Source organism: Paenibacillus sp. OAS669, assembly GCF_014873645.1.
Classification (GTDB): Bacteria; Bacillota; Bacilli; order Paenibacillales; family NBRC-103111; genus Paenibacillus_S; species Paenibacillus_S vulneris.
The window spans coordinates 763,108-820,778 of sequence record NZ_JADBDR010000001.1 but is presented as its reverse complement, the minus strand read 5'-3'; the positions used below and the strand labels follow the sequence as shown (position 1 = coordinate 820,778).

General features: G+C 49.0%; 53 protein-coding genes, 1 riboswitch and 1 other annotated feature (2 of these 55 only partly in view). Of the genes, 36 read left to right on the top strand and 17 right to left on the bottom strand.

Annotation, left to right across the window (positions count from 1 at the left end; translation table 11 throughout):
* From GGC63_RS03280 to GGC63_RS03245, 8 genes are all read left to right on the top strand, one after another.
* On the top strand, window positions 1-552 hold the 3' portion of the coding sequence (locus tag GGC63_RS03280; RefSeq protein WP_225947878.1) for a metallophosphoesterase. It extends 66 nt beyond the left edge of the window; only the last 552 of its 618 coding nucleotides appear in the window; the start codon falls outside the window, past its left edge; it ends in the stop codon at window positions 550-552.
* 237 nt (window positions 553-789) lie between these two features.
* Entirely contained in the window at window positions 790-1,107 is a 318-nt protein-coding gene (locus GGC63_RS03275) for a hypothetical protein (RefSeq protein WP_192701077.1), read from the top strand.
* Window positions 1,108-1,408: 301 nt separating this feature from the next.
* Window positions 1,409-2,221: a barstar family protein gene (locus GGC63_RS03270; protein ID WP_192701076.1), complete on the top strand. Its 813-nt coding sequence runs from the start codon at window positions 1,409-1,411 to the stop codon at window positions 2,219-2,221.
* Between the two features lie 71 nt (window positions 2,222-2,292).
* A complete protein-coding gene (locus GGC63_RS03265) occupies window positions 2,293-3,216 on the top strand; it encodes a hypothetical protein (RefSeq protein ID WP_192701075.1) in 924 nt (307 codons plus the stop codon).
* Between the two features lie 14 nt (window positions 3,217-3,230).
* A complete protein-coding gene (locus GGC63_RS03260; RefSeq protein WP_192701074.1) occupies window positions 3,231-3,824 on the top strand; it encodes a hypothetical protein in 594 nt (197 codons plus the stop codon).
* A 446-nt stretch (window positions 3,825-4,270) separates the two neighbouring features.
* Complete coding sequence (locus GGC63_RS03255) at window positions 4,271-4,891, top strand: hypothetical protein (RefSeq protein WP_192701073.1); 621 nt, start codon at window positions 4,271-4,273, stop codon at window positions 4,889-4,891.
* Between the two features lie 116 nt (window positions 4,892-5,007).
* Complete coding sequence (locus GGC63_RS03250; protein WP_225947877.1) at window positions 5,008-6,063, top strand: alpha/beta fold hydrolase; 1,056 nt, start codon at window positions 5,008-5,010, stop codon at window positions 6,061-6,063.
* Between the two features lie 154 nt (window positions 6,064-6,217).
* The gene (locus GGC63_RS03245; RefSeq protein ID WP_079908476.1) at window positions 6,218-6,547 is read left to right on the top strand and encodes a winged helix-turn-helix transcriptional regulator; all 330 of its coding nucleotides are present in this window, start codon (window positions 6,218-6,220) and stop codon (window positions 6,545-6,547) included.
* 74 nt (window positions 6,548-6,621) lie between these two features.
* On the opposite strand, the gene GGC63_RS03240 is transcribed toward GGC63_RS03245, so the two are convergent.
* Window positions 6,622-7,335, bottom strand: coding sequence for a TetR/AcrR family transcriptional regulator C-terminal domain-containing protein (locus GGC63_RS03240; RefSeq protein WP_192701071.1), 714 nt, complete (start codon window positions 7,333-7,335; stop codon window positions 6,622-6,624).
* A gap of 107 nt (window positions 7,336-7,442) precedes the next feature.
* Between GGC63_RS03240 and GGC63_RS03235 the strand changes: the two genes are divergently transcribed.
* Window positions 7,443-8,120 (top strand): DUF6022 family protein, encoded by a 678-nt coding sequence (locus GGC63_RS03235; RefSeq protein WP_192701070.1) that lies wholly within the window; start codon window positions 7,443-7,445, stop codon window positions 8,118-8,120.
* Between the two features lie 63 nt (window positions 8,121-8,183).
* Here the strand turns inward: GGC63_RS03235 and GGC63_RS03230 are convergent, their stop codons facing one another.
* On the bottom strand, window positions 8,184-8,741 hold the full coding sequence (locus tag GGC63_RS03230) for a redoxin domain-containing protein (protein ID WP_192701069.1): 558 nt from the start codon (window positions 8,739-8,741) through the stop codon (window positions 8,184-8,186).
* A gap of 82 nt (window positions 8,742-8,823) precedes the next feature.
* A complete protein-coding gene (locus GGC63_RS03225; protein ID WP_192701068.1) occupies window positions 8,824-9,495 on the bottom strand; it encodes a Crp/Fnr family transcriptional regulator in 672 nt (223 codons plus the stop codon).
* Window positions 9,496-9,766: 271 nt separating this feature from the next.
* On the opposite strand from GGC63_RS03225, the gene GGC63_RS03220 reads away from it, so the two are divergent.
* The 4 genes from GGC63_RS03220 to GGC63_RS03205 all read left to right on the top strand — a co-directional run bounded on the left by GGC63_RS03220 (window position 9,767) and on the right by GGC63_RS03205 (window position 15,210).
* Window positions 9,767-11,626, top strand: coding sequence for an assimilatory sulfite reductase (NADPH) flavoprotein subunit (locus GGC63_RS03220; RefSeq protein ID WP_192701067.1), 1,860 nt, complete (start codon window positions 9,767-9,769; stop codon window positions 11,624-11,626).
* An 81-nt stretch (window positions 11,627-11,707) separates the two neighbouring features.
* Complete coding sequence (gene cysI / locus GGC63_RS03215; protein WP_192701066.1) at window positions 11,708-13,441, top strand: assimilatory sulfite reductase (NADPH) hemoprotein subunit; 1,734 nt, start codon at window positions 11,708-11,710, stop codon at window positions 13,439-13,441.
* 332 nt (window positions 13,442-13,773) lie between these two features.
* A complete protein-coding gene (locus GGC63_RS03210; RefSeq protein ID WP_079908483.1) occupies window positions 13,774-14,067 on the top strand; it encodes an ArsR/SmtB family transcription factor in 294 nt (97 codons plus the stop codon).
* 135 nt (window positions 14,068-14,202) lie between these two features.
* Window positions 14,203-15,210, top strand: a complete 1,008-nt coding sequence (locus GGC63_RS03205) for an NADP-dependent oxidoreductase (RefSeq protein WP_192701414.1) — start codon at window positions 14,203-14,205, stop codon at window positions 15,208-15,210.
* Window positions 15,211-15,361: 151 nt separating this feature from the next.
* Here GGC63_RS03205 and GGC63_RS03200 read toward each other — a convergent pair whose 3' ends face one another.
* The gene (locus tag GGC63_RS03200) at window positions 15,362-16,264 is read right to left on the bottom strand and encodes a LysR family transcriptional regulator (RefSeq protein WP_079908485.1); all 903 of its coding nucleotides are present in this window, start codon (window positions 16,262-16,264) and stop codon (window positions 15,362-15,364) included.
* 134 nt (window positions 16,265-16,398) lie between these two features.
* Here GGC63_RS03200 and GGC63_RS03195 point away from each other — a divergent pair, with 134 nt between their 5' ends.
* From GGC63_RS03195 to GGC63_RS03180, 4 genes are all read left to right on the top strand, one after another.
* A complete protein-coding gene (locus tag GGC63_RS03195; protein WP_079908486.1) occupies window positions 16,399-17,067 on the top strand; it encodes an O-methyltransferase in 669 nt (222 codons plus the stop codon).
* A 59-nt stretch (window positions 17,068-17,126) separates the two neighbouring features.
* Entirely contained in the window at window positions 17,127-17,882 is a 756-nt protein-coding gene (locus GGC63_RS03190) for a MerR family transcriptional regulator (RefSeq protein ID WP_192701065.1), read from the top strand.
* A gap of 421 nt (window positions 17,883-18,303) precedes the next feature.
* Window positions 18,304-18,915: a TetR/AcrR family transcriptional regulator gene (locus tag GGC63_RS03185; protein ID WP_079908488.1), complete on the top strand. Its 612-nt coding sequence runs from the start codon at window positions 18,304-18,306 to the stop codon at window positions 18,913-18,915.
* 121 nt (window positions 18,916-19,036) lie between these two features.
* On the top strand, window positions 19,037-20,236 hold the full coding sequence (locus tag GGC63_RS03180; protein WP_192701064.1) for an MFS transporter: 1,200 nt from the start codon (window positions 19,037-19,039) through the stop codon (window positions 20,234-20,236).
* A 69-nt stretch (window positions 20,237-20,305) separates the two neighbouring features.
* Here the strand turns inward: GGC63_RS03180 and GGC63_RS03175 are convergent, their stop codons facing one another.
* Complete coding sequence (locus GGC63_RS03175; RefSeq protein WP_192701063.1) at window positions 20,306-21,214, bottom strand: LysR family transcriptional regulator; 909 nt, start codon at window positions 21,212-21,214, stop codon at window positions 20,306-20,308.
* A 108-nt stretch (window positions 21,215-21,322) separates the two neighbouring features.
* Here GGC63_RS03175 and GGC63_RS03170 point away from each other — a divergent pair, with 108 nt between their 5' ends.
* Together GGC63_RS03170 and GGC63_RS03165 are read left to right on the top strand one after the other, a co-directional pair.
* Complete coding sequence (locus GGC63_RS03170) at window positions 21,323-21,709, top strand: tautomerase family protein (protein ID WP_192701062.1); 387 nt, start codon at window positions 21,323-21,325, stop codon at window positions 21,707-21,709.
* 40 nt (window positions 21,710-21,749) lie between these two features.
* Window positions 21,750-22,076 (top strand): carboxymuconolactone decarboxylase family protein, encoded by a 327-nt coding sequence (locus GGC63_RS03165; protein ID WP_192701061.1) that lies wholly within the window; start codon window positions 21,750-21,752, stop codon window positions 22,074-22,076.
* Between the two features lie 96 nt (window positions 22,077-22,172).
* Here the strand turns inward: GGC63_RS03165 and GGC63_RS03160 are convergent, their stop codons facing one another.
* Window positions 22,173-22,955 carry a cupin domain-containing protein gene (locus GGC63_RS03160; protein ID WP_192701060.1) on the bottom strand — a complete coding sequence of 261 codons (783 nt, stop codon included), beginning with the start codon at window positions 22,953-22,955 and terminating at the stop codon, window positions 22,173-22,175.
* Between the two features lie 156 nt (window positions 22,956-23,111).
* Window positions 23,112-23,342 (top strand) — a binding site (T-box leader).
* A gap of 99 nt (window positions 23,343-23,441) precedes the next feature.
* Between GGC63_RS03160 and GGC63_RS03155 the strand changes: the two genes are divergently transcribed.
* The 3 genes from GGC63_RS03155 to GGC63_RS03145 all read left to right on the top strand — a co-directional run bounded on the left by GGC63_RS03155 (window position 23,442) and on the right by GGC63_RS03145 (window position 26,485).
* Complete coding sequence (locus tag GGC63_RS03155; RefSeq protein ID WP_192701059.1) at window positions 23,442-24,989, top strand: 2-isopropylmalate synthase; 1,548 nt, start codon at window positions 23,442-23,444, stop codon at window positions 24,987-24,989.
* Between the two features lie 80 nt (window positions 24,990-25,069).
* The gene (locus GGC63_RS03150) at window positions 25,070-25,546 is read left to right on the top strand and encodes a YbaK/EbsC family protein (RefSeq protein ID WP_192701058.1); all 477 of its coding nucleotides are present in this window, start codon (window positions 25,070-25,072) and stop codon (window positions 25,544-25,546) included.
* 33 nt (window positions 25,547-25,579) lie between these two features.
* Complete coding sequence (locus GGC63_RS03145) at window positions 25,580-26,485, top strand: LysR family transcriptional regulator (RefSeq protein WP_192701057.1); 906 nt, start codon at window positions 25,580-25,582, stop codon at window positions 26,483-26,485.
* Window positions 26,486-26,842: 357 nt separating this feature from the next.
* On the opposite strand, the gene GGC63_RS03140 is transcribed toward GGC63_RS03145, so the two are convergent.
* Together GGC63_RS03140 and GGC63_RS03135 are read right to left on the bottom strand one after the other, a co-directional pair.
* Window positions 26,843-28,672, bottom strand: a complete 1,830-nt coding sequence (locus GGC63_RS03140) for an adenine deaminase (protein ID WP_192701413.1) — start codon at window positions 28,670-28,672, stop codon at window positions 26,843-26,845.
* A gap of 115 nt (window positions 28,673-28,787) precedes the next feature.
* The gene (locus tag GGC63_RS03135; protein ID WP_079908497.1) at window positions 28,788-29,222 is read right to left on the bottom strand and encodes a DUF2935 domain-containing protein; all 435 of its coding nucleotides are present in this window, start codon (window positions 29,220-29,222) and stop codon (window positions 28,788-28,790) included.
* A 391-nt stretch (window positions 29,223-29,613) separates the two neighbouring features.
* Between GGC63_RS03135 and GGC63_RS03130 the strand changes: the two genes are divergently transcribed.
* A complete protein-coding gene (locus GGC63_RS03130; protein WP_192701056.1) occupies window positions 29,614-30,195 on the top strand; it encodes a 50S ribosomal protein L25 in 582 nt (193 codons plus the stop codon).
* A gap of 63 nt (window positions 30,196-30,258) precedes the next feature.
* On the opposite strand, the gene GGC63_RS34835 is transcribed toward GGC63_RS03130, so the two are convergent.
* Window positions 30,259-30,384 carry a hypothetical protein gene (locus tag GGC63_RS34835; RefSeq protein ID WP_264082002.1) on the bottom strand — a complete coding sequence of 42 codons (126 nt, stop codon included), beginning with the start codon at window positions 30,382-30,384 and terminating at the stop codon, window positions 30,259-30,261.
* A 207-nt stretch (window positions 30,385-30,591) separates the two neighbouring features.
* Here GGC63_RS34835 and GGC63_RS03125 point away from each other — a divergent pair, with 207 nt between their 5' ends.
* Window positions 30,592-30,885: a hypothetical protein gene (locus GGC63_RS03125; RefSeq protein WP_192701055.1), complete on the top strand. Its 294-nt coding sequence runs from the start codon at window positions 30,592-30,594 to the stop codon at window positions 30,883-30,885.
* 777 nt (window positions 30,886-31,662) lie between these two features.
* Window positions 31,663-39,042: an S-layer homology domain-containing protein gene (locus GGC63_RS03120; RefSeq protein ID WP_192701054.1), complete on the top strand. Its 7,380-nt coding sequence runs from the start codon at window positions 31,663-31,665 to the stop codon at window positions 39,040-39,042.
* Window positions 39,043-39,430: 388 nt separating this feature from the next.
* Here GGC63_RS03120 and GGC63_RS03115 read toward each other — a convergent pair whose 3' ends face one another.
* Window positions 39,431-39,667: an alpha/beta-type small acid-soluble spore protein gene (locus tag GGC63_RS03115; protein WP_079908501.1), complete on the bottom strand. Its 237-nt coding sequence runs from the start codon at window positions 39,665-39,667 to the stop codon at window positions 39,431-39,433.
* A 94-nt stretch (window positions 39,668-39,761) separates the two neighbouring features.
* Between GGC63_RS03115 and GGC63_RS03110 the strand changes: the two genes are divergently transcribed.
* Complete coding sequence (locus tag GGC63_RS03110; RefSeq protein ID WP_192701053.1) at window positions 39,762-40,637, top strand: ATP-dependent DNA ligase; 876 nt, start codon at window positions 39,762-39,764, stop codon at window positions 40,635-40,637.
* A 42-nt stretch (window positions 40,638-40,679) separates the two neighbouring features.
* On the opposite strand, the gene GGC63_RS03105 is transcribed toward GGC63_RS03110, so the two are convergent.
* The 3 genes from GGC63_RS03105 to GGC63_RS03095 are packed head-to-tail and all read right to left on the bottom strand — an operon-like array spanning window position 40,680 to window position 42,813.
* Window positions 40,680-41,180, bottom strand: coding sequence for a hypothetical protein (locus GGC63_RS03105; protein WP_079908503.1), 501 nt, complete (start codon window positions 41,178-41,180; stop codon window positions 40,680-40,682).
* Window positions 41,177-42,445, bottom strand: coding sequence for a DNA polymerase IV (locus tag GGC63_RS03100; protein ID WP_192701052.1), 1,269 nt, complete (start codon window positions 42,443-42,445; stop codon window positions 41,177-41,179). Before GGC63_RS03100 ends, GGC63_RS03105 begins: the two co-directional genes overlap by 4 nt.
* Entirely contained in the window at window positions 42,442-42,813 is a 372-nt protein-coding gene (locus GGC63_RS03095) for a hypothetical protein (protein ID WP_192701051.1), read from the bottom strand. Before GGC63_RS03095 ends, GGC63_RS03100 begins: the two co-directional genes overlap by 4 nt.
* Window positions 42,814-43,046: 233 nt before the next feature.
* On the opposite strand from GGC63_RS03095, the gene GGC63_RS03090 reads away from it, so the two are divergent.
* From GGC63_RS03090 to GGC63_RS03075, 4 genes are all read left to right on the top strand, one after another.
* Window positions 43,047-44,096: a TIR domain-containing protein gene (locus tag GGC63_RS03090; RefSeq protein ID WP_192701050.1), complete on the top strand. Its 1,050-nt coding sequence runs from the start codon at window positions 43,047-43,049 to the stop codon at window positions 44,094-44,096.
* On the top strand, window positions 44,074-44,286 hold the full coding sequence (locus tag GGC63_RS03085) for a hypothetical protein (protein WP_079908507.1): 213 nt from the start codon (window positions 44,074-44,076) through the stop codon (window positions 44,284-44,286). The genes GGC63_RS03090 and GGC63_RS03085 overlap by 23 nt, the downstream gene beginning before the upstream one ends.
* A gap of 130 nt (window positions 44,287-44,416) precedes the next feature.
* Entirely contained in the window at window positions 44,417-45,316 is a 900-nt protein-coding gene (locus tag GGC63_RS03080) for a YitT family protein (protein ID WP_412973842.1), read from the top strand.
* 117 nt (window positions 45,317-45,433) lie between these two features.
* A complete protein-coding gene (locus GGC63_RS03075; RefSeq protein WP_192701049.1) occupies window positions 45,434-46,042 on the top strand; it encodes an undecaprenyl-diphosphatase in 609 nt (202 codons plus the stop codon).
* Window positions 46,043-46,405: 363 nt separating this feature from the next.
* Here the strand turns inward: GGC63_RS03075 and GGC63_RS03070 are convergent, their stop codons facing one another.
* The 4 genes from GGC63_RS03070 to GGC63_RS03055 form a co-directional block, all read right to left on the bottom strand.
* Window positions 46,406-47,779, bottom strand: coding sequence for a YcdB/YcdC domain-containing protein (locus GGC63_RS03070; RefSeq protein WP_192701048.1), 1,374 nt, complete (start codon window positions 47,777-47,779; stop codon window positions 46,406-46,408).
* 205 nt (window positions 47,780-47,984) lie between these two features.
* A complete protein-coding gene (locus GGC63_RS03065) occupies window positions 47,985-48,518 on the bottom strand; it encodes a DUF1572 family protein (protein ID WP_192701047.1) in 534 nt (177 codons plus the stop codon).
* A 104-nt stretch (window positions 48,519-48,622) separates the two neighbouring features.
* Window positions 48,623-48,940, bottom strand: coding sequence for a hypothetical protein (locus tag GGC63_RS03060; RefSeq protein WP_079908511.1), 318 nt, complete (start codon window positions 48,938-48,940; stop codon window positions 48,623-48,625).
* A 170-nt stretch (window positions 48,941-49,110) separates the two neighbouring features.
* Window positions 49,111-49,977 carry a CAP domain-containing protein gene (locus tag GGC63_RS03055; protein WP_192701412.1) on the bottom strand — a complete coding sequence of 289 codons (867 nt, stop codon included), beginning with the start codon at window positions 49,975-49,977 and terminating at the stop codon, window positions 49,111-49,113.
* Window positions 49,978-49,985: 8 nt separating this feature from the next.
* Window positions 49,986-50,120: riboswitch (cyclic di-AMP (ydaO/yuaA leader) on the bottom strand.
* A gap of 377 nt (window positions 50,121-50,497) precedes the next feature.
* On the opposite strand from GGC63_RS03055, the gene GGC63_RS03050 reads away from it, so the two are divergent.
* The 6 genes from GGC63_RS03050 to GGC63_RS03025 all read left to right on the top strand — a co-directional run.
* Window positions 50,498-52,090, top strand: coding sequence for a response regulator (locus tag GGC63_RS03050; RefSeq protein ID WP_192701046.1), 1,593 nt, complete (start codon window positions 50,498-50,500; stop codon window positions 52,088-52,090).
* Complete coding sequence (locus GGC63_RS03045; RefSeq protein ID WP_192701045.1) at window positions 52,087-53,865, top strand: sensor histidine kinase; 1,779 nt, start codon at window positions 52,087-52,089, stop codon at window positions 53,863-53,865. Before GGC63_RS03050 ends, GGC63_RS03045 begins: the two co-directional genes overlap by 4 nt.
* A gap of 222 nt (window positions 53,866-54,087) precedes the next feature.
* Window positions 54,088-54,948 (top strand): ABC transporter permease, encoded by an 861-nt coding sequence (locus GGC63_RS03040; RefSeq protein WP_412973847.1) that lies wholly within the window; start codon window positions 54,088-54,090, stop codon window positions 54,946-54,948.
* Entirely contained in the window at window positions 54,942-55,802 is an 861-nt protein-coding gene (locus GGC63_RS03035; protein ID WP_079908515.1) for a carbohydrate ABC transporter permease, read from the top strand. The genes GGC63_RS03040 and GGC63_RS03035 overlap by 7 nt, the downstream gene beginning before the upstream one ends.
* A gap of 22 nt (window positions 55,803-55,824) precedes the next feature.
* Entirely contained in the window at window positions 55,825-57,381 is a 1,557-nt protein-coding gene (locus tag GGC63_RS03030) for an extracellular solute-binding protein (RefSeq protein WP_192701044.1), read from the top strand.
* Between the two features lie 72 nt (window positions 57,382-57,453).
* Window positions 57,454-57,671, top strand: the 5' end (the start) of a protein-coding gene (locus GGC63_RS03025) for a phytanoyl-CoA dioxygenase family protein (RefSeq protein ID WP_079908517.1). 613 nt of this gene lie beyond the right edge of the window; the window shows 218 of its 831 coding nt (coding positions 1-218); it begins with the start codon at window positions 57,454-57,456; its stop codon lies beyond the right edge, outside the window.

Here is a 57,671-nt window from a genome sequence, read left to right as displayed (position 1 = left end):
CCCCAGAATAAACATTTGACTAAAGAGGATTATGTAATTGTAGCTGGAGACTTTGGGCTAATATGGCATAACAAAAACGATGAATTGTATTGGAGAAAGTGGCTTAGCAAGAAGAATTTTACCACACTTTTTATTGATGGAAACCACGAGAATTTTAACATTTTAGATCAATACCCCGTTGAATATTGGAATGGAGGCAAGGTTCATAGGATTAACGAAAGTATTATCCATTTAATGAGAGGACAAATTTTCACAATAAATGGAATGAAGTTTTTTACTTTTGGCGGCGCGAGCTCCCATGACCGGGAGTATAGGAAAGAAAATTACAGCTGGTGGTCAAGAGAACTACCAAACCGAATGGAATATGAAGAAGGTATAGATAACCTTTCAAAGCATAATTGGAATGTGGATATAGTACTGACACATACTTGTCCGGCCTCATTAATAGAGAAGTTGGAACATTTTACGAACAGAAAGATCAATAAGGATCCACTAATTCATTATTTGGAGACAATTAAACAACGGATTTCTTATAAACAATGGTATTTTTGACATTATCATGTTGATATTAAATTAAATAATAAAGAAACGGTAATTTATAACAAAATAGAGAGGCTTGAGTGATGGAACATCGAGGGAATCTTCGCCTAACTGATAATCAGATCAAGCTAATTCCATAGACATAACGGAAGATAGTTTTATCTGGGTAACAGCTTCGGAACAAGATATTCTTAGAAAACTCGTGTTGAATGTATTTAACATCAAATGAAGCACTCTAGGGAGCGATTCATGTTTATGTGGTTTAAAAGGAAATCAAATATTACTTTTGAGGATCAACTGCAGGAATTAGATAAAGTAGGAATTAAGCTTATTGAGAATATTCCCCAAGATATTTTACTACAAGATATTACGAAGGATAAATATGAAGAAAAACCCTATATACTCCTTCTCATTTCTTTAGGTTCAGAAACGTATCTTTCTGACGGGGGATTTTCCCATATCAGCAATGATATCTGGTATTTAGATACGGAGTGCATTGAGGATCATGGTGATTACATAAGGATTATAGAGAGAATTTGCGAATTAGTTAAAACGGATATCCAATAAAAAATATATCGGATTTCGTAGATATAGAGAATAATCGAGCGTGGGTTTCCTTCGAGGTTTATGGGGAAAGCAAGAAATATGATTTGACAGTAAATGATGATTGGGCGGATATTTCTATATTCAAAATATTTTCTGACCTGCTCGAGGAGAACGGCAGTAACCGTAAATTGTATTATGCTGAGATAGACCAAGGTATTTTAGTAGGAGCGTTCACTAAGGAGCAATATAGAGAGTTGAATAAATTAATAGACCTATTTATCCCTATTTGAGCAAGTCTCATCTCAATTGCCTGGGGGCCTATATGAATAATAAATTTTCCATAATCGATGATGAGAGCGGATTAACAATTGGATCTTGTAACGATATCGCAGGTTTAACCGGGGACGAATTCATCGTAATCAATGACGAATCTTTGAATAGGATCACACTCTTAAATTTCCAATTTAGTGAAATCTTCAAAAAGGAATGGTTAGGAAAAAAATATTATATTGGCAACCTGCAGCTGACCATTTTGAATAACTCCGGTGTAAACATCGGTGCTTATTATTTTGGCTTAGATGAAGCTGTTTCTTGTCGTAAGATTGGCTTTTGGGAGGGGCAGCATACGCGATTAGCAGGAACTCTCCTTTACGCGGCAAGTAGAGAAGCCATGGTCTTATGGGATGAATGGAGAACAGCTCAGCCAGATCAGTATAACATGTGGGTTAACTTAACAAGCTCTGAGCGCCTTGGATGGCTTGAGGTTATCAGGCTTTTCAATGATTTTTGTTCATCCTCTAATAACTCTAATAATAAGCAAGATAAGTCAGGTGAAATTTATCATTTAGATGGATTGCATATTAAGGATAGGACCTCCTTTTTCTGTGCACTAGGAGAAGCGGTCAATGGGCCGGGGGGGTATTTTGGGGTTTGTTTGGATAGCTTATCTGATTGTTTATGCGGTGGTTTCGGGGCAAGACCTCCCTTCACAATCCATTGGAATCATGCAGATGTTTTTATAAATGATGAGCATGATGATCAAAGAGATAATGCAAAACACGGCAATAGAGCTTATTTAATATCATTGTTGGAAGTTTTTAATAGACATAACATTCCGGTGATTTTTTCATCCTAGCTTAATCATAAAGATTGGGGAAGATTCGTGGATGACATAAGAGAAATAGGATTTCAAGGAGTGTTTTACAAATGAAAAAAATTCAAAGGACAAAAACGATAGAGGGTACGTCAATCCCTGGGATTATTCATAATGGGGGTCATTATTTTTATATCAACGTGGATATCTATGAGGATGGGATGACGAATTGCTGGGAGCTTGTCGATTTAAAAGGATTGGAAAACAAAATAGATTCGAATTGGTTAACTCCCGCCGTCCCAAACGGTGATACGATTTCCATTCACGGTCTGGGGTCATACAGAATCGACGAAGCGAACTGGAAGTTTAACAAAAAGAGCTATTACAAACATATCAAAGAGACCATGAGAGTACTCAATCCGGAATTCGTTAATATCTACGAAATTTCAAATCGGGAGAAGACATTATCCGAGACGAGAAGAATCGTTCATTCTCCTAGAGCGACGGATTTTTATGTAGAGAATGAAATGTTTTATCAAACCGCTGAGGGAAATGGCTTTTTCATTTTTATGAAATATGAGGCGAAGCATTATTTAGTTAATTTGATTGCATATAAGAACGGGCTAGTTGTCATCTACAATTTGCCGAACGAAGTGCAATATCAAATGGAAGAAATAGGGCCGTTATTTGAGAATGGAACTTTTTTCACTACTTACGATAACCCTATACCGATTACTTTATCGGATCTAGGCGAAGTTATTTTATCCAAACCGTTATATGCCACAAATATTGAAGAAAAGTATAAGGAGCTTATGGATATTTACAAAAAGCTGAATGGAGAAAAATCAACATTAGAAGCTTGTAGAGAAGCTTATTATTCCTATTTAGAAAATCCAAGCGAGTATTACAGAGAAAACTTAAGAAAGAAATATGAACTTATACCTGAACACGAAAGAAGATACTTGGGTGATATGGACAGCAAGGATTCGGATTATCGAAGAATATTATATAGGCCCAACGTGAAACGAGAGGTTTAAAGCAGGGGATAACCATGAATGTTATCGGATTCGACCTAGGGAAAGCATGGATAAAATATTGGGAGGTTCCTACAACCATGACAATGAATTTAAGAATAATTAACGAAAATACCGAGGAAGGATTTCAGGATCTTGAATTTAGTATTGTCGATTACAAAAGAGATGAACATTCGAATCATATTATTAAAGCATTAGGTATTTGTAATAACGAAGTGGTTGGATTTGAAGTGGTCTTTAAGCCGGATATGTTACCGGGAGTCGTTCATGGCGAGTTGGATAAAAATGCATTTTGTCCCGGCGGGATTCAAATAAGATCGATAGGAATGGAATCCGATGTCTTTATTGAGAAGCTGTCAGGGTTATACGAGCTGGCAAACGATAAAAAGGAAATGAAAGATACCATTATACTGACCAGCTTCGCCTTGCAGGGAGATCCGCGGGCTTTTGCTAATGAGTATTTAAAGTTTAAGGTCTTTTACGATGATCAGGATGAGTTAGGATTATACTCTGAACTTTACATCAATATCAATTTACAGACAAGAATATTGGAGTTGAACGAAAAGGATACGAGATATAGAGGAAATCTATTGAAAGCATTTAGTAAGTGACTCTGCAAGAGGAACCTGATTGGGGTAGGTAAAACCTGCGGTATATTACAAGTTACCTGAAATTTTAAAAAAAGTACCCAGATACCTGACTAAGGAGTAGAATACGATCGCATTAATAGGGCATGGTGTTATCAGTGTTATTTTTTTGATAGCTGGGGTCGTAGTTTTTATTATAAATTATCGTTATGGAAGAAGGTACGGTATACCATGTTTTTTAGTTTTATTGATCCTAATAGGAATTACTCTACATTTATCGGGAAGAGATCTAGTTAAATCAATAGGAATTATTATCAAACTCTTGTTGAAATAATTTCTTGCTGTAAATGTATTTCTTAGTTTCTAGAAGTATAAGTGAAAATTATCCTGAGGGACGAATTGCTGCATCGAGTAAAATTTTAATTATAAGTACGTAATGTAAAATGATGATTCTGAAAGAAGTGATATTTATGCCCGAATATTCACATATTCAAACCTATGTCAAATGCAATCAAGATTCTTTCAGTCAGGTCCTTCGTCGTTTCTCTCAAGTTTTAAATGCATTGAATATAGATAGTCAATATTTTATGAAGGAGCTAGTTTGGGAGCTTTCTGATAATGGTTTTATGTATGTAGGCTCGGGTGCTGCTCTTCAAGAATATACTATTAATAATTCTATATTACATATCCGGCCTTATGTCATGGGATGGACACCGGAAGTTATTAAGGAACTTAATGAATCTTGGTTAGAGGTATGTCTATTATTTTATACTGATGAAATTGAACTAGATTATCGCACGGGACGGCTTAGAGAGTTTTCCGAACCAATAATCTGGAATATACTATTGGAATTTTCAAGAGTATTTACCGAAACAGGTGTTTACTTTACCAATGAAGTAACAGATGGCTTACCGTGGGAATCTTTGGTGATAGGTATCGAGAGTGATTTGTGGTCTTTTGATGCAGCAATAATACCTACACATTTGATTGATAAATATAAAGAAATTGATAAAGAAGTATTTTTATATGAATATGCAGTAGAAAGGCTCTACATAGCACGTAAATCAGTATGGAATGGTAAACCTTGGTGAATTTCTTGAAATGTTGCAGTAATTTTCGCTAGGAAACATAGCACGTAAAGTGGAACTGGTATAATTGGATCCAATTAATAGATTTCATGACAGTTAACAGATCAGGGAGATATCGATTGAACCGAATAAAAGTAAAAGCAGGGCTGACCGTTGCCGCGGTCATTGCTATTCTATTAGTGCTTGGGTTGATATTCCCTACCTGGACGCCTTCGATTCAAGGAGAACGGAGTATCAGCAGGTTGGAGCAAGTCCAAATCAATGGAGCAGGGCATGAAGTCATGATTAGAGGGAAGGATGTTCGCAATCCGATCCTTATTTTTGTGCATGGCGGGCCGGGCTGCTCAGAGATTCCGTATGTGAGGAAGTACCAGCAGCTTTTGGAAGAGCATTTCACCATAGTGCATTACGATCAACGGGGGAGCGGGAAATCGTATCATTTTGGGGAAGATTACACGAAGGTTTCGACCGATGTACTCGTTGATGATTTATTGGCATTGACCGATTATGCTGCTGAGAAGCTTGGACAAAAGAAAGTGCTGCTGATAGGCCATTCGTTTGGAACCTATATCGGGATGAAGGCCGCGGCCAAATCCCCTGAGCGTTTTTCGGCTTATATTGGCATAGGCCAGGTAGCCGATCAGGTACAGAGCGAGCTGGGCGGCTGGGAATTTGTCCTTGAGCAGGCAAAGCGGGCCGGCAACGCGAAGGATGTCAAGCGTTTGGAGCTTCTGCATGATTCTATAGCCGGAGGGTCACAGCTGACTCCACGGGGGATGGTTCGCAAATATGGCGGTGCCGCCAGGCTCATTGACGACAATATGGATTATTATAAAGGCTTCCTTCTACAGCCCGAGTATAATTTGCTGGACGTAATCCGTTTCTTAAGAGGAGTTTCCATAACGCAGCAGCCGCTGTTGAAGGAGGAAGCGGCGCATCCTTTGGCAAGCCTGGTCACAAGCTTGGAAATCCCCTGCTATTTTGTCATGGGGCGATACGACTATATGACCTCTGCCCGAGCGGCCAAATCCTATATGGATACACTGGAGGCTCAGGAGAAGCATTTTGTGCTGTTTGAGCAATCCGCTCACTATCCGCAGTTCGAGGAAAAAGAGCATTTCGCCGAATGGTTGAGCCAAACAGCGAGAGAGCTTGGATTACAGAAGGAATCCTAGAATTGCAGCAATTAGAATAGAGCATGACTAGCTGAGCTGCAGGTTCTTTTCCTTTGATTTTCAGCAACCAGTCAACTATGCTTGTAACATAGGATTGCTATTAGGGATTGCCGTATTTTTGAATAAAAGCTTGTGAAAGGAGCAAGAAGGTATCTTGAGACCGACCGATTCTGATTACGCCGCCAACGTAACGTTAGGCATTCTTGAAGGAAAGTGGAAGCTGCTGCTTATTTGCCATCTGCGAAACGGCACGAAGCGATTCAGCGAGTTTACTCAATTGATTCCGGGCCTGACGCAAAAAGTGCTGACGTACCAGCTCAGAGAGCTGGAATCTCATGGCTTGGTAAAGCGTGAAATCTATCCGGAAATTCCTCCTAAGGTGGAATATTCCTTGACCCCTTATGGTGAGAGCTTGATCCCGCTGCTGGATCTGATGAATCAATGGGGCAAGGAGCATTTGGCTCGCTCCAGGCAAATTTGTTAGGCAGCCCCCAAATCCATTACCTTTTTCGGTTATGGATTTTTTTCCTTTTTGAAGCCAAGACCCTACTTGTAGGGTTATTGATTTGACCTCTGGGCCTCAAACCCATCCAGCAGTACTTGTAATCCAAACGTAAATTCCTGGTCCCAATCGACAGCCGTCGTGTACGCGGCCAACCGGCCAAGATAGGGATAAAGCTCTGATGAGAGAGCTTGAAATCGTTCCTTTTGCTTGTCCCCCATTTGCTCCACATCCACAAGCTCTTGTTTGGCACGGGCAGCCAAGCGGTTCTCTTCCTCCGTAAATCCGTAAATGTAGTTTTTCAGCATAGACGCAAGCCAAGGGATTTGTGATTCTCTGAACCCTGACTGGGCCAATACCCGGAATAAATATTCGATGTGGGACAGCCGGTATGGGCTTGCCGCGATCGTGGCCCCCATGATTTGTACAGAATCCCGATACCGATGCAGTACCCGGCGAAAATGAAGCGACCACTGCCGAAGCTGCTCCCGCCAATCCAGCTGCTCGTCAGGAAATTCAATCTCCGAGCTTATTTGCTCCGCCAATAAATGAAGCAGCTCCTCCTTATCCTTCACGTGATAGTAGAGGGAGGCGGCCTTCACTCCTAGGGCATCGGCGATTTTGCGCATGCTGATCTGTTCCAAGCCTTCGGCTTGCAGCATGGTCAAGACCGTACGGATGATCCGCGAGCGGTCGAGCGGCGTATGAATCTGTTCCAAGCTTCCGCTTTGAATTTCAGTTTGCGTTGGATATGTTCTTCTTCGTGCCATGGCTACCCTCCAATGAGTTCTTGACAATTATACCATATAGTATTAATCTAACAGTGTTAAAATATAATCTAACGGTGTTAGAATATCACTATTGGAGATGATTATCTATGGAAAAAGCACTCATTCACACGGTAATTCGAGGTATAGAAAAGACATTGGCTGCTTCATGGAGGGCAGTCTATGAGGATAAGAAGGTACAGTTAACCCAGATGTTTGCGGAGTATGGCGACCGTGCTTACGGAGTCTGCATCCAAGAATTTATGGTACCGGTCTTAGAGCAGCTGAAATCGGAAGGATACACCACCAAGGCGGGGTTCAATCGCAAGGATTCGATGGAAAACTGGGGGCCGCCTGAGGAGCGGGAACGCTGTATATGGTACGTTCTTTACGACGTGAATGGGACTTCGATCGGCACGATGGTGCTGCAGGTCTATCATTCGCATAGAGCCTTCCATCTTCCACGGGCGCCGAGGCTGTTTGCACTGGAGGTTGTTGAAAGAGAATCCATCATCGCAGCACTCTCTCAAGCAACTGCACGAGTAAGATGGGATCGTATGGAGGAAAGGCTGCCGCTTCCTGCAGAGCTGCAGACTGCAGGGGACCGATGGGAATATGCGACGGAGGTGGCCCTTGGGGGTTGCTTGCAGAACAATGAGATGGAGCATAGCGGCTGGACGCTGGATGAAGCCTTGTCTCACTGGGGACGGTACGGTTGGGAGCTTGTCAACGTTATGCCTTCGGGCGGCAAAGTGATCGCTTTTTTCAAGCGTCGTCAAGCGGTCTAATGCAAGGAGATGGTCCAACAGGCGAATCTGGATCGACCTGTTGGACGAATAGGATCATGCGGTCTATCGGCTTGCCGCAGCAAAGAGATCAATGGTGTCGAAGGGTAAATGCTCCGTAACCACCTGGCTGTAGTGACAAATCCGGATAATTCCATCCTCATCCACCAGGAACTCGGCCGGCATGCGATAGAAATTCGAGCCTTCCTCGGTCGTCAGCTTATAGCCCGCCGCCTCCACTTCCGCGATGACGTCTTTAATGGAGGGGTCGGCCAAAGTGTTTTGCACTTTTTCCTCCGAGCTTTCCACCCCGTATTGATCATAGATGACAGCCGATGGATCGGCGATGAGCGGGAACGGCGGGTTTTGTTTGCCGACGTAGGTTTGAAGGTTGATTTTGGGCGATTCAAAGAAGGCGATGATGTCTAGCGATTGCCGCTGCCAGGCCGGATACCGCTCGATAAAATGCTGAATTCGCAGGTTACATAACGCACAGGCAGAGAAACGGAAAAAGGAAATCAATACTTTGCGCCCGCGATACTGCTCCAATGATACACGCTTTCCATGCTGATCGGTAACTTGAAACAAGGGGGCCTTCCTGCCCGGCTGAAGCTTTTGATTCATAGGGATTCCTCCTGAGGGTTTGAACTCAGACCTTTGGTCTACAGCCTTACCTTAGCAGGACCTCGGTTCTTCCTTCTGTGACCTAGTCACCAAGCTGTGCCTCCAGCCTTCCTCGATCGATAATTTGCACCCAACCCCGCCCTGTCTCCACCCAGCCTTTGCTTTGATACCGCTTGAGCACACGAGATACGACTTCACGGGCAGATCCGATTTCATTAGCAAGCATTTGATGAGTGATATGAAGTATGGGATTGGCGCTGCTTGTCGCGCGAAGCAGAGCCTTGGCAAGTCGGGCTTCCAACGGTTCATTATATTTTGCCTGAAGCATCTGACTCGTACGGACTATTCCGTCCAGGAGCCCGCCGAAGATGGCGTTTCGAATCGCCGGCTGCATCTGAACCCAGCTCAGAAAGCTGGACTTGGAGACGAGCAGCACCTCGACCTCTGTTTCGGCTGTAAGAGAACCGGGATAGTCGCGGCCGCTCAGCCCGCAGAGCACCATGAGTGAGCAAACCTCGCCGGCGGACAGTAAGGTCAATAACGATTCACTCCCGTCCTCCCCGATCAAGGTAATTCGCATCGTACCGCGCAATAGGAGCACGGCGTAATTGGCGGCTTCGTTTTTTTGAAAAACCCGGGCATGTGCCGGATAGATCAACACTTTGGGCTGTGCGGCAGTCCATTCCGCATGCGGAACCGATTGTAAGAACGGAAATACCTCAAAAATATGGGAGTCATTGAGAGCTGAAGACATGATGATGCCCCTTTCTCTAAGTAAAACGAATAAGCTGCAGTGGATTTATTTTACCATTAGACACTCCCATGAAGCACTATTGGTGGAATCGATCCGTCAAAATGTTCATTTATAAGAAAAATTGAAACCAACTGACAAAAAGTTTTATAGACAAATATCGACGAATCGCATTGACCCTGTGGGTAGACTGCTGTAGCATAAGAGCAGGAATAAAAACAGAGTAAGCAACTTGGAATAATACTAATTATGAAACGATGCGAGGTGGATGTTGTTGCAACTCCAAGTAACGAACAGTCCTTTTACAGAAGAGCAGGCTGAGCTGATTAACCGGCTTCTGCCGACGTTGACCGAGGCGCAAATTCAATGGCTGGGCGGCTTTTTAGCCTTTTATCGCCCGGACCGTTCTGCCGTTCAAGGCGAAGCTCCGGCTAGTGTCAATAATACGATCGCGACGGCACCCCAAGTACTGACCTTGGTTCCGGAGGTGCAGGCGCCTTGCGAGGCGACCATTCTGTACGGCTCCCAAACCGGCAACGCCCAGCGGCTGGCGGGCCGCTTATCCGATAAGCTGAAGGAGCAGGGCTTCCAGGTCACTCTCTCGGCGATGAATCAATACAAGACGAACAATTTGAAAAAGGCCGGTTATTTGTTCCTGCTGACCAGTACTCATGGAGAGGGAGAACCGCCGGATAATGCGCTGACCTTCTATGAATTTTTGTTCAGCAAACGGGCACCGAAGCTGGATGACGTCAAATTCTCCGTGCTGGCCCTTGGCGACACGTCCTATGAGTTTTTCTGCAAAACAGGGCAGGATTTTGATAAAAGGCTGGAGGAGCTCGGCGCTCAGCGAATTGCCGACCGCGTTGATTGCGATGTAGATTTCGAGGCGGCGGCATCCTCCTGGATTGCGACCGTTACCGATGCGGTAAGCGCGACAGCACAAGCGGCGACGGCTTCAGCAGCTGCGGTTGTGGAAATCGAAAGATCCGCTTCGGGAGAGTCGGAATTTGGCCGCTCCAATCCGTTCCAGGCGGAGGTTCTTGACAATATTAACTTGAACGGCCGCGGCTCGGATCGTGAAACCCGGCATTTGGAGCTGTCGCTGGAAGGCTCCGGGTTAACCTACGAGCCGGGTGACTGCGTCGGTGTGTACCCGCAAAACGACCCGTCCCTGGTCGACGAGCTGATTCGCTTCCTGCAGTGGAATCCGGAGGAGCGTGTTGCAGCCGGCAAGCCGGGAGAAACCGCTTCGCTTAGGGACGCGCTGATTCATCATTATGAGATTACGGTTCTGACCAAACCGTTGTTGGAGAAGGCCGCGGCATTCTCGGGGAACAGCAGGCTGGCGGAGTTGGTGAAGCCGGAGAACAAGCAGGATTTGAAGGAATACATGAGCGGCAGAGATTTGCTGGATCTGCTGAACGACTTTTCTCCATGGACGCTCAGTCCCGCAGATATCCCGGTGCTGCTTCGCAAGCTGCCTCCGCGTCTTTATTCGATCGCCAGCAGCAGTAAAGCGCATCCGGAAGAAGTGCATCTGACCATCCGAAAAGTGCAGTATGAAGCCCATGGCAGAGAGCGGGGAGGCGTATGCTCCGTTTATACGTCGGAGCGCTTGCAGCCGGGCGATACGCTTCCGATTTTTATTCAGAAAAATCCGAACTTCAAGCCGCCCGTTAATCCGGATACACCGGTGATTATGGTCGGACCTGGAACCGGAGTAGCGCCTTTCCGGGCTTTTCTGGAGGAGAGAGAAGAGCTTGGCGTGGGAGGTAAAACGTGGCTGTTCTATGGGGATCGGCATTTTGTAACCGACTTTCTGTACCAAACCGACTGGCAGCGCATGCTGAAATCCGGCGTACTGACACATTTGGATCTGGCATTCTCCCGCGATACGAAGGAGAAGGTATACGTTCAGCACAGAATGCTGGAGAAGGCCTCCGAGCTGTACCAATGGCTTCAGGAAGGCGCTCATGTCTATATTTGCGGTGACGAGAAGCATATGGCCCATGACGTGCATAAAGCGCTGCTTACGATCCTTGAACAGCAGGGAGGCAAGAGCGCGGAAGAGGCTGCGGCTTATTTGGCCGAGCTGCAGGAGCAAGGGCGCTACCAACGCGACGTCTATTAATCGAAACGTAAGGATAGAGGTAAGGAAAAAGAGAGTACGGACGCACCTAGTAACGGTGCCTAAGTAAAGGAGCTGACAGCAATGGCAGAAAAACAAAAAGTGCAGCCGATTGGCGGACCTCCAAGCGATGTGGAATTGCTGAAACGGGAAAGTAATTACTTGCGCGGATCTTTGGTCGAATCGCTGTCCAACCGGATCACCGGCGGATTGCCTGAACTGGACAACCGGCTGCTGAAATTTCACGGCAGCTACATGCAGGACGACCGCGATTTGCGTAACGAACGGCAAAAGCAGAAGCTGGAGCCATCGTTTCAGTTCATGCTTCGCGTCGTAACCCCCGGAGGCGTAGCTACTTCGGAGCAATGGCAGGTCATCGACGAGCTGGCGGAGAAATATGGCAGTGGCAGCATTCGCCTCACTACGCGGCAGGCATTCCAGCTGCACGGAGTGCTCAAATGGAACTTGAAGCAAACGATTCGGGACATCAACGATGCGCTGCTGACCACTTTGGCTGCATGCGGCGACGTCAGCCGTAACGTCATGTGCAACCCGAATCCTTATCAATCCGAGGTGCACAGCGAGGTGTACCATTGGTCGCAGCAATTAACGAAGCATCTTGCTCCGCGTACGCCGGCGTATCATGAGATTTGGCTTGACGGCGAGAAGGTTGTGGACAGCCTTGAGCAGAACGGCAGCCAAGAGGAAGTGGAGCCGATCTATGGCCCGGTATATTTGCCGCGGAAGTTCAAGATCGGTATCGCGGTTCCTCCATCCAATGATGTGGATGTGTACTCCCAGGATCTCGGCTTTATCGCTATTATCGAAAAAGGCAAGCTGGTCGGCTTCAACATTGCCGTCGGCGGCGGCATGGGCATGACGCATGGCGATACCCAAACGTATCCTCAGCTGGCCAGAGTCATCGGCTTCTGTACGCCGGATCGGATTCTCGATGTAGCGGAGAAGACGGTAACGATTCAGCGCGATTACGGAAACCGCTCCGTGCGGAAATATGCGCGTTTCAAGTACACTATCGACCGGCACGGTCTGGATTGGTTCGTTGACGAGCTGCACGAGCGTCTCGGCTGGAAGCTCAAGCCCGCTCGCGAGTTCCGGTTCGATCATACCGGCGACCGCTATGGCTGGATCAAAGGCAAAGACGGCAAATGGAGCTTGACGCTCTACATCCAAAGCGGCCGGATTGCCGATGAAGAAGGCTACAAGCTGAAAACCGCTCTGCGCGAGGTTGCCAAAATCCATACCGGCGATTTCCGTCTCACCGCGAATCAGAACTTGATGATAGCTAATATATCGAGCCAGAAAAAGCCAAAGATCCAAGCATTGCTGAAGGAATACGGCATTCTGGAGAGCGATCAGTTGTCCGCTCTTCGCCGCAGCGCTTTGTCCTGCGTCGCGCTTCCGACCTGCGGATTGGCGATGGCGGAGGCGGAACGCTATCTGCCTACGCTGATCGAGAAGCTGGAGCCTATCCTGGAGGAAGCCGGCTTGCGGGAGCAGGAAATCAACATTCGCATGACCGGATGCCCGAATGGCTGCGCGCGCCCTGCCTTGGGCGAGATTGCCTTCATCGGTAAATCCCCGGGCAAATACAATATGTACATGGGAGCCGGTTTTTCCGGCGACCGCTTGAGCAAGCTGTACCGGGAAAACATCGGTGAAGAAGATATTATCGACATCCTGAGCCCTATGATTCAGCATTATGCTGCAGATCGTACGGAAGGCGAGCATTTTGGCGATTTCGTCATTCGTGCGGGGTATGTCAAGGCGGTAACGTCCGGACTCGATTTTCATCATTAATTCTTATACAAGAACAAGCGCTGATTTTTTTCAGCGCTTGTTTTTTTGAGTTTTTCGAGAAACCTTAACATACAGAAAAAATGCGAAAGGTGATAGTGGGGTATCCCCTGGAGGAGCGATAGCGTTCGCCTCCCTCAGGAAATCCCCACTATAAAGCGAATATAATCAACATTTCCTGAGAACAACAGCGACCGGAGGGGGATACCCCACCGGGGTACCAAAGTAATTTTTTAGATTTTCAGGTTTCTCAACATCCCCAAGCACTGACTTCATCAGCGCTTGTTCTTGCCCCTCCGGTTGACAAAAACCGCATTCCTTTTTATCATAGTTCTATGATGATCGAACAATTACAAGCCGACGATGAGAAGCGGGCACGGATTTTTAAAGCTTTATCAGAAAAAAAGCGTATAGAAATTGTCCGTTATCTCCACACGGAGCCGACGCGTAATAGCTGCGGGGAAATCGGCAAAGCGATGGGAATGGACAAATCGAATGTCACGTATCATTTGAAAATCATGAACGAAGCGGAACTGATTCGCGTCGTCCGCGACGGGCAAAATAAAAAAATATATTTGGTCGACGATATATTTCAGATGTATTTACCCGGTTTCTTGGACAGCCTATAAGGGCCAAGAAGCTTTCTTTTTGATCCGATAGTTTGAAAGTTTTATAACTATTCAAATTTCATGCCCGATGCTAACCGATGAAGCGTCCCGTGTCCGATAAGTTATGATTCCCAAGAAAGAGAGTGATCAATGATGATGAACAAAATGATTTTACTTAAAAACCGTCCGCAAGGCTGGCCTGATCAAGATACCTTTGAAATGAAGGAGGCGCCTGCGGGCAAGCCGGAAGAAGGCCAGGTCCTTGTCCGCTCGATCTATTTATCCGTCGATCCTTATATGAGAGGACGAATGAATGATACCAAGTCCTATGTACCGCCGTATCAGCTTGGCGAGGTCATCAGCGGCGGCGTCGTAGGGGAAGTCATCGAATCCCGTTCGGAGCTGTTTAGCGCAGGAGACAAGGTGCTCGGCATGCTGGGCTGGCAGCTGTATAACATCGCAGATGCCAAATCGCTCCGCAAAATTGACGGAAAGTCTGCACCGTTATCCGCCTATTTGAGCGTTATCGGGTTGACCGGCTTGACGGCCTACTTCGGCCTCATGGACATCGGACGTCCGAAAGCGGGAGAGACGGTGGTCGTATCCGGGGCGGCAGGCGCAGTCGGCATGGTCGTCGGTCAGATCGCCAAAATTCATGGAGCCAGAGTCGTTGGCATTGCCGGCTCGGATGAGAAAACGAAGTTTCTGGTGGACGAGCTGGGCTTTGACGCCGCGGTGAATTACAAGACATCCGACCTGAAGCAAGCGCTGGAGCAAGCCTGCCCGCAGGGAGTTGACGTCTACTTCGACAACGTCGGGGGCGATGTCTCCGACGCCGTCATGAGTCTGCTGAACGATCATGCGAGAATCCCGCTGTGCGGAGCCATCTCAGCCTACAACAAGGAGGAGGGCAGCGATGTCGGTCCGCGGATTTTGACCAAGCTGATTAAGACGCGCTCCATGATCAAAGGCTTTGTGCTCGGAGATTACGCTGATCGTCTGCCGGAGGGAATGGAGCATCTGACCAAATGGCTGTCCGAAGGCAAGCTGAAATACGAAGAAACGATTATGGAAGGATTCGAGAAGGTTCCTGAGGCTTTCGTGCAGCTATTTAAAGGGACCAATATCGGTAAAATGCTCGTTAAGGTAGGTCCGGAACAATAATTGACCGATCTGCCAGCATGATGAAAAGTCCGAACGCTTTGGCGCTCCCAAGGTTCGGGCTTTTTTTTTGGCATTACTTGGAAAGCACCAGACTTAAGCCTTGATGGCAAGGGCTTATCTTGCAGCGTTATTGAGCCGTACCGGCACCGCTTCAGGACGGCCTTCTATAAGGATTTTGCCGGATCATTTGGATGAAATGGGCCGCCGCTTGAGATAAAGGCTCTTGCCTGCGGGTACATACGGCAATCGTATTTTGCAAATGGATTCCTTCAACATATACCCGGCATAACTCGCCGCGTTCTACATACGGGCTCACGACCAGAGACGAGACGAAGCTTGCGCCGTACCCGGCAATCACCGCGGTAATAGCTTCATGCAATCCGTTAAACTGCAGGGTAATTCTCGGATTGGTGGAATTATAGGTGCGGCATAGAGCCAATAATCGCTCCCGTGTCGAGCTTCCTTCCTCCCGCATAACGAAAGCCTCCTTCATCATGTCGTGCAGGGAAACCTGCTGGTTCGCATATTTATGGCCGGGCGCTACGACAAACCACAGCTCGTCCTGAAACAGCTCCTCCGTTTGTACCGTATCCGGATATTCCTCCGGGAGTCCCCCATAGATCGCCAGATCCGCCTCCACATTCAGAAGCTGCTTCAAGGCATCGCTGGAATTGGTCGTTGTGATGGTCATTTCCACTTGCTCATACTGCTGCTTGAACTTTGCGATCCAGGCGGGCAGCAGCACATGGGCCGGCAGGTATGTCGCGGCAATTCGAATATGTCCGATCGAACCGTGGTGATAATCATGCGTAAATTGTTCGATCTGCTGCTCGACTGCGAACAGTCTTTTGGCAAGCTGCTCCATTTTCTCACCGGCGTCCGTCAGCGCGATTCCCCTGCCTTGAGGCTTGAACAACGGGATGGACAGTTCCTTTTCGAATTTTTTGATTTGGGCGGTGATCGCAGGCTGACTAATATTCAATATTTCCGAGGCCCGTGTCACGCTTTGGGTGGAGGCAATAACATGAAATAATCGTAAGGCGTGAAGATTCATTGCGGTAAGCTCCTTTGTATAATTTATATATAAATTATATAAGTAGGATGAAAAGATATATTTTTATTATGATTATAGATCATCTACAATAAAAACAGAACCAGCCAAACGATAATAAAGGAGAAGTGATACCTATGAATCCATTAAACCTTTGGAACCAGGTAGATCAGTATGTAACGGAGAAGCTGATTCCGTACGACGCTATTCTTGAAGAAGCTTTGGCTAACAATCGGAAGGCAGGGTTACCCTCTTACGACGTAACGCCGTCACAAGGGAAATTGTTAAACCTGTTCGTTCAAATGCAGGGCGCACGGCGAATTTTGGAAATCGGTACGTTGGGCGGGTACAGTACGATCTGGATGGCGAGAGCGCTGCCGCCGGAAGGGCGTTTGGTTACTATTGAAGTGGACCTGCTTCATGCGGAGGTCGCCAGAGTCAATCTGGCCCTTGCACAGCAGGATCATAAGGTCGAGCTTCGGGTAGGAGATGCGCGGGAGCAGCTAGCTCTATTGGAGGAGGAACGCACGGAACCGTTTGATCTCATCTTTATTGATGCGGATAAGCCAAACAATCCCCATTATTTACAATGGGCGCTTCGCTTCTCCCGTCCGGGAACGGTTATTATTGGCGATAATGTCATCCGCGACGGAGAAGTGGTCAATGAGCATAGCGTAGACCCCAGGGTCCTTGGAGTAAGAACGTTTTTCGACATGCTGGCGGAAGAGCCGCGGGTGACAGCTGCAGCGATTCAAACCGTCGGCAGCAAAGGATATGACGGCTTCGTCATCGGAATTGTTCAATAAAAGTGTTGACTCTCCTCTTGGGGGAGGCTTTAGACTTGTTTTTGAAGGAGGTGAACCCCATGCTGTATACCGTAAAAGAAGTATCGGCCCTGTCCAACGTCACCGTCAAAACGCTGCACCATTACCACAGGATCGGTCTTCTGGTGCCTTGCGAAATCAGCAGCGCGGGCTACAGGTTGTACGGGAGGGAGGAGCTGGAGCGTCTTCAGCACATTTTGTTTTATAAGGAGCTGGACTTTCCGCTGGAGACCATTAAAGCGCTTCTGGACAAGGAAACGGAACGGACGGCAATGCTTGCTGAGCAAGAAAAGCTCCTCCTGGCCCGCAAGCAGCGGCTGGACACCATTCTTCACACCTTGCGAACAACTATACAGAGCAAGAAGAAAGGAGAACCAATGAACAGTCAGGATCTATTCAAAGGCTTTGAAAGCGAGGACGCATGGAAAGAGGCGCTAAGCGAGCAAAACCAGCATCTGAAGGAAACCTACAACGTGGACATTCTTGAAACTGCTTCAGTCGACGTTCAGGAGATGAACGAGCAGGCGGCTGAGGCAGCAGCCTTCATGAACGAGGTGGCGCAATCCTTAAGAGACGGCTTGAAGCACAGCGACGACAAAATGAAGCAGCTGCTGCGCAGCCATTTAACGTTTATGAACGAGCATGGCCACGCGGTTTCACCGGCAGACTTTGCTGCGCAAACCCGGTTTTTCCTGCAGGATGACTTCCACCTGCGTATGCTGGAGGATCAGCAAACCGGTTTGGCTTATTATTTGGCGGCGGCAGCGGAGTCTCTGGCAGCAGAGGCTCAGAGGTAGCACAAGCGAGACACCCCAATGGATTCTCATTGGGGTCAGGTTGTTGAGGAAACCATTTCATATAGAAAGATGCGAAAGGTGGTAGGTGGGGTATCCCTCGTAGGAGCGATAGCGTCCGCCTTTGTTCTCGGAAAATACCCGCTGTAAAGCAATATAACCAAAATTTTTCCGGGAACAACAGCGGCCGGAGGGGGATACCCCACCGGGGTGCCGATGCTATTTTTCAAGCTTTGCAGGTTTTTGAACAGTCTCAACCCCAATGGATTCTCATTGGGGCTTTTTTTTGATCATTTTGATGCCGACTTAAGCGTCGAAAGGAACGAGGGGTTGCAGAATTGGACTGCATTTGCTAGAATACTGAATAAACGTTCAGTATTATTGTCACGATTCCGCTGACTTCCACCAAATCGGAGTGAACCGTATGAATAAAAAGCAGTTGCAGAGTGAGTTGACCAAAAAGCGAATAGCTGACGCCGCTAGAGTATTATTTATCCAGAAGGGGTACAAGGCGACCTCCATCGAAGATATTGTCGAGGTGACAGGCAGCAGTAAAGGGAATATTTATTATCATTTTAAAAGCAAGGAAGGCTTGTTCCTGTATTTGGTAGAGGAATGGGACCACGATTGGGAGCACAAATGGCTCGAGAAAGAATCCAAGTATGAAACGACAATAGATAAACTGTACGGAATCGCCGAGCAGATGGTGCTGGATGATTTGAATCATCCTCTTACGAAAGCAGCGGATGAGTTTTTCAATAACGAGGAGAAAACCAGCGACGTAGAGGACCGGATGGCCGAGATGGTCACGAGGCACTTGAAATTCAACGGAAAGCTGATTCGGGAAGGTATGGAGAAGGGCGAATTCAAGCAAGCTAACGTTGAGAGTCTGGCTGTCATCCTGGAGGGCTTGTTCTTTGGCCTAAGTCAGATGTCGCGCAAATCGAGTATGAAGGAAGCACTGGAGCTGTACCAGATGGCGGTGAAAATATTTCTTTACGGCATTGCCGCACGGCCGGAGGAGCCGGAGCGATAGCCGTATCGGTTTTATAGACAGAAACCCGAGCCGAAAATATTCCTTTTCGGTGAAGCTTTTTGGAATAATACAAAACGAACGTTCAGTATAATTATGAATGAACAGCATGTGGAGGATTATCATGTCATTATTATTTAGAAACAGAGGCGCAATTTTACTTTTGATGGTCAATATTTTCCTGGTTTTTACAGGCATTGGGCTTGTTATACCCATTATGCCCACTTATATGGAAGAGCTTCATATTAACGGCAGTATCGTCGGCTTGCTGGTTGCCGCATTTTCTTTAACCCAGCTCTTATTTTCTCCTATGGCAGGCCGGTTATCCGATTCCCTCGGAAGAAAGAAGATTATTATTGGCGGAATGCTCGTGTTCGCCGTCTCGGAATGGATGTTCGGAGTGGTGAGCACACCGTTGTTTCTCTTCGTCTCGAGGATGCTCGGAGGTATAGGAGCCGCACTGATCATGCCTGCGGTTATGGCTTACGCCGCCGACGTCACTACGACGGAAGAACGGGCCAAAGGAATGGGCTTCATTAATGCGGCCATTACGACCGGATTCATAATCGGCCCCGGGATCGGCGGATTTATTGCGGCATATGGAATTCGAGCACCCTTCTATGCGGCAGCTGCCGCGGGAGTCGTAGCTGCTATCATCTCGCTGATTCTGCTTCCGGAATCGATGAAAGCAGCTAAAGGAACGTCTCCGGCTCCGAGCTCGTCTCAGGAGGCCAAGCCAAGTCTTATATCGCAGCTGAGACAATCCTTCCGCGAGCCCTATTTTCTTGGCTTGATCATCGTCTTCGTTATGTCCTTCGGCTTGGCAAATTATGAGACGATATTCGGATTGTTCGTGGATCATAAATTCGGGTTCACTCCAAAGGATATTGCTTTTATCATCACTTTCGGTTCCATTGCGGGAGCTGTCGTACAGCTTACGATTTTCGGCTGGATTTTGAACCGTTTTGGCGAGAGACGGGTCATATCCGTCTGTCTGGTTGTCGCGGGGGTATTTGTTTTATTGACGCTCTTTGTGAGCCGTTACTGGCTGATTTTGCTGGTTACATTCATCGTTTTCCTGGCAACGGATATTTTGCGGCCGGCGGTCAGCACCCAAATGTCCAAAATGGCCCAAGACCAGCAGGGCTATGTAGCCGGCTTGAACTCCGCATATACGAGCTTGGGAAATATTGTAGGTCCCGTTGTTGCAGGGTTCCTCTTCGATATTAACATTCAGTATCCGTATGTATCGGCTTCTCTTGTATTGCTGGTGTGCTTTGTCTTATCGCTGGCAGCCAAGGGAAAACGGGCGGTTGCATCTTGACCGCGTGTCGTTATTGCAAAAGCGTCGCCGCGAAAAGCAGCGGCGTTTTTTTGCATGTGTAAGTGTAAGCTAGAGCAAGATTAAACCTTCTTCTCGTGTACGCTGCCAAAGCTCAAGCTCCTTCTTCAAGCATTGAAGGAATAAGGTGCTTGCCGAGGAGCGGTACTGCAGCTTGCTAAGCTGCAAAATGCCGATCGGGATCAACGGTTCCTTCATGTTGACCTCCAAATGCACAATGTCAGGGGGCAGCTGGAGGGAGGAGAGGACGGCTCCGACTGACGGGATTTGCTGTACGAAGGACGGTATGGCGGAAATTTGACTCACCGTATACAAGAACGGCGTGCCGGAATATCCGGCAAATTCTTTTACCAGACGCATATGGTACAAGCAGGTTTTGCCGCCGACGAAGAGCGGGTAATCGTACAGAGCTTCCATGGAAACGGTTGGAGCGTCAGCATAGGGATGGTTCTTGGAAACGATAAAGCTGATTTTTTCATCATACAGATGCTCGAAGCGCAGGGCGGAGATGTCGTGCGGCTCCCCGGTTATTGCGAAATCCAACGTGTTTTGCAGAAGCGACTGGGCCAGCATATCCGCGTTGCCGACCGTGAAATGACACTCAATCTGCGGCTTCAGGGCGCGGAACCTGTGCAGAACAGCGGGCAGCAGGCTGGCCGTCATCGTCTCCGATACCCCGATGTGAAGGGTCCCTATTTCTTCCTTTTGCAGCGATTTGGCCTGGTCCAATACATAATTCCAGTGCTGAATCAGCTTGTCCACCTCTTCTGCGTACACCTTCCCGGAAGGAGTAAGCTCCGCATCCCAGCCCCGTTTGAACAGCTTGATCCCAAGTTCTTTTTCCAGCCTTTGTATTTGATTGGTCACCGTGGACTGCGCGTAATTTAATTTGGCGGCTGCCTTGGAGAAGGTACCCTCTTGAATAATCGTGCGGAAGGTCGTGAGCTCCTTCAAATCCATACCACTCATCTCCATCTAATAAAATGATAATATTTATGAATTAATTCAATTATACAGATGAAGCGTTGAGGTGTACAATCAAATTATCTTGAAAGGGAGGGAACCAGCATGCCGTTCATTCGAGTCGGTTATTTGGAGCAGCAATACGGGGACAAGGAGCTGCCAATCATCAGTCAATGTATTATGCGTGCTTTAAGAGAGCATTTTCATGTCCCGGAGGATGATTACTTTCAGGTTTTTCATGCGCATAAGCGAAGCGAATTTTACTACAGCCCCCATTATCTAAATGTGGAGAGAACGGATAAGCTCCTCTATATTCAAATCACGTTAGGGTCAGGGAGAAGCAGGGATCAGAAGAAAGCATTTTACCGCAGGCTCGCTGAGCTATTGGCGGCAGAGTGCGGGATCAGAGAAGAGGACGTATTCGCTGTCTTGATGGAAACCGAGCTAGAGGATTGGACGTTCGGCAAAGGGATCGCGCAGATGATTTTATGAAAAGCGTCGTTATAACGAGTAGGTGAAAGGAGAGCAGGCGATGAAGCACAGACGTATCGTATCGAATGCGAGAGAAACATTGGGGAATGTGGCACCGGCGTTGGCACACTATTCGGAGGAGGTGCTGTTCGGGGATGTATGGAGAAGAGAGGAGCTATCGCTTCGCGACCGGAGTCTCGTTACGGTTGTTGCCCTTGTGGCAGGCGAGCACACGAACCAGCTGCCTTTCCATTTGAAGCTGGCTATGGATAATGGCCTTACCGAGGAAGAGCTGATTGAGGTCATCACGCATTTGGCCTTCTATGTAGGCTGGCCGCGGGCAGCGTCAGCCGTTTCCGTGGCGAAGCAGGTTTTTGGTAAGGATTAACATGCTAGTATCTATCCCAATGGGATTGAAGACGAAAAAAGACCATTCCAAGCTGCCTCAAGCAGACCTGAATGGTCTTCCGTTGTTCGCTGCGTCTTACAGATTGCTGTTATAGTTGTAACCCCATCCATTGCCTATATAAGGCTGCTGCAGGGGATACTCGTATCTTTGATGGTACTGCGGCATGCTGGAATTGGGCTGGTTCGGGAAGGCCTGGTTCGGGAAGGCCTGGTTCGGATAGGACTGGTTCGGGAATGCTTGATTTGGGAAGGGCGGATTCGGGTACATCGGCTTCGAATAGTTTGGTTTGGCTTCCTTCTCACTGGTGCCCTGAACCGCAAACTTATCGCAATCCTTTGGAGGACCGATGAAAACCGTCCCGGTAATGGGGGAGAGCGTATCCTTCACTTTGTCTTCATCCAGGCAGTAGGAGCGTGCGAATATGTTGGCGGGCGTCAGACGCAATAGATCGGAGCCGCCGATAAATTCCGGAGTCGGGGCATCGAAGATGGCTAATAAATGCGTGTTGTCGACGGACGCAACCTCATAATGCCACCATCCTTGAGGCACGTTGGCTACTTGACCCGGCTGAATGGGGAAGTTAAGCAGTTCCTTCGTAAAGGGATTGATCAACGAGACGACAGCAGCTCCCGAAATGCAATAGACCAATTCCGAAGCATTCTGATGTATATGGGGTTCTACGATGTTACCGGCGCTGAGAAAAATATCGAGCAGAGATACGTTTCCAAGCGTATTAAGCTGTTTAATGGAAAGCGCGTTAATGTAGTTCTGCGGATCTTTTGTGAAAAATCGATTGTCGCTTAAATCATAAGAAAATGCTGCCGATGGCGAGGCATAATCCATATATGAAACGGCCACGTCATTCCCTACTTTCCTTGGATATTAGGCGTTTGACCCTATGCGGTTACTGTATGCAGCTGTAAATCTAAACGTTCGCCTAATCCATACCCTTATCCAATTTCAGCTGTTGACAATGAACCAGGGATGCCCTATAATAACCATTAATTTCATTAGCCAAATGTTACGATTAGAAATAGTAGAATTGATTGGACCTTTCAGAGAGCCGTTGGCAGGTGCGAAACGGCAGTGACCTTCATTTCGAACTCGTCTATGAACAGCTGCCTGATATGTAGGGTAAGCCGGATTTCCACCGTTACAGGGATAGATGGTGATGGCCATCGAAGGAGATCATTTCGTTAATGAAATGAATTAGAGTGGTACCGCGAGTTCAACCTCGTCTCTATACGTAGAGACGGGGTTTTTTTGTTGGTTAAATTCCGGGTTTAACCAACCTCGCTTTATATAGATATATATTATATCCATTTCGTTTAGGAGGAACTAACCATGAATCGTAAAATAATTGTATTGGATACTACATTGCGTGACGGAGAGCAGGTTCCTGGCGCTAAGTTAAATATGCATCAAAAAATTGAAATCGCCCAGCAATTGAAACGGCTGAATGTAGATATTATCGAAGCGGGCTTCCCGGCTTCTTCCCAAGGAGATTTTCAGGCAGTGCAGGAAATTGCCCGCACCTTTGGCGACAGCGTATCGATTACTGCGCTGGCCCGCGCCGTTCGAACCGATATTGACGCCGTCTATCAAAGCATTAAGTCGGCGCAAAATCCGCTTATCCATATCGTTCTCGGAACCTCCAACATCCATGTGGAGAAGAAGTTCAACCGATCCAAGGAAGCGGTCATGGAGATGGGCGTTGAAGCCGTCAAATATGCCAAGACGCTGCTGCCTTACGTTCAATATTCGACAGAGGATGCATCGAGATCGGATTTCGAATATTTGTGGAAAACGATCGAAGCCGTTGTAAAAGCAGGGGCGACGATGATTAACGTGCCGGATACGGTCGGCTTTGCCGTCCCTGATGAATTCGGGGACTTGATCCGCAGAATTAATGACCGCTTGAAGAACTTGAACGACAAGGTCATTCTCAGCGTGCACTGCCATAACGATCTGGGGCTTGCAACCGCGAATACGCTCAGTGCGGTCAAGAACGGAGCAGACAAAATCGAATGCACGATTAACGGCTTGGGTGAGCGCGCGGGTAACGCCTCGCTGGAAGAAGTCGTAATGGCCTTGAAGGTAAGGGAAAGCTCCTTCCAAGCCTATACCGAAATTCAGACCAAAGAGCTTCTGAGAACGTCCCGCTTGGTCACTCATTTGACCGGCCTGGATGTTCAGGTGAACAAAGCGATTACAGGCGAGAACGCCTTCGCCCACTCCTCGGGCATTCATCAGGACGGGCTGCTTAAGGATAAGCAGGTTTATGAAATCATGTCTCCGGAGGATGTGGGAGCGGAGAGCATGGAGCTGATTCTTACCGCCCGTTCCGGCCGTCACGCGTTCAAGAACGCCGTCGAGAAGATGGGCTTTGATACGAGCGATAACGAGGACTTTGAGCAGCTGTTCCAAAAATTCCTTACGCTGGCCGATGCCAAAAAAGAAGTGTATGATCATGACGTATTTTATTTGGTGACAAGTCACCGCACCGTCAGCGATACCGAGAAGCAGCTGTATGAGCTGGAATCCTTCCAGGTGGTAACCAACGATTTTTACCCTACGGCTACCGTGAAATTGAGAAAGGGCTCTGAGGTTTTGAAAGGCTCTGAAGTAGGCGACGGTCCGATTGATGCGTTGTACAGCGTCATCAAAGCCTTGGTAGGCATGGATGTTCAGCTGAAGGATTATAAAATCAACAGCCTGTCGAGAGGCAAGGAAGCGATCGGCCGCGTCAACATCCGCATCCAATACGAGGGCAAAACATATTCCGGCCGCGCTATGGACACCGATATTATTAAAGCCAGCGCGAATGCGTTCTTGAATGCCGTTAACGGCGCTTTGCTGGATGATATGGCGAAGCAAGGGTCCGCTGTCTAAGTTTATCCCGAAGGGGTTCCTTTTCTGGGGGCCCCTCCCCTCGCCAGGGGCATAAATCAAGGATTGGAGGGAATTATGAGATGGGTTCGCTAAAAGAAAGCGCTCAGCGAGTGCAGGACTTGCTGGCGGAGTGGGGTTATGCAAATAAGGTTGTGGAGCTGCCCGATAGCGCACGCACAGCCCAGGAGGCCGCAGATGCTATTGGCTGCGAGGTTGCGCAAATTGCCAAATCGATTATATTTCGTCTTAAGAGCTCCGATAAGCCGCTTTTGGTTGTCGCCAGCGGTGTGAACCGGGTTAATGAAAGGCTTATCGCCGGAAAGCTGAATGAACGGCTCGGCAAAGCGGACGCGGACTACGTTCGCGAGAGAACCGGTTTTGTCATCGGCGGAGTGGCTCCGATCGGGCACGCCGAAAACCTGCTGACTCTCATTGACGAGGACCTGTTCCAGTACAAGACGCTGTGGGCAGCAGCGGGACATCCCAAGGCGGTATTCGAGCTGACGCCGGAAGAACTGGTTGCCATGACCGGCGGACAAGTGGTCCAGGTCAAATAAGCAGCAATTTAAGGGCGAAAGAGAGGAAGTACATTGACGCTGCAGCAGTTGAAATATGTGATTGAGGTTGCCAACCGGGGATCCATGAATGAAGCGGCCAAACGGCTGTTTATCTCCCAGCCGAGTCTGTCCAATGCGATAAAAGATCTCGAGGAGGAAATCGGGATCACCATTTTCGAGCGCACGAACAAAGGCATTTCTCTCTCGAAGGAGGGGGCCGAGTTTCTCGGCTACGCCCGTCAGGTGATTGAGCAGGCCGAGCTGCTGGAGAGCAGATACTTGAACGCGAAGCCATCTCCCCAGCATTTCTCGGTATCGACGCAGCATTATGCATTTGCCGTGAATGCCTTCGTGCATTTGGTTCGTGAATACGGCCACGAGGAATACGAGCTGGCGCTGCGCGAAACGAAGACCCATGAAATCATTCAGGATGTCAAAAGCCAACGCAGCGAGATCGGCATCCTATATCTCAATGAATTTAACGCCAAGGTCATCAACCGGCTGCTGAAGGATGCCAATTTGAAATTTACCGGCTTGTTTACGGCGAAGCCGCATATTTTTATAAGCGTACATAATCCGCTCGCCAAGCAATCCGTTGTGACGATCGACCAGCTTCAGGATTATCCTTACCTGTTCTTCGAGCAGGGGGAGTATAATTCATTTCATTTCTCCGAAGAAATATTGAGCACGCTGACGCATCCCAAAAGCATTTGTGTCAATGACCGGGCCACGCTGTTCAATTTGTTGATCGGGTTGAACGGCTATACGATCTCTACCGGGGTGCTGAGCGCCGATTTGAACGGGAATGAGATTATTCCCGTCCCTCTGGCATGCGAGGAGACGATTCATGTCGGCTGGATCTGTCACCAAAATGCGGCGCTGTCCAAGCTTGCGCTTGCTTATATCGAAGCGCTCCATCAGGCTATCGCTCAGCCGTAACTCCCGGCGCAATATAATCGTCCCCGTGAGCGCTGCCGCCCCCAGCGTGAAGCAACCTATTAAAACACCTCGGACGAAATAAGAAAATAACCACGTCGGGGCGTGAGCCTCCGATGTGGTTGTAGTGAAACCTGGTTATACCAAAAATCGGCCTAGGAGAGGTGGGGTGTCCCCTGGAGGAGCGAAGCGACCGCCTTTGTTCTCGGGAAATTACCACTAAGGGGCGAATTGAATAAATATTTCCCGAGAACAACAGCGGCCGGAGGGGGATACCCTACCGGGGGGACCAAGCGATTTTGGATTTTTTAGGTTTCAAACAAAAACAGCGGAGGCACAAAGCCCCCGCTGTTTATTTTCTTATCCTTCGTCCGCGAACAGGGATACCTTCTCGAACCCTGCGTCGGAAATCCGAATCAAGCCCGTATCGGAAATATGCAGCGTAGGGATCACGACCAAGGCCAGCAGGGATAGGGTCATGAACGCATAATTCATCGTGCATCCAGCCTTCACCAGCGCTTGGTTGATCTCAATGGACTGCTTGACCACCTTCTCGTAAGGCTCCGTCGACATAAGGCCGGCCAGACGAAGCGGCAGCTCGACGAGGGTCCGGCTTGTCGCAACGGCGATGCCGCCTTGCATGCCAATGACGGCGTTTGCGGCTTGGGCCATCACCGCGTCATCGTTGCCGATGACGAGCAGGTTATGGCTGTCATGAGCGACGGTCATGGCGATAGCCGCCGGTTGATCGAAGCCAACATTGCCGACAATGCCTATAGCCGAACCGCCGGTTTTGCCATGGCGCTCGAACAAGGCCATCTTGCACAGCGTGCTCTCCGGAGTGATCTGAAGCTTGCCGTCCTTCACAGGAATATCGGCGAAGATTTCCTCCGTCTCCACGTGATTTTCTCTCACGACGGCCACACGGGTCTTAATAGTGCCTGACGATACCGGCGCTTGCACTTCAAAATCGGAAGGAGCCAGCTTTTTGTTGATTTTAACCGAATTCACCGCATAATCCGGATAGTCGAACGGGGTCAGCTTCACCGTCATGGCACCGTTCTCGGCGACTACATCGCCACGGGCGATCGTCATAACGACGTTAACATCAGCCAGGTTGCCGTCCAGCAAAATAATGTCGGCGATCGTGCCCGGCGTTACGGAGCCTACATCTCTTGCGACACCGAAGCGCTCTGCCGTATTTAAGGTTGCCATTTGGAAGGCAGTCACCGGCTTCACGCCCTGCTGGATAGCATGTCTTACAATGAAATTCATGTGGCCTTCTTCTTTTAAAGAGCTGCAAATCCGGTCGTCCGATACAAGAATCATCCGGCGGGAATCAATGCCAAGCTCGGTATGCGCCTTGATCGTAGCGGCCACATCATGCCATGCCGAGCCGCGGCGCATCTTGGCGTACATGCCCAGTCTCACACGCTCGACAACGTCTTCCTTCGTGACGCTCTCGTGGCATCCCGATACTCCTGCGGCCGCATAAGCGGCAAGCCGGGGGTCATTGGCAGGCCAGGTGTAATGGCCGTCCACGACCTTGCCCGCCCGGAGCGTCGCCTGAATTTCACCGATCATCTTCGGATCGCCGTAGACGACACCTGGGAAATTCATGACCTCTCCAAGAGCAATCATATCCGGGCCCCAGCTTAATGCCTCGGCTACCTCCTCCGGTCCGAACTCAGCTCCCGACGTTTCGAACTCGGGGTTCGTCGAAGGGACGCAGGAGGCTACCTGCATATAAGCGGCCATCGGCGTTTGTCTTGCTTCGTCCAGCATAATGCGCAGTCCCGGCAGACCAAGGACATTCGATATTTCGTGGGCATCGAAGAAGCCGCCTGTCGTTCCAAGCGGAAGGACGCCGTTCGCAAATTCCGTTACGGATAGCAGGCTGCTCTCAATATGGCAGTGCCCGTCCAACAAGCCGGGAGCAATATATTTGCCCTCCGCCTCGATAACCTTCGTATCGGAGCCGATCATTCCCTCGACGAAAGGGCCGACATAGGCAATGCGCGTACCGACGATAGCTACGCAGGTATTCGGCAGAATTTCGCCGGACATCACATTAACCAGACTGCCGTTGCGGATGAACAGGGTCGCCTTCTTTTCTCCACGGGCAAACGCAACCAGATCCGGGATGCAATCCGCCAATGGAGGCCTTGCAAATGCTGCAGCTTGATTCATCTTCATATCCACCTCATCCCTTATTTAGGTTCTATTGTACACGTCCTCACAAATGGAACGCAAACGATAGAGGCAGGAATTATAAGAAGATGAGGCAGACTGCCGGATCATTAGACTAATAACTCTGCTCCCTGGAGAGCAGCGCTTGAGCGATGCCGATAAAGTATTCGGATTCTCGCCGGATATGGTTTAATACGGTAATAGCCGTCGGATTTTTCCTCATGGCCGCACTTCCGCTGCCAAGCTGGTTAAGTAATTGAATGAATTGCTCGCTTTGATGAAGCGCAAACTGAACCAACTCCATAATTTGCTTATACACCTCTCCGCTGACCTGGTGGCCCGTCCTTCCGACCAGCTCTATGTAGCGCACGAACCTCGCTTGGGTTTGTGCCAGCGCTTGCTCCCATTCCTGCAAGGCTTCAACGAACGGCTGCTCCAGGTCGGGAACCAGTGCCCGAATAACATCGGTATGCTCCGTCTCCTGCAGCTTCCAGAATTCTCCCTCGTCCAAAATGCGCAGCGGCATTTTATCTCCATAATAATATTGCACGGACAACCCTCCGTTCCTAATAGTCAGGTACAAAGTAGTCTATTAATAGAGGCGGACAGATATGACTTGTCAACGGCAATTGGAGCTTATGCAGCTATGGAAAATAAATCCTTTGTACTTATGCTCCCGGCAAAGCGTTCCAACTTTGAGGAAATGGACAAAAAGGGTGGAGCAGCCTTCAATGATTGGAGATTATCGTTCATTTTACGAAAGGATCGCTGATTTTGCGGAACGAGCGTTCTGACTGCCGGAGCCAACAATGGTAAAATAATGAGGACAAGATCAAGCCAGGGAGAACACCTCCGGGATTTCCCCAATTCAATCATAAGGAAGTGACAACTCAAATCTGGCTAGAGGTGTTCGCCCTGACACCATAGGGGAGGACATATCGATGAAATTACAACTGCAAGCGGAATTGCGTCAAACAACAACCAGATCTGCCATACGCAAGCTGCGTGAGGAAAAGAAGGTTCCTGGAGTCGTATACGGGAAAATGACGGAGCCTGTCTCCATTGCATTGGATGAGAAGGCTTTGCTAAAGGCGCTTCATTATCCTAATGCGCTTATTGAGCTGGAGGCGCCTGGCCTTAACAAGCTGGCCGTCATACATGCCGTCGATCGTGATCCGATTCATCACCGCATTCTGGCGGTCGACCTGCATCAAATTCAATTGAACGAACGGGTTAAGGTGCATGTTCGTATTGAACCGATTCCGGACCCGGACGGTAAAATGATTCCTTATCAAATGTTTCTTCATGAAATTCATGTCGATTGCCTGCCCGGCCAAATACCGGAGGCCATTGCCCTTGATTTGACGCCGATACGGGAAGGTAAGGCTATCTTCGTCAAGGATTTGGACATTCCGGAAGGGGTTCATGTGCTGACCCGTGCCGATGAAGTCATTGCCGCGCCGTTCCATACGATCTCCGAAGCGGAACCTGCAGCAGAGACCGCAGCGGAAGCGGCGGAATAATCCAACCTTCCAGCCAAATAAAAACCCGCTGTCCCTGATAGGACGCGGGTTTGTTTTTAAATATTAGTACAAGCAGCCGCGAGTAACGATAACCAACAAAATGAACAGAACCAGAATAACGCCAACGCTTGTAAATACGCCGCCTACGCCGCCTACGCCACAGCCTGCTCCACCTACGAGTCCACTCATGTTTCAAATCTCCCTTCATGCTATTTTTGAAGTGAGCCTTAATTGATAGCCCCGAAATTAAGTTATGCTTGGGACCCCCTTGGCGTATGGACGTTTGACCCCGTAGGTTAAATATCGTTGAGGTTTTTTGTCATGCCGATTTTACATGCGAATAGATGGCGTATATTTGACAAATCCTTATAAGGAAACTTATAGGAGGTGAACGTCATGCCGGGACAAAATCAGCAGCAAAATGCCGGGCAAGGCTCGGGACAGCAGTCAGGCCAAGGTGACTCTCAGCAGCAGCTTCAACAAGCGGTTCAGCATGCGGCTGCTCAGGCGGATCAAATTGCCGAGCAAACGAAACAAATTACGCAAGAGGTTCAAATTCAGCAAATTCAGCAGCAGCTCCAGCAATCGTCTGAAGAGCTTAAGCAGGCTGAACAGGCTTTGCAGCAGCAATCCCAAGGCGGTCAAGGGCAAGGACAAGGTCAGGGTCAAGGTCAAGATCAACAGCAGTAAAGATCTTTTTCAAGTTCATGCATAATGGCCTCCAATAGGGGCATGCTATGGTCGACGGTGAAAAGAGAGGTGTGGTTCCGTTGAACGATCAACGAGAAATGCCGGGGAAGCTGTTAGAATCTAAATAGAAGCGAGGGGATGTGCCGCAGAGACGTTATTGTAGTACCCCATACTGCATTAGTGTTAAAGTGGTAGACCTAAGGTTCAAAAGAGGTTCAAGACATTAGTACCAAAAATCAATTCACCGTTAGAAGGGCCCGCGAGGGTCCTTTTTCTTTTCATGTAAAAATGAAAGCGCTGTTATTTTCCCTTCATTTGTCCATATGAAGATGGGATTTATCCATAGTTTTGTTCACAGGCAGGAGTAAAATAGAAATTATGGATAGCATGTTTTACCTTTAAGGAGGGAGAGCCATGAGGCGCGAATGACGGACAAGCCTGATATAATTATTGATTTACAGTGCATACCACCAAAGAACTGCACGGCTTCATTGCCGCGAATCCGATCATTATTCTTTTAACGACATCCACAAGCCGGCCCGTCTGATGTCTTCTGACAGCCCCGAAATTTATGGCTGTTTTTCTGCTTGCATCCCCTTGAATTCTATAATCTGGAGTTCAATCACTAAGCGGTCAACCCTGTACTCTTTACTCCTTTTATCCACTGACAGAGCAGATACTTTGTCCATAATCCCGTGCAAGATATTCTAACGTTCCATTATGAAGTTAAGAAATTTACACTAGGCTTTACCGATTTCGTAAAGGAGGCTTTTGCAGATGCTTAGGCAGCATGCCGCTAACAGAGTATTAACCTTAATATTGATTATTACTCTCGTCATTTCCCTTTTTCCGGCACCCTTTATCCCTGTATCCACGGTTCACGCGGCGGAAGGGGACAGCTTGGGGTTATTGGATGTGCAGGTGAATAAACCTGTTGATGTTAACGTTAATCTGAACATGGCAACTATCGATATCTCATTGCCCTACGGCACCTTGTCCCAAATGCTGAATATAACGACCAACCCGGGAGCAAGCGCGGCGCTTTATAGAGCCGACGGAACAACGGCTATCGCTTTTACCTCCAACAAAAACGATGCCAAGCTGGACCAATTGTCCGCAAGCGGGCCAACGAATTTTTATTTGGTCCTTACGAATAAAAATGATAGCAGCAACAGCAAAACATACACCATCACGGTAACGGTGGATAGCAGTATTCCAGCCATCGCCGGGCCTATGGGACCTAACGACAAGTATTTGCCTCTTAACATCCATAGGGGAGAAAATGCCTGGGATGTGATGGGTGCATCGAAAATCGGCAATGGCAGTACGACCGGCTCCATAGAGGGCCCAGGCGCCGCCTCCTCTTACAGCGGGAAAAACTGGAATGAGTCCTTCTACGATCGTTCCGGCGATTATCCGGCGGCTTCGACAGTAGATGAATCCTGGATCGGAGATAATATGTATTTGCAGACCATTGGCAAAAATGATGCGAATGCGCTCGCAAAATATGGCATTGCTAATATACCGGGGACCGGGAAGCTCAACTCCGATATTTTGCGTTATCACGAATTTTTACCTTTTAAAACCCCGGAGGGCGTGAGCCGGGATGATGGGGATCGCGGAGCCGTAGGCAGCGACCGCCAGAGGCTGGAGATTAAGAGCAATACAGCGGCATCCAATATCGATGCTAACAGCGTAGGCGGGGACATTATGACCCACCACTGGAGACTGATGCTTCCATCGGAAACGTTAAGGTTCCAGCAGGACGTAACGAATTATAAAGCCGGTGATTTTATCAATCCCCATCGTTTCTGGCACATCTTTCAATTGAAAGCGATCTCAGGCGATGAAGCCGGCCAGCCGATCACAACCCTTACGCTTGTTTCAAGCGGCGGCAAGGGACAGCTGGAATTCCGCAACAATCCGGACGGTACGGCTGCAGACAGAATCAAACCGTTGTTCACCATTCCTTTTGACAAGGTGGTTGACCGCTGGCTTGATTTTGAGGTGACGATTTTATCCGCGGATAAAGGCTACGTCTATGGCAAGCTGGTGGATCTGGAATCCAACGAAGTGCTGTTCGAAGGCGGGATGACAGCCGAAACGCTGCGCCGCCCTGAAGAGAAGAATCCGGCTACGGGCAGACTCGAAAGAGGGGACCAGCCCATGGTAGCGGGACAGCAAAACCGTTCCAAATGGGGGCTGTACCGCGGGATGTACAATGGTGCGGGAGATGCGGCGTACGCTGATGAATTCCAGGCGGCTACGATGTATTTGGCTGACGTGCATTTGATCAAACGGGACAGTAACAGCTATGTTTTCCCTGACGGATGGGACCCAAAGGCGCAGCCTAAGGAGATTGCAGCTTGGGCGAGACCTGCGGCTATTACAACCACCGTAGGAACGGCCTTCAATAGCTTAGGCTTGCCTTCCCAGCTTGATGTTACCTTAAGCACAGGGAAGATCGAGAAGGTGAATGTCAACTGGAGCCCAGCCGGTTATGATCCTAATGCAATGGGCAGCTATAAAATTACGGGCCAATTTGACGGGACGGGGATCACGAACCCCAAAGACATTCAGCCTTATGTTGAGGTTAACGTTAATACGGGCTATAAGAACTGGGCGATGACCCCTGGTGCGGAACTCAAGGTCGTCAGCCAGAGCAGCGGCACCAAGAACAACTTTATTGACGACAAATCAGATACCTCCTGGCAAGCCCATAGCTCATTGGGAGCTTCAGCGGCAGAAACCTATCAATACTGGGCGGCTGTCAAGCTGGAAAAGAAAATCGATATCAGCAAAATCCAAATCGAATGGGGCAGCAATAGCAACCTGCTGAAAAATTACCAGGTCTACTATACCAATGATGCTGCTGCTTATACGGAGCTTGTGGAGGGCGGCACCCTCTCGACATCCTCGAGCGCAACGAGAAAACCGCTTGAAACGGCACATGGGGGCTCCTGGATTCCCATCTCTGAATTAGGGCAAAGTACACCCCCTTCACCTAGTAATAATCGAAAAATAGATCAAACTTTGATGGCGCCGGTTGGGGCTCAATATGTACTGCTTGTATCCGACGTCACTCTAAAAGCAGGAGCCGGAGGAATCAAAAGCAATGAATTCCGCGTATTCGGAGAACCATCAGCATCGTCCGAAAGCTCTTTGTCCATTAGCAAGACAAGGCTGAACCTTGCCATCGGCAAACAAGAGACACTTAGGACCGTAGTTCTGCCTGAAAGTACACCGGATAAGTCGATCACATGGCTGTCCAATAATACGGCGGCAGCATCGGTAGATGCAAACGGCGTCGTAACTGGGATAAGTGAAGGTACAGCGCTGATTACTGCAAGTAAGGGGAACCTGAGGCAAACCAGCACCGTGACGGTCATGAATGCCGCAGATATTCCGACAGCAACGGGCTCATTGAACCTGCTGGACAAGACACGCTTTACCCCGCAAGCAGGGGTGAATCTTAAAGTAAGCTCGGAAGCGCCGGAGCATCCGGGAGCGGACGCTTTGAAGGCGGATGGCAGCGGCTACTGGCGTAATTCAAGCTCTAAAGTGTATAAGAGCGATTACTCGCCTTCCTCCTTGGCTTTGGCGCTGGACCTGGGCGCTCCCAAAACGATTGATAAATTGTACCTGGAAATACCGAACAGCATCCCCAACATCCAAAGCAATGCGACCAGGTTTGAGGTGTACTACTCCAATGATCCTGCATCCTGGGAAAGTGCGCCGACGGCTTCAGATACGGCCAACAATTACGACTGGCAGGCCAACGGCTGGACATTGGCCGGCGGTACGGAGACTGAAGGGCTGTGGTCTTACGTAACGTATGGCGGGCAGCAATGGGGCTATGATACGAAGACATTCCTGTATCCGTTCACAGCCCGGTATGTCATGGTCAACACGATTCTGGCCGGGTCCCGCAGCAAGTCTACGGATCAAGACTCGATGATGGGGCTGTCCGCCCTGGCTATTTACGGCAAAGACCCTATTGCCAATGCAACGGCTCTAGTGCCTGCCAAGGATACTTACAGCACCTGGGATCAAGCTGCTGCAGTCTCAACGACGATAAGTCTTGCCGGCGGACAGGCGCTGACGGGGATTACGAAGGGCGGAACGGCGCTTGTCAAAGGTACGGATTATACGCTATCCGGAAATACGGTCACGTTTGCCGCTCCTTATCTTGCGAAGCTGCCTCTCGGCACAAATGAATTTACATTTGCTTTCAATACCGGCTCCCCATCCATTTTCGCACTTGATGTGACGGCCCGCGGATATGGTGAAAATGCCAATACAATCAAGATGAATGCCATCGAAGGCGTGTCTCCTTACAATGTATTGGGAGGGGCAATGGGTACCGATGAACCGGTAGAAGGCGTGACCAAGAGAATCAGGGACGCTTACCATCATTATTACGGCGATCTGCCCCGGGCAACCGCAGCAGACGACCATATTACAAGCGTTTGGGACGATACGCTGAAGAAGAATGTATTCAAGCTTTTTGAATATGGCAGAGGGGTAAATAACGAATTCGCCGATAAGGTCCGGGATGGTGAATACGGCCATAAAGGTGTGTTTGACCCAAGCATAGGCTACGTTGTTTACGGCGCGGCGATCAACGACAGGCAGCGAGTTGAAATTCGGCCAAGCGAAGATTCGACTCATGATTTTACGGCCTATGAGGGTGATATCGTTTCCTACAGCTGGCTCTGGAATATACCGGACGGCAATCAGTGGAATCAGTCTGGCTTCCGGCATATTTTCCAGCTGAAGGCTACGAATGCACAAGCGACCAATACATTGCCGGGGGGGAACACCAGCGATGAGAACGGCGCTTATATTCTGGCTATGTCGATCTCCGGAACCACAAAGAGAAACCTTGTGGTGAATCATAACCGGTACGACGGCGATAAGAACCTTCTGACCATTCCGTTAAGTGAGCTTGACGGCCACAGGATTAAGGTGGAGCTAAATGCGCTGATATCGGATACCGGATGGCTCACCATTAAGATCACGGACACGGTAACCGGCAAAGTGTATACTTATGACAGTCCGGATGTGTATCAAGTGTTCTCCAATCAAGGTGCGAGCGACGGCGTGAAGGATTTGTGGAGAAGACCGCAAAGAGGCAGCAGCTTTGAGACCGAATATCCGGCTGCGTTTGATCAATATTTGCGTCCGAAGTGGGGAATTTACCGAAGCTCCAATGGAGGCAATAACTCAGCTTTTGACGTTCAGCTTCAAGTGGCTGATATTACTATAAGCAAGGTGGCGTCCGGGATTTCGTCCGTTAACCTTGCGCTGAATAAAAAAGCATACAATGTGGGCCCGGTCACCGGCAATACGATTCAGAAGCAATCTGCTGCGGCCAATGAGTACGGGAATGCCAATAAACTGACTAACAGCGTGCTGCAGGACCCAACAAAATGGAATGTAACCAACGTGACAAGCCTCGATCAGATCGGGAACTATTCATGGCTTGGTACGGATGGGGACAAAAAAGGCAGCTTCGTTATAGATCTAGGCCAGGCTATGGATTTCAGCCAAATCCGTTTGTTTGCCAAGTCGACCCGGTTAAAAGGTGCAACGGTTTACGTATCCGATGATACATCAAATCATGCTTCAGCCGCCGAGTTTGACTCCATGACCTTTAAGCAAGTGGATAAAAAGACGGCTCAGGGGTATACGTATGCTAGTGGCAATACTAGCGGCGGTACGGATACGGACGATAGCTCGTACCCGATCGACCTGGGCAAGACTTATCATTCCAGGTATATCAAAGTGACGGTAGAGAATGCATCGGGCGGCAATGCAGGAGCCGATCTTACAGGACCTCCGCGCCTGACGCAGGTTCAAGTGTTTAATGCCCCAACGCCTCCGCAAAACCTAATGCTGGATCCTACAGCTAAAGTTTTGAAGTGGGATGCAAATCCGTTAAGTGAAGGGTATGCCGTCTATGATGGAACCAAGGTACTTGCTGACCTGCCGAAAGACACAGCAAGCTATACTTTACCGGCTGCCTTAACAGATATGTCCAAGATTGCAGTGAGATCCAAGGGAACAGACCCGTATTCCCGTAAATTTATGATTTCAGCACCTGCTTTCCCGACAGATTCGCAAGTGCTTCCAGTGGTCATAGGGATTAATCCCGAAAACGTGACGACCAAAGCGGGAACAGCCCCGGTAATGCCAACGGTGGTTACTGCGGTGTACAGCGATAACACAACCCGTCTGCTAGGAGTAACATGGGATCCTATTGATCCGTCGAAGTACGCATCAGCAGGCAGCTTTACGGTTCAAGGTACGGTAACCGGTACAACGTATAAAGCGCTGGCGAATGTTACGGTAATGGCAGTGGATGCTCCGGGCCCAGTAATTGTAAGCATCACGCCGGTCAGCGTAACGACCAAAGCGGGAACAGCACCGGTAATGCCAACAGTGGTTACTGCGGTGTACAGTGATAACACGACCCGTCAGCTAGGAGTAACGTGGGATCCTATCGATCCAACGAAGTACGCGTCTGCTGGCAGCTTCACCGTAGAGGGTACGGTAACCAGTACAACGTATAAAGCGTTGGCGAATGTTACGGTAACTCAGCCGGTATGGCCGGCTAATTCCAGCCTCACTGTTTCCGTTGTGACACCAAGAACGGCAACATTAAAATGGACGGCAGCCGAAGCGGGCAGAGGAATAAGCGGGTATAAAGTATATAACGTTATAGGGTCAACCTACACCGAGGTTGCGTCGTTAGGCAATGTTCTGACCTATGATTTGATAGGCTTGCTGCCAAACACCAGCTATACTTATGCAATCCAGGCAGTGGATTCGGATGGAACCCGAAGCGTTTACGGCCCTACGGTTACATTTAGAACCGTTCCACCCAGCTCGGGATCACGTCCTGGCGGCGGGTCGTCAGGTGGTTCGTCATCCGGTTCCGGCGGTACTGCTGCGCCATCGGATTCTGGCAGCCATGCAGGCACTATCGACCTTTCCAAAGATGCGAAAGTGACCAAAGAAACAACGGCAGATGGCAAGCCGGTAACGAAAGTGACCGTTGACGCCGACAAGCTGGAAAAAGCTTTATCCAACGCGCTTGTTACGATCGATGTGAAGGACAGCGAGTCGACAGTGAAAGTGGAGCTGCCGGGAAATGCTATTCTGAACGCTATCGGTAAGCAAAGCAATGCGATTATTCGGATTCAAGCTAATGGAGTTACTTATGAGCTGCCTGTAAGTGTGCTCAAGCATATTCCTAAGGATGCAGTTGTCACGGTCACCATCTCTAAATTTTCCGGTAAAGCCGGGGATGATATTGCCGCGGTGGTGAAAAGCTTGAACGCGAAGCAACTGATTTCGAATCCGATCGAGTTTAGGATCGCCGTTAACGGGAACGAATTATCCGATTTTGGCGGTATGTATGTCAATCGCACCTTCGGCCTGGGAACCGCTGTAGATCCAAGCAAGATAACGGCTGTCTGGTTCGATTCGAACAACCGGATGCATTTCGTACCCGCCGTCATCACGACGAACAACGGTTCATCGGACATCACGATTCGTTCGCCGCATAACAGCATTTACACGGTCATTCAATCGGATACATCGTTTACGGATTTGCAAGGGCATTGGGCCAAGGCGGATGTAGAGCTTCTGGCGAACAAGCGGATCGTGAACGGCACAACCGACCAGCTGTTTACGCCGGATGCGAACATTACCCGTGCTGAATTTGCTGCTTTGCTGGTTCGCTCTCTTGGATTAGCCGAAGTACAAGCGGACGGGTTCCGCGATGTACAATCGAGCGACTGGTTCGCGGGAGATGTAGGTACAGCCTACAAGGCAGGGTTAATTACCGGTTTTGAGGACGGCACCTTCAAGCCGAACGATAACATCACTCGCGAGCAAATGGTCACCATGCTGGTTAGAGCGCTCAAAGTCGGCGGCAAAGAAGTGAAGCTGGACAAAGCAGTACTGGATTCATTCGCTGACCGTGCAAGCATCGGCGACTGGTCTAAGGATGCTGCTGCTCAGGCTCTGAGTGCAGGCATTATCCAAGGAATGTCCAATAAGGAGTTTGCGCCGCAGGACAAAGCGACTCGCGCGCAAGCGGCAGCTGCGCTGAAACGTATGCTGCAGTACCTCCAATTCATTAACTAACAATGCTCCACGAAGAAGCTGTTCCGCGGCTTTCAGACCGCGGGATGGCTTTTTCCGTTTTTACGGCCAGCTCAACCAAAAGCGGACAGGGTCGATAGCTCCGCCACCGACCCTGTCATTATCCCAAAAAAAATACCCCATTATTGGTGATGGGGCAGGTTGTTGAAAAACTTTTGCGTGAACTATGCTGCATATGGAGGTGGGATGTGCCTCGGAGGAGTTTACGTCCGCCTTTGAAACCCGTGAAAATACTGCTAAATATAATGACATTTCACGGGTTTCAACAGCGGCTGGAGGGGGATATCCCACCGGAATATATCGGCAGTAGTTTAAGCTCTACAGGTTTTCAATAGACTCAACCCATCATTGAAGATGGGTTATGCCGATCCTATTGAAAGCGCACGCCGGAGGCGGAGGAAAGCTGCTGCTCGGCAATCTGCACCAAGCGGCGAACCATATGACCACCGATCGCACCGGTATCGCGGGTAGCCATGTAGCCGTAATAGCCGTCCTGCGGAATTTGAATGCCTAATTCTTGCGCTACCTCATACTTTAATTGCTCTAGAGCACCTGCAGATTGCTGTACGATAATCTGGTTGCTGCTTCTGGATTGTCCACGTGCCATTAATCATCATTCCTTCCATGTTAGGGTAATTTTAGATTCCCCATCTTTTCCCTAATTATTCATCACTCCGCTCATGTTAAAATGATTGTGGGTGATGAGTATGTTTATCTCGCCGATGCTAGCGGATTGCCGGGAGACCCCCTTTTCGGATCAGGCTTATGTGTTCGAGCCTAAGATCGACGGGCAGCGTATAATGTTGTCGAGGCGCGGGAAGGAGACTCGTCTCTTCACGGCGGACGGACTTGAATGCACCAAGCAGTACCCTGAGCTGCACCGCATTCCCTTGGAGGGAGATGTCGTGCTGGACGGGGGACTGTACTGTATAGATCCTGACAGTGGAATGGCCGATGCCGGATTGGCGATGGAAAGAATGCAGCTGAAGCAGAAGAAGCGGATTCAGGCTTTTTCTTTACAAAGACCAGCACAGTATATGATTTGGGATATCTTATTTCATAAGGGCCGTGATCTGAGGCCTATGCCTTTAGTCAAGCGGCGGGCGCTTTTGGAATCGCTGCTGCAGCAAAACGAACGGTTTCAGCTCGTTCCGCAGACGGAAGCGTACGGAGAAGAGCTGTTTCAATCTATCGTTGCTTCCTCCATGCAGGGCATGATGGCCAAGCATAAAAACAGCCCTTATGTATCGAGGGTATCGCACGATTGGATCCGAATCCCCAATTACCAATATGTCGATGTGGTCATTTCGGGTTACCGGAAGGAGCCGTTCGGCTTGTTTGCCTGTATCGAGGAGGATGGTGCGAAGCAGTCCGTCGGACTGATAGAGTCGGGTGTGAACGAAAAGCAGATGCAGCTTTTCCATTCGATGGCAGGCAAGCTTGCCGTCAAGGAGGATGAGCATACTGTTCATCTTGCGCCTGAAATCAGGGCTCGCGTCCAATGCCGGGGACGGACCCGTCATGGGATGCTGCGAAGCCCCGAACTTATCGAATTTATTGAGAAAAGCCCGAAGTGAGCAGCCGAGTGCTCCGTCGGGCTTTTGGACGTTATAATGGGGCTATTTTACTTTATGGCTGCTAGCGGCTTCCTGAAGCGTTGCGACCAGGCTTTTGGCATAGCGGCCGATTCTTACGCTGATCTCCGAACGGATAAAGTCCTTTGTCATAATGAAACGGTCTTCACGGCCGCGGCAGCTGTACCGATAACACAGCGAGTTGTCGTCCTTCGTATCTTCAAATACCTGAATGTGCCGCTCCAGCAAAGCTCTCTTATTCTTCATGACATCCTCGCGGATATGTCTCGCTAATATTTTGGCGGCGGCGGAATAGAGGAGCTTCAATGTCTGGGTGGACATCTCGACTTCGATGCTCTTCTTTTCAACAATTTGCAGCGCGACGGGCAGCAGGACGGAGTCCCGTATCATGTCCATTTCCTTGTTCGTCGGCGGCTCGGGGGGCGGGGCCGGCGCGTCTTTTCGAATAAGGGACTGCTCTTTATGCTGCGGAAGCATCATGCGGCTTGATTCCCATAATCCGTTCCCTTCGAGTTTCTTGCTCATTTATAGTGCCCTCCAATTTTTTGTGCCCTCTCGAACGCTTGCCCGGAGGCGGTTACTGAGGACGCTCTTACGATGGCCGCGCTGCCGTAACGTTCCTTGATCTGATCGGTGACCCGGTCCAGTGCCCGTAATTTCGGTTGATCCTCGAATAAAGTCAACTGGTATACTTCATCGTCCGTTAACCCGCTCAGCATGACGCCGAGGCGGCGTACGGGCATCTTATCCCAATGACGGTAGAACAAGGTTTTGACGGCCTCGAAGACCGCACTGGTATTATTCGTCGGATCAGGCATTTTCATTTGTCTCGAGAATCCGGTCGGAGCCTCGTAGGGGCTGCACATGCAGCTGACCGATACGACTCCGCCCATGTATCCTTTGCGCCGGCAGTCGCGGCAGACCTCCTCCGTCAGCTCGAGCAGAATCGTCTCTACCTCGCTATTCTCGATATAATCTCTCGGCAGAGTCATCATATGGCCTACCGATTTGGGCGGCGTATGGAACGTCCCGGGGGTGACGGGGGAGTCATCCAGGCCGTTCGCCGTTCTCCACATGACCTCCGCGTGAATATCGCTTTGCTTGCCGAAGCGCGCCCGGAATTTCTCCTTCAAGCGGGGGAGCGGGGTTCGCGCGATATCGCCGATCGTAAACATCCCGAGCCGCGCGAGATGCTTCGTCATGCGGGACCCGACGCCGAACATTTTTTGTACCGGCTCAGGCCAAAGCTTATTTTCGATTTCCTCCTTGCGCAGGATGAACAAGCCGCTATTGCTCTTCTTCGCCCAGATATCCGTTGCGATTTTGGCCAGTATTTTATTCGAGCTGATGCCGATTCTTACTTTTACTCCCGTTTGCTGAAACACCTTCTGCTGGATGGATTGAGCTATCGTCAGCGGATCTCCCCAGATCCCGAGACTTCCGGAGACGTCCAGAAACTGCTCGTCGATTGAAAAAATTTCAACCAGATCGCTGTATTCCTTGTAAATCTCCGTGATCATGAGAGAGACGTCGATGTAATGCTGCATGCGCGGACGCATGACCACGAGCTGCGGGCATTTGTTCAACGCCTCGCCCAGCCGTTCGGCGGTAGTGACTCCATAGCTTTTGGCTATGGGACAGGCCGCCAGGATGATGCCGGAACGGCGTGCCGGATCCCCGGCCACAGCGACGGGCTTATCCCTGCACCCGGGATGGTCCGCCTTTTCCACACTGGCATAGAAGCTCTGGCAGTCCGCCAGAAAAATCGTTCTCTCGCCCTTCGTGATCATTTTAACCGCCTCCGCAAATTCATAAGCGTAGTCATAAGCTCCGCTTTTACCAGGCTTCTTAGCATTTTAAAATGATGGATGTAACCGCGGACCTTATATTCCACATCGATGCCAAGTGTATTCATCTCCGTGTGCAGCACCTTGATGCTTCGCTCCCTCATCCTGTTCTTAAGGGCTTGCAGCTCGGGATAAATGGAGCTTTCGACTTCCCTGAGATAAAAAATCACATGGTTATAAACAATTTTGTCCTTGTACAGGTTCAGCTCCTCGATATCTCTCGCCAGCATATCCAACAGAATGGGCAGCAGGGTGTATTCCTTGATGATTTGAATATCTTCTTCGGTTTCTACTCTTGGATTGATACTCATAAATGACACCACCGTAATGCGAACATGTATTCGTGTTTAATTCTTATTATATACCGAACACATGTTCTTTATGCAAGTGTATTTTATGGAAATTGGTGTCGCTGCTGTTTGATAAAAAAACTTCGAAGGGACTATCAACAGAACAGGAAAATTTTGCTACACTAATAGAGATACAAGCATGGGATCGGTTTACCGGAGACTAGAGAATTGATCTTGAAAAGGGGAAGTGTCCGTTGTCGGTATCGAGGCAAGAACGAAAACCGGAGCTGTTCATCGGCTCCTCAAGGGAAGCGATACATTATGCGCGGGCCGTTCACGAAAGCCTAAGCCGCTCGGCCCAGGTGACTCCATGGTATACGGCATTCGGGGCCAATTCCTACACGATGGAAGCGTTGGAGCAGCAGCTGGATCTAAGCGACTTCGGAGTGTTCGTGTTTGCGGCGGACGACGTTGCTCTTTATCGCGGACAATACGTATTTATTACCCGGGACAATACGCTGTTCGAGATGGGGCTGTTCTGGGGAAAGCTGCGGCGCAGCCGTGTGTTCGCCCTGGTCCCGAGATCGGTGCAGGAGCGGGATGACCTCATCCGGGATACGACGATCAAGGACTTTCATATTTTGTCCGATTTGCAGGGGTTAACTCTGCTCACTTACCATGAAGCGGTACGCGGCAATTATTTGGCGGCAGTCGATATCGCTTGCGGCTACATTGCCAAGGCTATCGAGGACGAGCAGACCTTCACCGATCCTTGCCAGCTTCTTGCGGAGAAGGAAGCCGAGCTCGAGAGGAAGCAAAGCATCCTTCACTTCTTCTGGGAATATAATCGGAATGTGACGGCTGCCGATCCGGAGGAGAAGTACCATTCCTTCAGCGAGGCCGTTCGCAACTCCTTGCTCGCTCCCGAGGGGTTTCGGGTGACCGGGGCGGCTATTTGGAAGAAGGAAGGGAATGACGGCGTTCGCCAAGTGGGCGGGAATGTGGGGAGAGGCAAGTTTTACCGGTTCCAAACCTACGCGGAGAAGAAGAACGACAAGAAAATATACGTGCTGGAAGCCTTTTTGAACAGCACCTGGGAATTTTTGCGGCGGAAAGAGGTTGCCGAGGTGTATGTCCTATGTTATCCTCTAGATAAAGAGCATGTGTTATCCGTGCATATCTCGGGACTGAAAGTATTATCCAAGGAGGATCTTACGGAGATCGTCCATCATAACGAAGAGCTGCTGGCAACCATTAGTCACTTAGTTGGAGGGGATTCAGATGAACAGAAGCGCAGGGTTTAAACGGACTTCGATTTACGGATCCGCAGCGGGACGGTGGGCTGCTCCAGGCTCTGCCGACTTGGGTACGGCTCGCGAAGAGCATGATGCCAAAGCGGGCGTCTTTATCGGACCTTCCGTTGAAGGCGGCGACAAGGAATACGTTCACGTCATCAGCGGAAAAGTGATGAACCGCAAGCCATCGTTTATATAATCATAGCCTCGCAATAAGTTAGGAGCCGTGCGTTGAACGTACGGTTTTTTTGACGTTGTAGACTATGAGGGTTTGAACCCGTTCCTCCTTCAAAAAAAGTTGGTTTTTTTACGAAAAAAAAGCGAACGCTATGGTTAAAAAAGAGAACGGGGTAGGGCAAATGAACAACCGGGTGCACAAAAAGAAAACTTGGCTTGAATTTTTGAAGGCCTTCATTTTTATATCCATCGGTGCGGTGATGATGGCCGTAGCCCTTGAGGTTTTCCTGGTGCCTAACGATGTTATCGACGGGGGGATTACCGGGATTTCCATCGTGCTATCCAAACTAACGGCGTTTCCGTTAGGGTTATTTATCTTCTTTATCAATCTTCCTTTCCTGGTCGTCGGCTATAAGCAGATCGGCAAGACGTTTGCGTTCTCCACGCTGTACGCGATTGCCTTGATGTCCGTAGTCACAGCTTTATTGCATCATGTAGAGCCTTTTACCAACGAGAAAATATTGGCCGTTTTGTTCGGAGGGCTCATTCTCGGGTTGGGAGTCGGTCTGGTGCTGAGGTTCGGCGGGTCGCTGGACGGCACCGAGATTGTGGCTATCCTGCTGTCAGAAAAATTCAGATTGCCTGTCGGTCAGATCATCATGTTCATCAACGTGTTTATCTTTATATTGGCCGGCTTTGTGTTCGGCTGGGACTCGGCTATGTATTCCATTTTCACCTATTACATCGCTTCCAAGGTCATGGATATTGTCGTTCAAGGTCTGGAGGAATCCAAATCGGTTACGATCATCTCGAATGAATATGAGGAAATTTCCCATGCGATCATGAAGCGGCTGGGCCGCAATACGACGTATATTTACGCCAAGGGAGGATATTCCAAGGAGGATACCCAAATGATCTATTGCGTCGTTACGCGGCTGGAGCTGAGCAAATTGAAAGCACTCGTTCAGGAAATAGACGAAAGAGCCTTTATTTCCATTCAGCAGGTATCCGATGTGCTGGGAGGTAATTTTGACAAAAGCAGCATCCATTGATACGGTGGGAAAATGATGGTTTGCCGCGATACACGTTTTTTAATGAATTATTAATAAATTATTAAGATTTATGCTTTATACTGATCCCGTCATCTTGATTTGGATGGGGGATTACTTTTGAACTACGCGATTTTTCAATTTATTAATCAATGGGCGGGACAGGGCGGCTGGCTGGACAGCGTGATGGTGTTCTGTGCCCGCGATCTGGTTTGGGTTATGCTGCTCATTCTGGCTGTGCTGTGGATCAGCGGCCGCAGCGTGAATCAAAAAGGAGTATTCTACGCCTGCCTGTCAGCGGCCTTGGCAATTCTCGTTGCCGGGTGGATCATTTCACCTATCGTTGACCACCCGAGACCATTCGTAGAGCATCAGGTGCATCAACTGGTTCCCCATGACGCGGACCCGTCGTTCCCAAGCGACCATACGACCTTCACGTTCTCTATTGCCTTCACGGTATGCATGCTGTTGAAGCGCCGGATGGGAATATTGATGATAGTATTGGCCAGCCTCACAGGCATCGGGCGCGTGTATACAGGGGTTCATTATCCTGCGGATATCGCCGGAGGTATCATCCTTGCCCTGCTGTCCAGCGTGCTGGTCGTTAAATATCGCGGCTTCGCAGAGCCGCTGGCCAAGCTATGCATAGGGATTTACAATAAGATCGCTGCAAAACTTCCGTTCTTGCCGCTAGGCGACAGAGCGCGGGCTCAGTCCAACAAAGCATAATACCGTGCAAGGAGAAAGCCTGTACCCCTTCAAGTAAGGAGGACAGGCTTTACGGTACGGTATAATGAAATAAAGAACAACCTGCCCTTGATTCAACAAAGGCAGGTTGTTCTGTCTTAATACGGCCTTATAGATTAGTAAAGCACACCGCGGGTTACGATAACCAACAAGATAAAGAGAACCAGGATAACACCTACGCTAGTAAATCCGAAACCTACACCACTCATTTGAAATTCTCCTCTCATATGCTTAGTTTTGGAAGGGGGTATTGCTTATTCCCAAAATAAGTATATGTAAGGGGGAGCCCCGGTGCTTGGATCAATGCCCTTACCCGATAAATGGGGCGTCAGTACATTTGGCGGCTCAATAAGTTAAATGGACCCGTTCCCCTGTGACGGCATCGCAAATCGAATCGAAATGCGTCAGTGTGTAGACAAGACACGCTTTAACGGTCTCTTCGGGCGAATGCCTGTCAGCCAGCCGGTAGGACAGCCTGGCCTCGATATGAGGAAATAGCAGCTCCCATGCGGTTTCGGCTACAATCTTAGGCTCACAGCATCCGAGATTGCTTCTTGCTTCTTTATCCGCGTCGCCGCGGCTGGCCTGGAACAGCTTCAAAGCATCCATAACATGAGAGATATTCCAGGTGTCCCGGTCTATAATCAGTCCGATCTTGCCGCCCATGATAGGAATCCCGTGAAGGAAGCGCTGCATCTCGATCTTGATTTGATTTCCCTGCATGCTCTCTACAATTCGGCCGTCCGATTTATGAATAAAAGCGAACTGCCAGGGCTCCTCCGAAACGGATTGCTTGAGATAAGATACGGCGATGTCCAGAGCGCGGGCCGCTTCTTCCTCCGATACAGGCGGGTAGAAGGGATGCGGCGCCGCCAGATCCACGTCCGTGACATGCTCCTCCAGCTTTAACTCATCATAATGTGCCTCGGAAAAGACGGGCTTGCGCACGATATGAACCGTTTGATTGCGCTCCGGCAAAGACGTATCCAAATCGATAATTTCGATAAAATCGCTTTTATCCGTATAAACCAATTCCCCCGTTACTGCATCAAATACATCATGCCTGCATAGATAGAAGGGGTGATCCGAGGGATGAAACAAATTCAAATAGCAGAGCGTCAGCTGGTCTGGCCCTAGCTGCTCCTTGAATATATCCATAGGGATGTATTCGCTGCTGTCCGCAAATTCGCAATCGTCCCATACGCACCAGTAATGAAGCAGCTCGAAGGAACGGTTCAATGTGATATGAAGAGCCTGCTGAGTGCTGACCGGAATCCCGTTATGCTGCCTTCCATAGACGAAATCATAGCGTTTTTCTCCAATTACCGTCTTATTGCGCAGAACCAGTTCCTCCGGGTTGATTCTTGCATCCAGCTTGCGGATCCATTGAAGCACATGGGGATAGACGGCTTCATATTGAGCATCGCTGAGCTCTTCTTTCGGTTCCTTATTGCTTTCTCTATCGTCATGGCGGTAAAAAGCAACCAGCTGGCCGGTCAGGGCATCCAGCTCGGCCCGAATCGTGTGCGGGTTCACGAGCATATTGTCGTCCAGCCTCGGTTCGCCTTGCTTGTTCCACTCGAGCTCTACCTTATAGTAGGGGGCTTGTTCAGGCGAAGAATTGCGAAAAATGCCGCTGGAAACCAATTCGTGCGTATCGGGAATAGAAATCTGCTCACGAAGCTTCGCAATAGCCTGCTGAACGGTAAGTAGTTTCATTTTGGGCAGCTCTCCTTTTTCTTATTATGTTACATACGGCCTTTTTATTGCATGGTTGCCGAATATAGAAAAAAGCCGCAAATCCCTTGGAATTTGCAGCTTTTACAACAATTATTTTGATGGACCTGACCGGCTTTCAATTCCGATAATCCCGGCATGTACCGGAATCAGCCTAGAAGCCAAAGGCCAGGCTTATAGGAGCTTTTCACGGCTTGAAGGCTTTGGATTGTCCGCGGGCAGTGCTGAGCGTCTGCCAATGCTCACTGCTCAAGTGCTTGGCTAAAAATACGATTTGGCCGACATGATACCCGTAGTGGGATACTTGACGCTGGATCGCTTTGATGACCGTATGGGCTTCGCCGCGAATGGCAACCTGGCGCAGCAGATCGTCTGGCTTTAACCCGGAAAGCGCATCGAATAATACGCTCCAGCCCTGCTCCCACAACGCCATCAGCGCAGGACGATCCAAGCCTTTGGGCTCGAATTCGCCGTCCCGGTCTCTTGTAGGCTTTTCCCCGTCGGAAGTCAAGAAATCCGTCCAGCGGGACAGCATATTGCCGTGCATATGAAGAATCATCACTTCAAGAGAGTTCGATTCCTTATCAAGGAGGCAGTGATATTGGGAATCATCCACTTGCTTCATCGCTTTGTCGGCCAATTGCTTCATGCTTTGAAACGCTTCAATGCTTTCTTGCAGAAAAACCTCGTTTACTGATGGACTTTGCTCAGATTGCGCCATACTCCTCATCTCCTACATTCGAATAGATGCCTATTCTTACGATATACGAAGCGGGGACGATTGTATATCAGAATGTTTTTATAAGGAGTATAACGGAAATTTATTTATTCTTCATTCATCGTATAATAATTCAGCATGACGCTTGTAATGCCAAGTACGACGTAGATGACATATTCCCCCAGGCCCGTTAAGTAAGCGAAGGGAAAAATAACAAACCAAATGCCGGCCAGCAGCGAAATCCAGTTCAGCCATGAATTCCAGCCCGATGCTTTGAAAATGAAAGCCAGAAGCGACGCGATGAATTGAAGGGAACCAAAGACAACACTGGTGATAACGGCGCTTTCGTGAGTCAAATCAATCCAATGAGGGCCAAAGACAAACAAGAGACCAATCAACGCAGCCAACAAATTTTTAACCGCCATGATTACACCTCCCGAAAATTGAGATAAGCCATCAACACCTCATAAGGGGTCTATTCTATGTATATGCAAGCGGTTTCAAAATGGTTCGGCGCTTGGCAAAAAAAAGATCTCTATGTACGGCAAAGCCCCCGGTGCATGAAGCGCCGAGGGCTGTGAAATCCTAAGAAATATTAGTTCGCGATAAATTCTTGTACCCATTCGCCGTTGTAGTAAGCAACACCGATTTTGGTGTAGTTAGGGCTCATGATGTTTTGACGGTGACCAGCGCTGTTCATCCAAGCGTTCATAACCTCTTCAGGGTTACGTTGGCCTTTGGCGATGTTTTCACCTGCATAGGTGTAGCTGATTCCGTATTGCTTCATCATGTCAAACGGAGAACCGTACGTTGGGGAAGTATGGTCAAAATAGTTGTTGCTGTACATGTCCTTAGCTTTATCCATGGCCATATTCGCCAATTTGCTGTCGGAAGTCAATGCAGGAAGACCTGCTTTGGCACGCTCTTGGTTCACCAAAGTAACGACTTGGTCCGCGAAGGCGGATTGAGAATCCGTTACAGCTTCTTGGGAACCGCTGTTATTTTCTGTTCCGCTGCCATTGTTCGTAGTGCCGTTCTCGGTAGTTCCGCTGTTATCTGCAGTACCGCTACCGTTATCGGAGCCGTTATCTACAGTGCCGGAACCGGAGCCGGAGTCCGTATTGCCTGTAGTACCTTGGTCCTGACCTTGACCAGGGTTGCAATTAAAGTTCATGTTAGGGAAGTTTTTCCAGATGATTCCTGCCAGCCCTTGGTTATTACCGGAGCCAATCGTTTGCCATTTTCCTTCTTGACCTTTCAACAAGGAATTCAAATCAATATTTCCTAGATTCTGACCTTGGCCTTGCAGCAAGGAATTCAGATCGATTCCGTACTGTTGAGTGATTTGAGACAAATCGCCAGCAGACACAGTATTCGCCGGTGCGGCGGAAACGGCGCTAACGCCGATGATTGGACTAAGGGCCAGTACACCTGTCAAGACAACTTTCTTAAAACCTTTCAACAACAAAATCCTCTCCTTTTCGCGGCCTGCGAGGTTAGCTGACGGATTCGGGTCAAAGAGCAAGCACCCTGCCGCAAGACGCGGCTTCACCCCATAGAATGGGTCCCCCGTGCTTTCATAGAAAGCTTCGGCCTGATAGTTTTGTTTGTTTGCTCATGCCCGGTTCGTTGTGCATCCTGCCGGGCTCTCTTGAGCCACTTCATTGTAGCACGTGCCTATACAGATTTCACGGCACAAAGTCTTCCAACATTGGGCGATAGAAACAACAGCAGCTTCCTTACGCTTGAAGAAAGCCGCTTTGTTTTCATACTGAAGTCCAAAGCAGACAGGCCGCATCTATTAGAAAAAATAGAACTGATATCTTCGAATTTGTCCTGCTTTAATACGTGAAATGAAAGAGTTGTGAAGCTCAACAGCATTTTATACTTTTTTACAAGATTACTGTATAGGTGCTCCGAAATCGATATGCTATGATGAGATCACTACTGGATTGTAAGCGTCTTCTTGGGAGGGATAGCGGATGCATCCATCGCAATTGTTAACCGTGTTAGTGGTAGACGATGAACTGCCGTTAAGAGAGGAGCTCCGGCTCTTTCCATGGCACAACAGCCTTGCCGAGCTGGTAGGGGAAGCGGAAAACGGTGAAGAAGCATTGGAGCTGTGCCGTAAGCTCAGACCCGATGTGGTGATTACAGATATTACGATGCCCGTTATGGATGGTATGGACTTATTTCGGCGGATCAAGCAGGAGTTTCCGCTGACGCAGGTTGTGCTCTTGACCTGTCATAGTGATTTTGCCTATGCCAAGGAAGCATTGAAGCTGGGGGCTTTAGAATATTTGATCAAAGTATCCCTGCTGGATACGGAACTGGAGCATGTGCTGAATAAAGCCCGTGAAGCTATTCAGCGGGAGTACAATTATAGGCGCAATGAGATAGACAGGCAGCGCTGGGAGCTGACAAGACTGTTAAGCAGCACAGGCAAAGAACCAAAACGGGTGGAAGCGATAGATGCCATTTTAAAAAGCTGGAGCGTCTTATGGCCAATAAGGATTATCCGTCTGCATGTCAGTGTCCGGCCGCAGGAGGAAATGTTCGCCCATCATGAGCTCCAGTCTTTGTTAAGTGAGCGGGAGCTTACCGATGACCGTGACAATCCGTGCTGGCGTTGGATAACGCTTGGACCGACGGATTATATATGGATCCAGCGGGCTGCCCCAGAAACAGGGACGACCATACTGCTCTCAACCAGGCAGTGGCTGGAGCGGCTTCAATCCGCCATCGATGTGCGGGCCTCTTATTTAAGTGAAGCCGTAAGCCTCTATGCCGTCATTGGGCCTAGCATTTCATCCGGGGTTGACTTGCTGTCTGCCATTGAGCTTACCAAGCTGCCAGCCACGGCTGTTTTCTATGATACAGGGGGGGCTGTTTATGAAATGTCAGCGGCTTCAGGAACGATCCGGCCATCAATCAGCCGATCGGCTGTAGATGGAACCCTATCCAATGCGTTAAATTTTGAAATGCTGACGGAGCTTATGAGACAGACAGCGGCCGATAAGGCGCTGTTAATCGAATTTTGCCAGGGACGGCTAACGGAATGGGTGAATCAAGTAAGGCCTGAGCCCGCTGGCTTAAAGTCGTGGCTGATCTCCAACCGGAAAGAATGGATGGGGGAGCGAGATAACGCTCAACAGCAGGAGCTTATCCAGAAGCTGCAAGCATCAAGAACGGCTTCGGAGCTCCTGTCGATGGTCATTCGGGAGGTGGAAAACCGGGGGAAGCTGAAGTATCGCAAAGAAGTGGCACAAGCGATACAGCTCATCTCCAATCATATCGCAGAACCGATTACATTAACGTGGGCCGCGGAACGGGTAGGGCTCAGTTCCTTTTACTTAAGCAGATTATTCCGTGAAGAGGTAGGCGAGTCGTTCAATGAATATGTGACGATGAAGCGAATCGACAAAGCCATTCATCTGTTACAAACAACAAGCCTGAAAGTATACGAGGTTGCCGAGCAAGTGGGGATTCCGAGCTATCGCTATTTTTCTGTGCTTTTCCGCAGCCGGACTGGCGTTTCTCCAACGGAATATAAGAAAGGCGGTGCCGGGGAATGAAACGATTGTTGAAATGGTTTCGAAGCAGAAGCATAGCGACGAAGCATTCGTTGTTTCTTTTTAGCGGCACCCTGGTGCTGTTCGGGCTGCTGGCTTGGAACAGTTTACACGATGCGGAGCAGCTGTTCCGGAAGCAGGTGCTGTCCGACGCGCAGGTGATAATTGACCGTACGAACCTTTATATGGACGCCTATCTGGACAATGTTCAAAACATTCTTCTCCTGCTTTCGGCACGGGAGGATCTATTCGAACCCGGGCAAGAGGAGGAGGCAGTCAATGTACTGCGCACCTATGCAGCCAATAACAGCACACTGTACAAAACCTTATATTTCGTACGTTCAGACGGTAAAGTGCTGTCCAACACCCAGGTTTATTACGATATTATCGGCAATCCGCATCTTGCTCAGCTCTACGAGCAAGCCCGTAAAAATTACGGTGTCATGATCAGCGAGCCGTATGAATCTCCGTTATCAGGCAAGACGGTCGCCTTCCTATTTCCTATTAGGTCCAAAGCAGGCGATCAATTGAAAGGGATGGCTGTCGTGGAAGTGGATTTAGTGAGGCTAACGACCATGCTATTACAGCTCATGAGCTCCAAGAATCAAACCTTTACGATTATTACGAATAAAAATCACGTGGTCAATACATACGATACGAGCTGGCCGATGTTTTATTATGATCTGCTGCCGTACAATACGAAGGTTTTTCCGCCGGATCTGAACAGCGATTTTATCGAACAGGTTGGGGATTTGCCTGTAGGTGTGACAGAAATAGATGGAGCAAGAAGTAAGCTTGTCGCTGTCAAGTCAGGGATGAATAAGCTTGGCTGGTACTTTGTTTCTTTTATCGAAGACCGTTATTTTTATCAAAACATCATTAGTTTATACAACAACTATAGGGCGGCTGCAGCGGTATGGATTCTGCTGTTGCTGATAAGCTCCTATATCATGAGCCGCTATATTACTTATCCGGTGCGTATGCTCGTAGCCAAAATGGACCGTGTCCGCGATATTGAGGTGCTGCCGAGCATATCCGTTCAACGGGAGGATGAGATCGGGCGGCTGGCCAAGAGTTATAACGCGATGATGGAACGGATCCATGGGCTGCTGGTAGAGACAAAGGAAATGGAGCAGCGCAAGAAACAGTACGAGCTCAAGATGCTGCAAAGCCAGATTGCGCCGCATTTCTTATATAATACACTTGCTTGCATAAGCAGCTTGGCCAAGCAGCAAAAAACCGATGCCGTGCGGGAGACGATTCGTTCTTTGGTCGGCTTATTGTCGTTCAGCTTCGACAAGAGCAGTGAATTCGTGTCGCTGGAGGAAGAACTGGAAGGACTCCGGATGTATGCTCACATTCAAACGGTGCGTTACGGGGATAAGTTTACCTTTCAAATGCAGATTGCTCCTGAGACGCTGTCTTGCAGCATCTTAAAGCTGACCCTGCAGCCTTTAATGGAAAATGCCATCTTCCATGGCTTAGCTCCGCGAAAGGTCCAGGGGATGATCCGAATCCGCACGGAACTGCGGCGCGGACGGCTTATTGTTTATCTTCGCGACAATGGGGTGGGGATGGACTCCGATCAGCTGGAGAATGTATTCTCCGAACGCAAAAAGGCGCCCAGCAAGCACCGCTTTACCGGCATCGGCATCATGAATGTGCAGGAGCGGATTCAGCTTCATTTCGGGGGACAATTTGGGCTGCGTATCGCCAGCTTGCCTGACGTAGGCACCTTGATTCGGATTGAAATTCCGGCTTATATACATACCAATTAAAGCGTTTGCAAGAATTGAGACAGTTTCGCAGGATCACTGTATAGAACCTCTGAGAACAGGTCGGTATACTTAATTTTGTAGAAGAAAACGCATACAAAATGAAGAGGAGGTGATCTTGTGGAGCGGCAGCTTTCGATAAAAGACGTACAGATGATAAAGCAAAAGGAACAGGGGCTGAAGCTGCTTCGCCGAAGGATATGGGGGTTTCGGGCTTTTTATATCATGCTGCTGCCGGGGGTCCTGTATTACATTGTATTCCGCTATTTCCCGATGTACGGCGTCATTATCGCCTTCAAAGATTTCAATATGCTGGAGGGGATTGTCGGCAGTTCATGGGCGGATCCGTGGTACAAACATTTTCAAACGTTTTTCAACTCGCCACACTTTTCTCAGCTTTTGCTGAACACGACACTCATCAGCCTGTATAAGCTGGTTTTCGGAACGGTACCCCCGATTCTCATGGCGCTGTTACTTAACGAATGCCGGGTGCGCTGGTTCAGGACTGTCGTTCAAACGTTGACGTACATGCCGCATTTTTTATCCTGGGTCATCATTTATGGGGTACTGATTGCTTTATTCTCGCAAAACTCGGGTCTCGTCAACCGCTGGCTAGTGGAATCGGGAGGCAGCTCGATCGGGTTCTTAACCTCTACGGATTATTTCCGGACGATACTGGTCGGCTCTGAAATATGGAAAGACCTCGGCTGGGGGGCCATCATTTATTTGGCGGCGATGACGGCCATTGATCCGACGCTGTATGAGGCAGCAAGAGTGGACGGTGCCGGCAGGCTGAGGATGATATGGCATATTACGATTCCAGGGATTCGCAACGTTATCGTGCTTCTGCTTATTTTAAAGCTTGGCACCATTCTGGATGCAGGCTTCGACCAAATTTATATTTTGTATAACATTCAAGTGTATCAGGTCGCGGATATTTTGGATACCTGGGTGTTCCGAACCGGGCTGCAGCAGCTGAACTTTAGCTTGGGTGCCGCTGTAGGGCTCTTCAAGTCCGTGATCGGCATGATCCTGGTTATCGGCTCCAATCAGCTGTCCAAGAAATGGGGGGAAGGGATATGGTAAAAAGCTTCGAGGATCGCTTCATCAATGTACTGGTGTACATGGTGCTTGGCTTGGCGGGCGCGGCTGCCATATTTCCCCTCATGTATGTTTTCTCGGTATCGATCACCCCTTTTTCAGAGGTGCTTAAGAACGGGGGATTCATTTTACTCCCCAAGTCGGCGACGTTTACCGCCTATGAGAAGCTGCTGACCGAGTCCGCTATTCCTCGCGCATTCTGGGTGACGGTGTACATTACCATAGTAGGAACGGTGATTAATCTTGCGCTGACCATTTTGATGGCTTATCCGCTTAGCCGCAAAATGCTGCCCGGCCGTCAAGTCTTCCTGCTGCTTGTCGTATTCACGATGCTTTTCAGCGGAGGGCTGATCCCGACCTACCTGGTTGTTAAATCGCTAGGCCTGCTGGATTCGGTATGGTCTATGATTTTGCCCAATGCGGTATGGAGCTTCAATGTGCTTATTATGAAAAGCTTCTTTGAAAACCTGCCTGAGGAGCTATTCGAATCGGCCCGGATGGACGGAGCGAAGGAATTTCGCATTCTGATGCAGATGGTTGTCCCGTTATCGGTTCCTTCACTGCTTACGGTTGGCTTGTTTTACATGGTAGGGCATTGGAATGAATTCTTTCAAGCAATCATGTATGTCACCGACCGCACCTTGTTCCCCCTTCAAGTCATTATCCGCGAGCTGTTGATGCTCACGCAGCAGCCGCTTGAAAATGCGGAGAACATGCTGCCTACCGAAACGATGCAGATGGCGTCGGTCGTTATGGCGAGCTTACCTATTATTATCATTTATCCTTTTATTCAAAAGCACTTTACCAAAGGCATGCTGCTCGGTTCTGTCAAAGGTTAATCAAAGATAAAGGAAGAAGGGGATGGCATTGACCAAAACAAGTAAGGCGCTCATTGTTTCCGCAAGTATGATGATTGTCGGCGGCAGCGTTCTGGCTGGATGTAACAGCGGGTCTACGGCGAAGCCCGCACAGCAGGCGGCAGGCAAGGATGCGCCCGCTGCGGCTTCTTCAGGGAAGCCGGTCAAGCTGGATATTATCGAGAATGCGAATGGCCTGCCGGCTCCCGATCAGGACATCATTAAGCAGGAGCTGGATAAAGTGCTCGGAACGGATCTGAATTTGACGGTATACGCGTCCGGGGACGATTATAAGAATCAGCTCAATGTCCGAATGGCCTCCGCTAATTTCCCCGATTTGTTCATGGTAGACCGTCAGCAGCTGAAGCAGTTTTCCGATCAAGGCCTGCTTCTTGATTTGACGCCGTATATGGATTCGAAGCTGAAGACAGTCAAAGACTTTATAGGGGCGGAAAGCTTGAAAAAAGGGACGATGAACGGCAAAGTATATGCCGTCTCCAAAACGCCTCAAATCCCGTACGATACGTATTTTATCCGTAAGGATTGGCTCGATAAGCTCGGTATGCAGATCCCGAAGACGACCGATGAGCTGTTCGAGGCTGCCAAAGCATTCGTGGAGAAAGACCCGGACGGCAACGGCAAAAAGGACACGATTGGGATCACTGGCGGTAAATTCGGAGCATTCAATACGATCTTCGGCGCTTATGGAATCGGGTTCTCCGAAAATGTCCCGAGCCTCTACGTGAAAGACAATAAGCTGATCAATTCGCTGTATGACCCTGCTATGAAGGATGCTCTTACGTTCATTAACAAGCTGACGGCATCGGGTGCGGTAGATCCCGAGCTGATGGCGAACTCCGGGCTGCAGCACCAGCAAAAGGCGATCAAAGGGCAGGCGGGGATCATTTATATTGACTGGCCGAATATGACGAAGGATCAGTTCGTAGATCAGATTAAAGCGGTGAATCCGAATGCGAACTGGGTTCAGGTCGATGCGGTGAAAGGGCCTGGAGGCCAGGTGGCTAGCTCATGGGATATCGGGAAAACGGCGGGATTGTTCGCCATACCCAAGACGCTGGAGAAAAATCCGGAGAAGCTGCAGAAGGTATTCGATTTGCTTAATTATGTATCTACCAAGGATACAGGATCTTTGCTCGTGCAATATGGCGTTAAAGGCAAGCATTACAACATGGAGGGCTCGAAGGTCATTCCGACGGATTTGATGAACAAGGAAGGCGGGTACTTCTGGTTGTATCAGTTCACTGGACGGCCGGAAATGGAATATTTGCAGGTTAAGTTCGCCAAGCAGGCTCCTTTTATCGAGTTTGCCAACAAGCAGCCGCGAATTCAAGCGCTGAACGGCTTCGTCGATTATCCGAACGGGTATAATGCGGCAGACGCGAACCGGTATATCGAAGAAGAGCTGGCGAAGTTTATCTACGGCAAACGACCCTTAAGTGAATATGATAGCTTCCTCAAAACGCTCGAATCGTCGATGAATTATAAAGCTTATATGGATGCAGCACAGAAGCAGCTTAAGGATCTCGGGTATTTAAAATAGCCATTGGACTGTATGAGGCGGGAGCCCCGCGGCTCCCTTTCGCAAATGATAATAAAAGAGGAGTGTTATTCCATGACTTCGTCGTCCTTAGATTTGCAAGCCCTTGTGAACCAATTCCAGGATCAGGGCTATCTGGTGCTGCGCAATGTGTTGACACCGGAGAAGGTCGAGCGGTTAAATGCAGCCATTGATGGAATCATTGCGCAAGAACCGGAGGCCCTTGCTTATAACATCTATAACAGTGTCGAGCGTCACGAAGAAATCGCATCCTTGATCGACGAGCCGACTTT

What these genes read in the sequence shown, in the direction of transcription:
- GGC63_RS03275 (WP_192701077.1), top strand. Translation starts at nt 790, where the DNA reads ATGTTTATGTGGTTTAAAAGGAAATCAAATATTACTTTTGAGGATCAA.
- GGC63_RS03270 (WP_192701076.1), top strand. Translation starts at nt 1,409, where the DNA reads ATGAATAATAAATTTTCCATAATCGATGATGAGAGCGGATTAACAATT.
- GGC63_RS03265 (WP_192701075.1), top strand. Translation starts at nt 2,293, where the DNA reads ATGAAAAAAATTCAAAGGACAAAAACGATAGAGGGTACGTCAATCCCT.
- GGC63_RS03260 (WP_192701074.1), top strand. Translation starts at nt 3,231, where the DNA reads ATGAATGTTATCGGATTCGACCTAGGGAAAGCATGGATAAAATATTGG.
- GGC63_RS03255 (WP_192701073.1), top strand. Translation starts at nt 4,271, where the DNA reads ATGCCCGAATATTCACATATTCAAACCTATGTCAAATGCAATCAAGAT.
- GGC63_RS03240 (WP_192701071.1), bottom strand. Translation starts at nt 7,335, where the DNA reads ATGGCACGAAGAAGAACATATCCAACGCAAACTGAAATTCAAAGCGGA.
- GGC63_RS03235 (WP_192701070.1), top strand. Translation starts at nt 7,443, where the DNA reads ATGGAAAAAGCACTCATTCACACGGTAATTCGAGGTATAGAAAAGACA.
- GGC63_RS03230 (WP_192701069.1), bottom strand. Translation starts at nt 8,741, where the DNA reads ATGAATCAAAAGCTTCAGCCGGGCAGGAAGGCCCCCTTGTTTCAAGTT.
- GGC63_RS03225 (WP_192701068.1), bottom strand. Translation starts at nt 9,495, where the DNA reads ATGTCTTCAGCTCTCAATGACTCCCATATTTTTGAGGTATTTCCGTTC.
- cysI (WP_192701066.1), top strand. Translation starts at nt 11,708, where the DNA reads ATGGCAGAAAAACAAAAAGTGCAGCCGATTGGCGGACCTCCAAGCGAT.
- GGC63_RS03210 (WP_079908483.1), top strand. Translation starts at nt 13,774, where the DNA reads ATGATGATCGAACAATTACAAGCCGACGATGAGAAGCGGGCACGGATT.
- GGC63_RS03205 (WP_192701414.1), top strand. Translation starts at nt 14,203, where the DNA reads ATGAACAAAATGATTTTACTTAAAAACCGTCCGCAAGGCTGGCCTGAT.
- GGC63_RS03200 (WP_079908485.1), bottom strand. Translation starts at nt 16,264, where the DNA reads ATGAATCTTCACGCCTTACGATTATTTCATGTTATTGCCTCCACCCAA.
- GGC63_RS03195 (WP_079908486.1), top strand. Translation starts at nt 16,399, where the DNA reads ATGAATCCATTAAACCTTTGGAACCAGGTAGATCAGTATGTAACGGAG.
- GGC63_RS03190 (WP_192701065.1), top strand. Translation starts at nt 17,127, where the DNA reads ATGCTGTATACCGTAAAAGAAGTATCGGCCCTGTCCAACGTCACCGTC.
- GGC63_RS03185 (WP_079908488.1), top strand. Translation starts at nt 18,304, where the DNA reads ATGAATAAAAAGCAGTTGCAGAGTGAGTTGACCAAAAAGCGAATAGCT.
- GGC63_RS03180 (WP_192701064.1), top strand. Translation starts at nt 19,037, where the DNA reads ATGTCATTATTATTTAGAAACAGAGGCGCAATTTTACTTTTGATGGTC.
- GGC63_RS03175 (WP_192701063.1), bottom strand. Translation starts at nt 21,214, where the DNA reads ATGGATTTGAAGGAGCTCACGACCTTCCGCACGATTATTCAAGAGGGT.
- GGC63_RS03170 (WP_192701062.1), top strand. Translation starts at nt 21,323, where the DNA reads ATGCCGTTCATTCGAGTCGGTTATTTGGAGCAGCAATACGGGGACAAG.
- GGC63_RS03165 (WP_192701061.1), top strand. Translation starts at nt 21,750, where the DNA reads ATGAAGCACAGACGTATCGTATCGAATGCGAGAGAAACATTGGGGAAT.
- GGC63_RS03155 (WP_192701059.1), top strand. Translation starts at nt 23,442, where the DNA reads ATGAATCGTAAAATAATTGTATTGGATACTACATTGCGTGACGGAGAG.
- GGC63_RS03150 (WP_192701058.1), top strand. Translation starts at nt 25,070, where the DNA reads ATGGGTTCGCTAAAAGAAAGCGCTCAGCGAGTGCAGGACTTGCTGGCG.
- GGC63_RS03140 (WP_192701413.1), bottom strand. Translation starts at nt 28,672, where the DNA reads ATGAATCAAGCTGCAGCATTTGCAAGGCCTCCATTGGCGGATTGCATC.
- GGC63_RS03130 (WP_192701056.1), top strand. Translation starts at nt 29,614, where the DNA reads ATGAAATTACAACTGCAAGCGGAATTGCGTCAAACAACAACCAGATCT.
- GGC63_RS34835 (WP_264082002.1), bottom strand. Translation starts at nt 30,384, where the DNA reads ATGAGTGGACTCGTAGGTGGAGCAGGCTGTGGCGTAGGCGGCGTAGGC.
- GGC63_RS03125 (WP_192701055.1), top strand. Translation starts at nt 30,592, where the DNA reads ATGCCGGGACAAAATCAGCAGCAAAATGCCGGGCAAGGCTCGGGACAG.
- GGC63_RS03120 (WP_192701054.1), top strand. Translation starts at nt 31,663, where the DNA reads ATGCTTAGGCAGCATGCCGCTAACAGAGTATTAACCTTAATATTGATT.
- GGC63_RS03115 (WP_079908501.1), bottom strand. Translation starts at nt 39,667, where the DNA reads ATGGCACGTGGACAATCCAGAAGCAGCAACCAGATTATCGTACAGCAA.
- GGC63_RS03110 (WP_192701053.1), top strand. Translation starts at nt 39,762, where the DNA reads ATGAGTATGTTTATCTCGCCGATGCTAGCGGATTGCCGGGAGACCCCC.
- GGC63_RS03105 (WP_079908503.1), bottom strand. Translation starts at nt 41,180, where the DNA reads ATGAGCAAGAAACTCGAAGGGAACGGATTATGGGAATCAAGCCGCATG.
- GGC63_RS03100 (WP_192701052.1), bottom strand. Translation starts at nt 42,445, where the DNA reads ATGATCACGAAGGGCGAGAGAACGATTTTTCTGGCGGACTGCCAGAGC.
- GGC63_RS03095 (WP_192701051.1), bottom strand. Translation starts at nt 42,813, where the DNA reads ATGAGTATCAATCCAAGAGTAGAAACCGAAGAAGATATTCAAATCATC.
- GGC63_RS03085 (WP_079908507.1), top strand. Translation starts at nt 44,074, where the DNA reads ATGAACAGAAGCGCAGGGTTTAAACGGACTTCGATTTACGGATCCGCA.
- GGC63_RS03080 (WP_412973842.1), top strand. Translation starts at nt 44,417, where the DNA reads ATGGTTAAAAAAGAGAACGGGGTAGGGCAAATGAACAACCGGGTGCAC.
- GGC63_RS03070 (WP_192701048.1), bottom strand. Translation starts at nt 47,779, where the DNA reads ATGAAACTACTTACCGTTCAGCAGGCTATTGCGAAGCTTCGTGAGCAG.
- GGC63_RS03065 (WP_192701047.1), bottom strand. Translation starts at nt 48,518, where the DNA reads ATGGCGCAATCTGAGCAAAGTCCATCAGTAAACGAGGTTTTTCTGCAA.
- GGC63_RS03060 (WP_079908511.1), bottom strand. Translation starts at nt 48,940, where the DNA reads ATGGCGGTTAAAAATTTGTTGGCTGCGTTGATTGGTCTCTTGTTTGTC.
- GGC63_RS03050 (WP_192701046.1), top strand. Translation starts at nt 50,498, where the DNA reads ATGCATCCATCGCAATTGTTAACCGTGTTAGTGGTAGACGATGAACTG.
- GGC63_RS03045 (WP_192701045.1), top strand. Translation starts at nt 52,087, where the DNA reads ATGAAACGATTGTTGAAATGGTTTCGAAGCAGAAGCATAGCGACGAAG.
- GGC63_RS03040 (WP_412973847.1), top strand. Translation starts at nt 54,088, where the DNA reads ATGCTGCTGCCGGGGGTCCTGTATTACATTGTATTCCGCTATTTCCCG.
- GGC63_RS03035 (WP_079908515.1), top strand. Translation starts at nt 54,942, where the DNA reads ATGGTAAAAAGCTTCGAGGATCGCTTCATCAATGTACTGGTGTACATG.
- GGC63_RS03030 (WP_192701044.1), top strand. Translation starts at nt 55,825, where the DNA reads ATGGCATTGACCAAAACAAGTAAGGCGCTCATTGTTTCCGCAAGTATG.